Genomic DNA, 57,671 nt, shown 5'->3' on the forward strand with positions numbered 1-57,671 from the left:
TGATCCTCAAGGATGGCCAGATCGTCTCGGTCGATGCGTTGATCGAGCACGTCAAGGGGCGCCTGGGTCGCTTCAAGGCACCCAAGTCCGTCCAGTTTGTCGACGCCCTCCCGCTCAGTGTCGTGGGTAAGGTGCTGCGCCGTCAGGTGCGTGAAAAGTACTGGAAAGACAAGACGCGTTGCGTGTCCTGATTCGCTGTTTGTTCTGAACGTTTACCCCTTCGTTTTCGCCCTGATGTCCCCTACCGCCCTTGGTCAGGCTGGGGACATCGGGGCTTTTTTTGCGGGTTATCTTGCAGGTGGGACTGGTTTGGCGTAGCTATTTTCGGTCGACTTGTTCCCTGTAGGAGCGAGCCTGCTCGCGAAAAACGTGCAGACAACGCGGTCATTCAGAAATCCCGTGTCATCGTTGACGTCCATCGCGAGCAAGCATCTCCCACAGTATGTTCTTGTCCCTCAGGATGCCGGCTGTGCCTGGGGCAATTTCCAGCTGCCGTCCAGAATTGACTTCTGCGGCAGATAGAACCGCACCATGTAGTTCCACCCCGGCATGATCGGCAGGCAATTGTCCGTGCTGGCCGTGCAACCGCCAAACTGCACGGACACTCGCCCGCTCTGGTCTTTCTTCGCGGTCAGATTGTTGAGGGTGTAGGCCTCAAGAGCATTTGGCCGAAACCGGCCATCGGCATCGTAAACACTGATCGACCAGAAGGCTTGAACCGGTACCTGGTCCACGACCAGGCGATAAGGGGTCAGACCATCGTTACGTTCAGGTGTGACGATTTGGTAAAACGCGTCTTTCTGCGGATTGCCGCCCCATGCGGTTGCGCTGCCGATCAAGTGCCGTACCGGGTCCACGTCAGAGGTCTTGCCGAACATATCCCTTGAATCGTCCAGCGACTGGCCCAAAACGGCCAACGCATCGCGAATCCTGGCCCGGCTCGATTCATCCCACTCCGGCACGTCGAAGCGCCCCGGCCCATTGGCCTGGGTCACGGCGATGGCGTCCTGCAGAGCATGGACTTGGCTCAGGTCCGCAGGATCAGCCGGATTCACCAGGATCCGCACACCGAGCATGACGTAGCGGGTGCCCACCTGCGCCCGGCTCACGGTGTACTGGCCGGCGGCATAATCAACATCCACCACATGATGGTCTTCGTTGATCAGGGCCAACGAGATATAGCGCTTGCCCGCATTCGGCAGGGTGATGCTGACAGGCCCGGCATCCAGATCGAAGACTGCGGTGGAATAAAGCGTATCGCGGTTGGGCCGCACGACGGTCTGGGCGCCTGCGGGGACCAGTTGCCGCCAATGGAAGAACTGGCCCAGCCCTGCTGCCCGTTTGATGGTCATGGCGAAATACCGATCAGACTCGGCTCGGGCAAAATTGTCGACCGTTACCGGTACCTGCGCGCCCGGCAATACCTGACTATGTGCGGCGGGAAGACCGGTCGCCAGCAACGCGCAAGACGCCAGCAGCACTTTCCATTCGTTCATTGGTTTGTCCTTGGTAATAGTAGATAGGCGTTTCATAGCCGCACCAGCGCGGGTGGGAAATACTCGCCGCTGGCCACCGGCCCCTTGGCGCCGTAGTAGCGCAGCATCAACCGGAACGGCTCGCCTGCCACAGTCGGCAGCCAGTTGTTCTGGGCCGCCCCAGGTGGCAGTTGCGGTCCGAAATACAGCGTGAGGGAGCCGTCGGCGTTGTAGTGCAGGTCCGATTGATTGTTCAGCAAGAACCGGTCAAGCGAATTGGGCAGCACCCGGAACGTTTTGCTGTTGGTGGCCGTGACGGACCAGAAGTACCGTGCAAAACCGGAGGGCAATTGTTCACGAGGGAATGTCAGTGAGTAGCTGTGCCCGCCATCGAGGACCTTTCCGTCAGCATCCCGCGCCCCACGGTAATAGTTGACCTCCGCACTGGTATTAGCCCAGATGCCGCCAAGGTCGATCAGCGTCCGGGTCAGATAATCGCTGCCGTAGGCGCCCGAAGTCGCAGGCCGAACCCAGCCATCGCGCAATGTGCCCGGTCCGATGGTGGACGCTGCGCTGGCAAGATTGGCAAAGGCATGCGTCTTGATTTGCTGGTCAATACGCGCACGCTCGCCGGGTTGTTTGATCTGCTCGGCAATGCCACGCACCTGAGCTTGCAGCGTCTGCATGCCCGGATTGAGGTCAGGCTCCTCAAGCGCCACCGAAGCGGTATCGAACGCTTCCACCGTGGGTAGCTTATACAACTCGAATATTGGCGCCTTCGGCACGGGCGGCAATTGAGGCGTGCCTGTAGGTCGCATGCTGAACTGATGTTGCAGTCGCTCGGCGACGTTCCAATCCGAGCCCAGTTCCACCCGCGACAACACGCGTGCCGTGCGTACCGGGAGGTCGATTCGCCGGGTATTGGCCGGCAAATCCACTTTCGCGCCCTTGAGGCACACCGCGAACTCTCCATCCGGATGGTCAGCGAACGCGCGTTCATTGATATTGGCCAGGGTTTCCCCCCAGCCATTGAGCAGTTGCACCGTGTAATAACGATCGGTGATCTTCGGCACGCTCACCTGGGTACAACTGTGCTCATCGACGGCCACCCAGGCCTCCGAATAGGCGACGTCGAGATTGGGATTGGGCCAGTCAACCGCACCGGGTTTTCGGTGCACCAAGTGGTTCCAGGTCATGCCCTCCTGAAAATCCAGCTGCTGCTGGCGCATGACGAGCAAACGCCCGAGCAGGTAGATATAGGCATCGCTGACCTGTTGGTCAGCGAAGACAGGTGGTGATGTAACGGGCGATTCGGCGGCGACGGCACTGGCGCACTGGATCGCCCCTGCGAGCAAGGAAGCGACAAAGATGCCACTGCCACGCGCCAAACGTGAAGTTACTGTCATTGTTATTCTCCATCGTGGTCCATGAATGAACCGTTATGCCTCTGCCAGCGCCATACCGCCCCTCCCGTTAAGGGAGGTATGGCAGACAAACAAGATGGGAACGTAACCTCAGGCCACCTCGACATCCATGAGCGACGCCATGTCGATCACGAATCGATACTTCACATCATTGTTCTGCATGCGCGTGAACGCCTGGTTGATGTCCTTTATGTCGATCATTTCGCAGTCGGGCAGCACCCGGTGCGTGGCACAGAAGTCGAGCAGTTCCTGGGTCTGTTCCAGCCCGCCGATCAACGAGCCTGCAATCGAGCGGTTGTTCACCGCCAGCAAGGCCCCGTGTATCGGCTCCAGCGGCTCCAGGGCGCCGACCAGCACCAGCGTACCCTGGCGGGCCAGCAGCATCAGGTAAGGATTGACGTTATGGGTGCGCGGGATAGTGTCCAGAATCAGATCGAAACTGCTCGCGGCGCCTTTCATGGCCTGGGGTTCGCTGGATAGCAGCACATGGTGCGCGCCCAGGGCGCGAGCATCGTCAGCCTTGCCTGGCGAAGTGGTAATCACCGTGACTTCGGCGCCCAATGCCACCCCCAGTTTGACCGCCATATGCCCCAGTCCGCCCAACCCGACCACCGCTAGACGCGTACCGGCCTTGACCCCGTGTTCACGCATTGGTGTCCAGACGGTGATGCCTGCGCACAGCAATGGACCAGTGAAGCGCGGGTCCAGCGAAGGCGGTACCCGCAATACGAATGACTCACGCACCACAATATGTTGGGCGTAGCCACCGCGGGTCACTTCACCGCTGATACGGTCCAGGCCGTTATAGGTTGGTGTCATGCCCAGGGTGCAATGCGGCTCCTGATGCTGCTCGCAGGCCGCGCACTGCTGGCAACTGTCGACCAGGCAACCCACGGCAACGAGATCGCCAGGGCGATATCGGCTGACGGCCAACCCGACGGCGGTGACCCGGCCGACGATTTCATGGCCCGGTACACAAGGGAAACGCGTGCTTTTCCAGTCGTTGTGCACGTAATGCATGTCTGAGTGACAGACGCCGCAATAGTCGATGTCGATGGCGACATCATCTTCGCGCAAGGTTCGGCGTTCGAAACGCAGGGGTTCGAGCGGGGCGTTGGCTTCGTGGACGCCATAGCCGATGCAGGTGGTCATGTTCATGTCTCCAGAGGTTGAATGAACAACACTCCCCCTGTAGGAGCGAGCCTGCTCGCGAAAAACGTCCAGACAACGCAGGCATTCAGGCAGCCCGCGTCATCTTTAACGACCATCGCGAGCAGGCTCGCTCCTACAGGGGGTATGTGGTGTTCATGGGATTTGAGTCAAATCGACGGACGCAACCACGGCGCGGCGCTGGTTTGTGGCGCGGCGATCTGATTGGAGATCCACTTGCCCATGCGCCGCATCGGCTCGATGGAATCCTGTGGCGCGGCAAACTTCATGGCGGCGGCGTATCCCAGGGAAACGATGCGCTGAGCCCCATACAGCGGCAGCACATCCTTGAGCTGATCCTTGATGCTTTCCGGATAGACACCGACGGTCTGGGTATAGGCGTCAACCGCAGCCATCATTTCGCTCAGATCATCGACCGGCACCAGGTTGGCCGTGCGGTCATCCAGGCTGGCGGAAAAAGACACTGGTTCGGGTAACTGTGAACAGATGATCGCGCCCTCACCTTCCTTGCCGCCGATAACCCTGTACCACTCGTCATCCAGGCGCAGCGCGTCGACATGCGCCTTCAAGCCCTGGTCGTAACGCTTGGGGGTCGTGCTCAGGGTATTGGGCAAGCCGATCATCGCGGCATAGACGTACTGGCCAAACGTGTTCAGTTTTTCCAGGCCTTGTTCGTCGGTGCCACTTTGCACATAGACCACCCGAGCGCAAACACAGCCCTTCTGATTGATCGCGCCGATGTCGGCCGCCAGGCGCACCGCCGCTTCGCGCATGTTCGCTTCGCTGTCGAAGGTCTCCTGGCCGATGATGCTGGCGCTGCGTTTGGGGTCGAGGGAGATCAGCTCCAGGCCGGGCTGGATGTAGCGCGTCACGTGCTTCATGGAAGCGAATCCGCCCCAGGCGACGATTTTCTCCAGGTTTTGCGGCTGGTACAGGCGCTGCTCGAACGCTTCGTCGCCGCCCTTCCAGTAGGCCACCGAGAGGTGTTTAGTCAGCGGATGATCAGGGGCCATGTCGACCATGGTGCGGGCAATGGCCAGCGCGGTGAACGGGTCGTTGGACGGCGCCTTGATGATCGCGTCGCTGCGCAAGACCATGTTGCGGATGATGGTCCACAACGACAGGGACACCGCATTACCGGCGACGATGTGCAGGGTGCGTGCACCGAAGCAACGCACCTCAAGTTCGGTGCCGTCGAGCAGTGTCTGCGGTACCCAGCCTTCAAGGTATGGGATACCGATCGTGGTTTCCGCCATCTCGGTGATGAATTCACGGGTCAGCATATGCGGCAGGCCCATGTAGGAGCCCTTGACTATGGTCGGGGTGGTGGGCGCGGTGAGGTACGACAGTTCGCAGGCTTCCTGCAGGTACTGGTTTTTGTCCAGCGCCAGGCGTTTACCGAGTTCGACGGCGTAATCGAGGATGTCATCGAAACTCAAGGTATACAGGTCGGCGAGCCTGGCCGGATTGCCCAGCGGCAATTGGTCGATGTATTTGCTTGCGTCGGGGGTGAGGAAGCTCAGGTCGCCGCCACGCCCACCCACTTCAATCAGGTTGTCGGTAATGATCTGACCACGAATGATCATCGGTGCAATGGGATGGGTCATGGCTCAGCCTTCCAGGGTGTTGAGGAAGTCCATCGCTTCGCGATGAGACTGTTCGGATGCGGCGCAGGTGATCTTGTCGTCCCCGCCGTTCTTTTCGCTGTAGCGTTGGATCGCACCGACCACGTAACGGCTGTGGCGGCCACAGGTGCAGGGCTCATCCCACTCGATGGTGACTTCGTCGCCGGTGATGAAGCCGCCCCAATGGATATCTGCGCCGAGATCAAAGAACGCCGCGCGCCCGGTCTGACGGCCGTGTCGCGGCAGCGGCTTACTGGTTTCGGGATCAAGCAGGAAAGGAATCGCGGTGTGCGAGAAGTGGTAGTTGCCCTGCTCGCATTTGAGGTGCGAGCCGCTGACGACCTCCGACATTGCATAGGACTCGTTAAGCGTCTTCACCCCCAGAAAGCGCATGACGTCTTCGCGCCAGTTCTCGGGTGGCACGACCCCTTTGGCGCCGCCGGTGGTGATGATGTAGGAATCGGCATGGAACACCCCTTCAAGGCCACGCTCCAGACCGGCCACGGCCATGTTGTGCAGCAGATTCCAGGTGCCGCCGATATACACGCGCTTGCCCTTCAGGCGGGTAGCGATGTCATCGAAAAATGCCGCCAGGTGCTGTGGCATCTCGGCCTGTTGCTGATCGAAGGTTTTTTTCTTGGCCAGCAGCTCTGGCGCCACCACCAGGCGATCCAGCGTGCCATTGGCATGGGCGGCCCGCAGTCTGGCACCCAGGCGCAACACGTCGCTGGACAGGGTCGACGGATAAGCCGGGTGGAAGTGTGAGAGATCGGGCAGCAGCACCCGCACCAGCGAACCCATGCCGCGCAGATGGCTGAGGTAGCCTTTGCGGTAGTACGGATACGCGGTGTGCAGGTCCGGGTCCGGGGTATCCGCGCCGTTCATGTTCCAGGCGTAGAGTTTGCGTACCTGGGAAGCTTTTTCGAACTCACGGGCGCTACAGGGCAAAAAAGACAGGGTGCCGGAGGTTCCCGAGGTGTGGCTCAGGCACAACTCGGGTATGGCGCTGTCCATGGTTTCGAACCAATCGTCGAGGCCTTTGCAGGAACCGACATCGACCGCGGCGATTTTTTCCGCCAGCTCAGGAAGCACCAGTTTGCCCAGCCATTTGTTGATCGCGGCAAAATTGTTCTTTTCCAGCAGTGATGGCGGGTAGGACTTGAACAGAGTGTGCTCGAACAGCAAGGGAACGACGTCGTCCAGTTGTTCGATGCTCTCGATGCCCTCGGCATCTGCCAGTTTTTTCAGGACCGCGACACGGTCGCGCATCTGTGCGAAACGGCGCTTAAGCCCGGCCAGCTGCAGCTTATTGATCTGTTCGGCCGGCATCTGCTTCCAGTTTTGCAGGTTATGCCCGACCAGGGCCGCCGGATCGCTCAGCAGCAGTTCGACCTGTTCTTCTATTGTTGTTGTCATGGGACAGTCTCCGGGAGTTCACTGGTTCGTGCCTGACCGTCTTTGCGCAACGGTCTTGATGGCGGACTCAGTTTAGGGTCGCGCAAGGCAAAATCATTTCCGGATTCCGGCACCCGAAAAATCAACGTAAGTATTTGTTATATATTGGTAATGTTATTTTCTATGGATAAGCGATGCGGGTTATTCCGCATCTGCCGTGGTCAGCAGCGCATGGAGCATGCGCGTCAGTAGGCGAACGGTGTCGTCATCGAGCAGGTACTCGGGATTCTCGATCATCAGCGCCCGGGGTAAAGCGGTGACGGCCTGGTAGGCAAGAAAACCGGCTTTTTCGCGGTCACGCACCAAAACCTGATCGGTAAAACGCTGCACCAAGGCCGGAATGACCATCGAGATCCAGAAGCGCTCCGGCTTGACGATGTCCAGACGCACCAGCTCTCCGTAGTGAGCGCTCTTGAGGCTCAGCTCCGAGTCGACCTGCAACCAGCGATGCAAGGCGCAAAGGCCGGTGCGCAGTACCATTTCGATGCCTTCGTAGAGCGTGGCCGTGTCGGGCAACGCCAGGATGCCGGCGATCACTTGCTGGCGGACATCGGCGCGATAATCCTCGAAAATCGCGCCGATCAGCGAGTCGATGGTGGGGAAGTATTCGTAGATCGAACTGATCGCGACGCCCGAGTAGTCGGACAATCGGTAGATCGACAACGCCTCGCGCCCTTCCCCTTCGAGGATCTCCCGCCCAGCGGTTTTCAGGGCGTCGACCAGGGCAACCGAACGCGCCTGCTTCGGTTGTTTGCGTGGCCTGGCGGGCAGTTCCACCTGAATGTTGTCTTGGCAAGGAGAGGACGCTACCTTCTTCTCGTTGCCCGGTTTCAGGAGGCCTCGGCGGGCCATGGTTCAGGGCGCCACGACGTTGAACGTCGGCTGGATGCTGATACCCATGAGCGCATTGGCGATCGAAAATTTTTGCGCGTCTGTCAGGCCATTCGGAGACGGCAGTACGATGGACTCGCGCACAAGGCGCTCGAGGTCCAATGCCGCGCTCAGCTCCTTGCCACCGGGCAGTTGCAGCGCATTCTGGCAAGCCTTGAGTGCGGTTTCGCTCGCCAGCCAGCGGGCCATGCTCGCCTGAAGCTGGCAAGGGGTGCCGTCATCGATCAGCGAATAGGCCCGCAAGCACATGAGCCTCGCCGCTTCGAGTCGAGTCGCCATCTCTGCAATCCTGAGGGCCGCCAGCGGTTGGGATGCGCAGGAGCAGCCAGGACTGTCGGGGAGTTGCGCGGCGGCAATGCACGCCTCCTGCACGGCCCGCGTCAAACCAATCGATAACAAGGCTGCGCAAACGTCGACCTGTTCCAGCAGCCTGGTCTGACGTTCCAGGCGGTTCTGTTCTTCCCAGATAACCTGGCTGACAGGCAAGCGCACGTTGCTGAATGACACTCGGGCGCTGAACATGCCGTTCAGGGTGGGCCTGTCGAGGATTCGCGAGGTATAGCCATGTTGCTCACGCTCTACCAGCACATGACACAGCGCCCCTCTCTCAGTGCGCACCTGGGCGATGAGAAAGTCGCAGTACAAACCATTACACACTTGCTCATGCGCACCATTGATCACCCAACCGTCGGCCGTTTGCCAGGCATTGACACCCCCTTCTGCCTGGGCATCGGTCTGTGGCAGGTAAAGACCGGCGAAGCTTCTACCTGCCAGCAAGTCCGGCAAATACTGGTCGCGCAACTTTTGCTGCGCCACAGGCAAGTCTGCCAGTACGCTCGCAACGAGCATGTTGCCGATGACACAGTGGGCGACTTCGCATGAGACCACACACAGTTCCTCAAGCAACATGGCCTCGGTGATGACGGAGAAACCCATGCCACCAAGAGCCGGCGCGATACTTGCGCCGGGCAAGCCGAACTCGGCAACGCCCTGGGTGATTTCGCGCATCCTTTCCGCAGGGATGGAACGACCCCGAAACTTTCGAATCACGGGCGTCACCTCCAACGCGAGGAAGGTACGGAAACTTTCCACCGCCTGTCGCTGTGCATCAGTCGCTTTCTGCATCTTCATGGTCTGATTCCCTGCCAATGGTCGCGAATCCATCGGTACATACGAGTCCGGCATTCAGTAACAGGTTATTTGCTACAGCTGCCGGGCGCCCCCCTCCCAGTGGAGGGGGCAGGCACAGTTTTCAGCCCAGGCTGCGTGCGATGATCAACTTCTGAATGTGACTGGTGCCTTCGTAGATCTTGGTCACCCGCACATCGCGGCAATAACGCTCAACCGGGAAATCGTTGAGATAGCCGTAGCCGCCATGGATCTGCAGCGCGTCGGAACACACCTTTTCCGCCATTTCGCTGGCAAACAGTTTGGCCATCGATGCTTCCTTGGCGCAGGCCACCCCTGCCTCGCAAAGCCGCGCGGCATGCACCATGTAGTGGTGGGCGACATCGACTTGCGCCGCCATGTCTGCCAGGTCGAATGCCACCCCTTGCAGCTGGATGATCGGCGCGCCATAGGCCTCGCGCTCCTTGGCGTAGCCCACTGCCGCCTCCAGCGCTGCGCGCGCGGTACCGGTGGCAACGGCGGCAATGGCCACCCGTCCTTCCGACAGCGACCCCATCACACTGCGATAGCCGGCCCCTTCCTCACCGAGCAGATTCGATACCGGTACCCGGCATTGTTCCAACTGGATCTGCGCAACGTGGGCCGAGCGCTGGCCCATCTTGTGCTCCACCCGTGCCACGACATAACCGGGGTTTTGCTGCGGGTCGACGATCAACAGGCTGCTGCCCTGCTTGCCGGCCGCTTTGTCGGTCACCGCGAGCACCAGGCCCAGGCCCGCTTCGTTGCCGTTGGAGATGAATTGCTTGCTGCCATTGATGACGTAGTGCTCGCCTTCCCGCCGAGCCTGGGTACGGAACGCTGCCGTGTCGGAGCCGGCGTGGGGTTCGCTGAGCAAAAAGGCACCGATTCGCTTGCCACTGGCCAGATCCGGCAGGTACTTGCGCTTCTGTTCTTCATTACCCAGCCGCGCCACGGCCAGGCCCACCGAGTTGTGGACGTGAATAAGGGTGGCGAATCCGGTGTCGGCGGCAGCGAACTCCTCGATGGCCAGGCAGTACTCGACAAAACTGGCACCGGCACCGCCATATTCTTCGGGGATCAGCATGCCGAGAAAGCCCAGTTCGGCAACGTCTTGCAGCTCACGGCGGGGCCAGGCGGCGCTACGGTCACGTTCGGCCGCCGTGGGGGCAACGACCTCTGCGGCCACCTTGCGCGCCGAGTCGCGGATCATGATTTCCTGTTCGCCGAGGAACGCTGCGGATGTATCGCTCATGGTGATTCCTTATGAATTCAGAGGGTCAGACAGGGTTCGGATCGGCCTGTACGGATTGCACAGTCCGGGCCTTGGAGGGGTTGCCGACTGACGTCTGCGTGGTCGCCGGCATGACCACCGGTGAGCCGGTGACATGCACATCCCTGAGCAGGAAGTGCGATAGCGCCGGGATCAGGGCCAGGGCGCCCAGCATGTTCCAGAGGAACATGAAGGTCAGCAGAATGCCCATGTCAGCCTGGAACTTGATGGGCGAGAACGCCCAGGTGATCACACCCGCCGCCAGGGTCACGCCCACCAGCGCCACGACTTTGCCGGTAAAGCGCAAGGCATGCCGGTAGGCTTGTGCCAATGTGTCGCCAGCGCGTTGACGGGCCAGCTGAATGCTCAACAGATAAAGGGCGTAGTCGACGCCGATGCCCACCCCCAGCGCGATCACCGGCAAAGTCGCGACCTTGACGCCCATGCCCAGCAGCACCATCAACGCTTCGCAGAGAATCGAGGTGATGACCAGCGGCACCACGGCCACCACCACCGCGCGCCAGCTGCGGAAGGTGATGAAGCACAGCACGATGACCGCCGCGTACACGTACATCAGCATGGTCAGGTTGGCCTTCTTGACCACGATGTTGGTTGCCGCTTCGATCCCGGCGCTGCCGGCGGCCAGCAAGAACTGGCGGTCCGGCGTGCTGTGCGCGGTGGCGAAGGCTTGCGCGGCCTGTACCACTTGATCCAGGGTCTGCGCCTTGTGATCGGAGAGGTAGGCCACCACCGGCATCACCGAGCAGTCGTTGTTGAATAGCTCAGGGTTGCTGGTGCTCGCGGTCCGTGCCGCGTAGTTGAGTACATCCTGGTTGGGAGAAATCGACATCCACTTGGGACTGCCCTCGTAGGAGCCCGCCGTAATCTTGCGCACCGCATCGGCCAGAGACACCGTGCTCTGCACCCCCGGTACTTGTTGCAGGACCCAGCCCAGGCGATCGGCGTCGACCAGGGTCTGGTACTCCAGACAACCTTCAGCCTTGGTCTTGACGATGACCGCGAACTGATCCGAAGACAGCGAGTACTTGCTATTGATGTAGGCGTTATCCAGGTTGTAGCGCGAGTTGGGCCGCAGTTCCGAGGCCCCGGCATCCAGATCGCCGATCTTCAGATGGGTGCTGACAACGAAGCCTGCCACCGTCAGGAGCGCCGAGCCCAGCAGCAGTGCCGTCGCCCAGCGACGCTCGGTAAAGCGCTCCAGCAAACGCCAGATCCCGGTCGTTTCACGCTGCTCTTTGCGCAGGCTGCGCGCCGCAGCATTGGGGCTGACGCCGGTGTAAGACAGCATCACCGGCAGCAGGATCAAGTTGGTGAACACCAACAGGGCAACACCGATGGACGCCGTGATCGCCAAGTCCTGGATCACCGGAATATCGATCAGCATCAACACGCCAAAGCCCACGGCGTCGGCCACAAGCGCCGTGACCCCGGCCAGAAACAGACGCCGGAAGGTGTAGCGGGCAGCGACCAGCCGATGGGTGCCACGGGCCACGTCTTGCATGATCCCGTTCATTTTTTGCGCGCCATGGGACACGCCGATGGCGAACACCAGGAAGGGTACGAGAATCGAATAAGGGTCCAGCTCAAAACCCAGGCGCGCGATCAACCCTAGTTGCCACAACACGGCGATGCAGGAACAGCCCAGCACCAGCGCTGTGCTGCGCACACAACGGGTCCAGGCAAAAATGATCAGCGCCGCGATCACCGCCGCCACGGCGAAGTACAGGATCATCTGCTGCAAGCCATCGAGCAGATCGCCTACGACCTTGGAGAATCCGACAATGCGGATGTCCAGGTCGGCGCTGCCCTGGGTGCCGGAGAACTGCGCGCGGATACTTTCCAGGCGCTTGGACAATTCCCAGTAATCCAGCGGCTGACCGGTGTTGTTGTCCTTGTCCAGCAGCGGCACGAAAATCATGCTGGAACGGAAATCGGTGCCCACCAGATTACCCAGCAACTGCGCCCGGCCGATGTTCTGGCGCAAGGCATCGATGCTGGCCTGGGAGCCGGTGTAATTGTCGGGCATCACCGGACCACCGGCGAAGCCCTCTTCGGTCACCTCGTTCCAGCGCACCACTGGCATCCACAACGACTTGACGTTGGCCCGGTCGACGCCCGGCGTCAGGAACAGCTCATCGTTGATGTGCTTGAGCGCCTGTAGATACGCGGGGTCAAAAATATCGCCAGAGCGGTTTTCCACCACCACGCGCACGGCATTGCCCAGGCCCTTGAGTTCGTCGCGGTTCTCCAGAAAGTTACGGATGTACGGCTGATTCAGCGGAATGGTTTTCTCGAATGCGGCATTGAGCGTCAGGCGCGACGAATCCCAGCCGAGAATGATCGAGACGATGCCGCACAGCAGGATGACCAGCAGGCGATGGTTGAAGATCAACCGTTCCAGACGACTGCCCGACTGATGATTGAAATCAGCAATGTTGCCGATGGACTGCAGGTTGTCGCTGGCGTTGTGGCTACCCATCACAGCTCTCCGACTTTCTTGTTCTGTTGCAGGCTTTGCACGCGCACGCCACCCAGTCCGGCCAGGGCGATCGCCCCATCGCCAGCAGATGCCAGTGCAAAATTGGGTGCTACACGGTCCAGCGGGACACGACTGAATGCGGCCCCACGATCAGTGGAACGAAGCAACTGACCGGTCTGGCTGGCGAGCAGGATCGAACCGTCTTCGGCGATCAAGCCACTGGTGATGCCTTCCTTGATGCCGGTGTCGACCGTGCTCCAGCTTGCCCCGCCATCAAGGCTGCGCAAGGCATTGCCGCGCAGGCCGTAGACCAGCACCAGATGGTCATCGCCGAGCAGGCCGAACAGCGTGCCCTCGTAAGGCAGTTCGATTTTGACGAAGCGCTGGCTGACAGGATCCAGCTTCAGCACCAGACCTTGTTCGGCGACCATGAACAACGTGCCGGCTGCCGGACGCATACCGTACAGGTGCATGCTGCGCGGGTTGTCGACACGGTCCTGCCAAGCGGTCCAGGTTTGGCCGCCATCCTCGGTGCGCAGGATCAGGTTGAAGGCGCCGGTCACGAATCCCCTGCGTTCATCGGTAAACCACACGTCCAGCAGCGGTTTATCGGCGCCCTGGGTCGCGAACAGTTCAGCATCCTGCTTCAGGCGCTGTGCCTCGGTGTCATCCGGGTTGGCGGGGTTGCCATACTGCTTGAGCAGGATCCGGGCGATCTGCTGCCCATCGAGCTGTTTGATCCAGGTTTTGCCAGCGTCGGTGCTGTGCAGCACAACGCCTTCGTGGCCAACGGCCCAGCCCTGGCTGGCATTGGGAAACGCCAGTGCAGTCAGGTCCGAGCTGACGGGCACCTGGGCTTGAACCCAGTTCGTGCCGTTGTCCGAGTAAAGAATATGACCGCGCTGGCCGGCCGCGATCAGCCGTCCCCCGGCCTTGGCCAGTGCGTTGATGGGTGCCTGGATCGCCTTGGCGCTTTGCAACGCAGGTGTGTCGAGTGGCGAGACGAAACCCGGCTGGGCGAACGTCGGCAACGCCAGAAGCGTGGCCAGTATCATCAAGGGTGTCCGCAAGAGTTGTTTAAACACGTTGTCACCTCACATCGGGTGCGCGCGAGCGCGCATTGCTCCAGCGGCGGTCCGCAGCGGGACCGCCGTGGGCGGACTTGCTATTGACTCAAGCGCGGCTCAGAGCGTGGTCTTGAAGGTGAAGAACACCGCGCCGCGATCTTCCAGCAGCGCCTGGCTGCCACTCGGGGTCAGGGCCGCACCGGTCACAGGGTTGGTCGAGTAGTCACCGAAGTAGTCCACATACTTCAGGTCGAAACGGTAGCGACTGTAGAGGTCCAGCCCCAGGCCCACTGCGTAGCTGCCGGCGTCCTTGTTACCGCCGGAAGCAACCGCCGAATTACCCGAGAGGCCCTGGGAGTAACTGATGGGCATCGACAGGTCGCCGCCGGGGAACACCTGATACCAAGTCGGGGTGAAATTGACGGCAATGCCATAGGCGTCACGGGACACTTCGTCGATGTTGCTCGGCACTGCCTTGTAGGCGGACGAGCCCTTGAACAGGTTGAGCGGGTCGTCATTGACCGAAATCCAGCGGCTCCAGGTCAGCTCGGTCGACCAACTGGCGCTGTCGAACAGCGGCGTCGGGCTGACCGTGCCGATTGCATTGAGCACACCGTGCAGGGTGTCGCCACGGGCGCCGAGAATGTCGCCGTCATCCGGCAGTTGTGCGGTCGAGGTGATCCGCGCCGCCGAACTGACCAGCGGCATGTTGTGGCGATAGTTGAGGTCGGCACCGACACTGATGCCGCCGATTTCCTTCGACAGGCTGATGCCATACATGTCGATCTTGTCGGCGTAGTTGAGGAAATACTGCGGCCGGGCATTAGCCAGCAAGATCACTTGCGGCAGGGTGTCGGAGAACTGACGCACGTAGAATCCCAGGGTGCCGTCCAGCCACTCCGGACTCCATCGAGTCATCACGCCCCAATCTCCGGAATTGCGCGGCTCGATGTCGTCGCCATGGATTGCACGCAGTGTGGGGCTGAGGATGAACGACTCGCCACCTTGTTGGTAGATATCAGCGAAACCCAGATAGCTACCGGATTCGGGAACTCGCGAAGGCCGCCATTCGAAGAAATACTGCGCAGCGAAAGACCACTCGGGGTTGACTTGCAACTGCGTGGAAATCTGATTGCGCGGCAGGTACAGCTCCTTGGCCTCGATCCCCGGCAGGGCCAACGCCTTGCCCTGATCCAGTGGCGCCTGACCGTAGGAAATGCCATGGATGGCGCCAGCGCCCAGCAACGATTCACCCCAGTTCACGGTATGGCGGCCCAGGCGGGCCTTGAGCGGCATGTCGCCGAGCTGGGTTTCGCCAAAGACAAAGGCGTCCATGATCTCGCCGGACGGGCCTTCATAATAGCGGTCTGTATAGCGGCTCAGTCCCAGGGCCGGTTTACCGTCGGAGCCAAGGTGGTTGGAGGTGGCGACGCTGTCGTTATCCAGATTGCCGGCATAGGCGTCGTCATACCAGAGGGCGGCACTGACGCGCGCGCCGTACATTTGCTTGTAAATGAGATCCGCCTCACTAAGCACGTCCAGGCGATTATTGACCAGGCTGTGCTTATCGAAGTTGCGATCGCCGTCGTCGTTGTTCGGGTTCGCCAGGATCGCCTTGTCCTGCCCTTCGGTACGCATACCCAGGTTGTAGCGCAGGGTATTGTCCCAACGCAGCTGGATGTCGTCGTTGCCGGTATCGATCTCGACCGCAGCGGCGCTGCCGCAGGCAATCGCGCACATGGCCACGACCGTTGCCTTCAATGCATGAGAACTGGTGGGATGACTTTGATTCGATTTGTTCTTGTTATTCATCTGGGTGCCTCCTCCCCTGGGTTGAACCTGGACATCCAGGTTCGCAAGCCACTCAATCAGTGATCGAGTGCTCCGCAGGGTGCCAGCGTCGGGCCGCTGTCCTCCCCCCCCTTTCTGAAAGGGGGGTGCACCCCTACCCCCCCTTCGGTAGCGTCTGGTACATCGAGTCGATTGCGCACCTGCACCGGATGCGCCGGCGTTGAACACAGACGGGAGAACACCATGACCGACGACACACCGACCAGCGCGGGCGCGCCGATCAGCTACCCCTTCGCCACGCCGCCCATGCCTGGCGTACCCGAGCAGATAGCGCCGGGCGTACAGTGGCTGCGGCTGCCGCTGCCGGTATCCCTGGGCGCCATCAACGTCTGGCTCCTGGCCGATGGGGCGGGCACCGCGCTGGTCGATACCGGTATTCAGGACGATCAAACGGTCGCCCTTTGGCACGCGTTACTCGAAGGCGTGCTTAGCGAGGCTCCTCTGACCCGGGTGATCGCCACCCATCTTCATCCGGACCATGTGGGAATGGCCGGCTGGCTGACACGACAGACCGCTACTCGCTTGTGGATGACGCGCCTGGAGTATCTGCAATGCCGAATGCTGACCAGCGACAGCACCCGCCCGGCACCTGAAGAAACCCTGGCGTTCTACCGTCGCGCCGGTTGGGACGAGCAGACCCTGGAGCGTTATCGTCAACGCTTCGGCGGTTTCGGCCGGATGATTTCACCCTTGCCCGACAGCTATCGACGTATTCGCGACGGCGAGCGGCTGAGCATCGGCGGGCATTTCTGGGAGGTAGTGGTAGGCGCCGGTCATTCACCGGAACACGCTTGCCTGTATGACGCGGACCGCAAGCTGCTGATATCCGGCGACCAGGTGCTGCCGCGTATCTCGTCCAACGTTTCGGTGCAACCGAGCGAGCCGGACGCCGACCCGTTGCAAGACTGGCTTGAATCCCTGGCAACGCTGCGTCGTTGCGTGCCAGATGATGTGTTGGTTTTGCCATCGCACAACAAACCGTTCCGTGGCCTGCATGTGCGGATCGAGCAACTGCTGGCGGATGCCCATGGCGCACTGGATCGACTGCGCGGGGGGCTGGGCGAGCCCAGACGCGTGATTGATCTGTTCAGACTGCTGTTTAGCACCGAGATACGCAACGACGACCCCACCCGTCTCACCCTGGCAACCGGCGAGACCCTGGCCTGCCTCAATCACTTGTTGCTGCGTGGTGAGGTCAGCGTCGAGCTGGATGATCAAGGTGTGGCCTGGTACCGCAGCATCGCCCCGCGGTAATCCGCACGGCCCGAGGGTGGCGAGCGAGCTTGCTCGCGTTGGGCTGCGTAGCGGCCCCAAAAGTCCGCCAGCCAGCGCGATTTGTGAGTGCTACGCACTCAAGCGGGAGCAAGCTCCCTCGCCACAGGTTTTTGCCGTTATTTGTGTCAGCAGATCAACGGGTACCGCACTGGATATCCAGGGTCAGCGCATTGAGGTAGGCGTTCTCCACCACATGGCGCACCAGCGCGGCAAATTCCTCCGGCAGGCCCATGCGCCGAGGAAAAAGCAGGCCGTTGACGATGGTTTCGGAGACTTTCGCCGGCATGCCCGCGGACATGCCGGACTCGAACAGACCCGGTGCCAGGCTCACCACGCGGATCCCGTGTTCGGCCAAGTCACGGGCGATCGGCAAGGTCATGCCGATGACCCCGGCCTTGCTCGCACTGTAGGCCGCTTGCCCCATCTGCCCCTCACGCGCAGCACCCGACGCCGTGTTGATGATCACCCCGCGCTCGCCACTGTCATTGGGTGTGTTTGTGGACATGGCCAGGGCCGCGTGGCGGATCATGTTGAAGGTACCGGTGAGGTTGACCCCCAACACCCGGTTCCACAGCTCGGTTGGAAACAACTGGCCCTTGGAAAGCGTCTTGCACGGCCCCAGGATCCCCGCGCAGTTCACCGCCACATGCACCGCGCCAAAGCGTTGCACCACCGCGTCGATAGCTGCCTTGACACTGGCTTCGTCGGACACGTCGACGGCGATGCCGACCATGCCATCCAGCGCTGCATCAAGCCTCTGTTGATCCAGATCGAACCCCACCACCTTCGCCCCGGCTGCCGCCAGCGCCTTGCACGTGGCCAGGCCAAGCCCCGATGCCGCGCCCGTGACGACGGCGACTTTATTATCCAGTTTCATCGTGATTCCTTCGTAAGTGCCCAAAACGGGAACCGGGAAGATCTTAGAAAACAAGGCTGCACTCTCGTCCCCCCCTTTGCGGATGGACTGCCACTTGAATTTGAGCAGCGCCGCTGGTCCCTTGTGGGAGCGAGCCTGCTCGCGAAGGCGCCAGCACATTCAACATCTTCGGCGGCTGACACACTGCCGTCGCTCACAGGCTCGCTCCCACAAGGGCTCAAATGGCACTATCGTAAAATCTTGACCTGTATCGACAGGTTGGCTAGTTTCGCCCGGCTCTTGAGTCGCCATGCCCCTGGCGCGAGGACAAGAAGTTGCCAGACACCCCAGCCAGACACCTGGTTTCGACCAAATTTTCGCCACCGCGTATCGGCTCTCGCCATGTGCTGCGTACTGCCCTGCTCGCCCGGCTCAAACTCATGCATCACTGCAAACTGGCGTTGGTCACCGGCGCCGCGGGCTACGGCAAGACGACCTTAATGGCCCAGTGGCGTCAGGATCGACTCATGGCGGGCGCGGAAGTTGCGTGGGTTTCGCTGACGGCCGAGGACAAGGGCTACGCCGCTTTCTGCACCGCGCTGTTTGAAGGGTTACGCCGCTTGGGAATCGAAGTGGACATCGATCTGATCCGCGAAGACAGCACGGTGCCTGCAATGGAAACCTGCGTCGCGATCATCGTCGAAGGGGCGGCGATGATCAGCAAGGAGCTCTATCTGATCGTCGATGACTACCACCATGTGGAAGTCCCCCATGCCCACAAGCTGATTCAAAAACTGCTCGACCAGAGTCCGGGCAACCTGCACCTGGTACTGGCCTCGCGGGTCAATGCGCCGCTGAGCCTGTCGCGCCTGCGGGTCATGGACCAGGTGGTAGAAATCGAAAGTGCCGAGCTGCCGTTCGACCTGACCGAGACTCGCACCTTCGTCGAACAGAACCTGGGCACCGACAAGATCAACGCCGATGAGCTGAGCCTGATCCATGACCTGACCAGCGGCTGGCCGTCGTGCCTGCAACTGATCATGATCATGCTCAAGAACCGCCCCTCTACCCGATCGGTGCTCAATGACCTGGTCTGGCGATCCAGTGATCTGCAAAGCTATCTCAGCGAAGAAGTGGTGGCACACCTGCCAAAGGACTTGGTGGAAGTGGCCGAAGCGTTGTCGATCTTCCGTCGATTCAACGCTGCCATGGCGGTGGCCGTGACGGGGCATACCGAAGCCGGTGAACTGCTTCAGCGCATGGAAGACGAGAACCTTCTGATTCAACGGGTCGACTCCGAGGACCGGAGGACCTGGTATCGCTTCCAGCCGCTGTTCGGTGAATTCCTCAGCGCGCGCCTGGAACGTCGGGGCGGGGATATCCGCGCCCTGCACCGCCTCGGTGCCCATTGGTTCGCCGCGCACAACTGCCTCACCGAAGCGGTGCGCCACGCCAGCCTGGGTGACGACACCGATTTTGCGATACGAGTCATCGAAGCGGCAGCCCCCGCCACCTGGAGCCTGGAGTACCTCGCACCAACCTTGCGTTTGCTGGAACGCTTGCCCGAGGACGTGCTGTTTTCCCACCAACGCCTGCTGTTTCTGGCCTGCGTCACGGTTTCGCTGACTTCGCGTCCGGCGCGGGCAAAACCCTGGCTCGATCGTTTAAAGGCCAGCGACCTGAGCGCGCACCCCGAGCTGATCAGCGGCCTGCCGCTGATCCATGCGGCCATCGCCATACAGGAAGACGACAGCGAGCATACGATCGGCCTGCTGGAGCCTGTGCTCGATGCGCCCATGGAAAACCCCTTCCTGCGCTACATGCTGCTGGCGGCATTGGCCGTCGCCTATTACACCGCGGGACGCTATGCCGATGCCCGCCGCTTGTTCGACATTCATCCGATACCGCCGCAGGATCGCGGCAACGACATGGCGCTGGTCGCGGAATCGGCACGCTTGACCACCTATATGATCAGCGGTGAGATCGGCGTGGCCGAGCCGCTGGTATCCGAATTGCTGGAACGCTCCACCCGGGAGGGCGGACACCGTTCGATTTGCGCCAATCTCTGCGCCAGCCTTCTGGCCGATGCATTCTACGAGCTTGACCGGATCGATGACGCCCGCGAGCTGATTGCCAACCGCTTTGGCCTGCTGCACTCCTCCGTTCCCGAAGTCATCGTGCGCACCAACATCAGCCGCAGCCGTCTCGACCTGCTGCAAAAAGGTCCGGATGCCGCGCTGACCTTTCTGCGCCAGCAAATCGCTCATTTACGCTGCCTGGGACAGATTCGACCGGTGGCCCAGTTGCTGAGCGAACAGATCCGCGTGAGTCTGATCAAGGGCCAGCGCAATCAGGCCATGGAATTGTTGCAATCGCTCGAAGAGCTTGTCCGCGCCCACGGCAGCGAGCGCGGTGGCCGGGCGGAACTGCCGGCGATTGCCGCACTGTCGCGTGCACGGGTACTCATCAACGAGGATTCCCAGGCAGCCCTGCAGGCTTTGAAAACGGTGAGAGACTACGCCGAACGCTTCCACCGCTATCGCCTTACAGTGCTGGTCGACCTGCTGTCGGCTGGAGTACTCGAAGACCTCGATTGTCCAGAAGAATCCCTCGAGTGTCTGCGTCGGGCCGTGGAGGCCGGACAGCGCCTTGGACTGATTCGCACCTTACTGGACGAAGGTGCCTTGAGCGAGAAACTGCTTGGCCGTCTGGCCCGGACCCCTCTTGAAGATCCCGTGCGCAGCTATGTGGACGAACTGATCAATAAACTCTCCGGCCCCTGCGCACCCGCTGCGGCGACCACACGTGCTCGGCGCACGACAACAGCGGGGCAAGAGCCGCAACTGACGCCCCGGGAGCGCGAGATTCTCAGCCTTGTGGCTCAGGCCATGTCGAGCAAACGCATCGCCCATACTCTGGATATCACCCTGGACACCGTGAAATGGAACCTGCGCAACATCTACGCCAAGCTCGGGGTTTCCAGCCGATACGACGCCATGGTCTGGGCGCGTAACCATAAACTGATCGACTGAACCCTCCCCTCCAGAGGGGGGAGCGGCAGACGACCGACACTTAACCTCGCAGGACACCGCCGACCAACGGCCTGTCCACGGGGAAATCACATGACGCGTCGCCTGCTGTTCAACACTACCCGATCGATCATCATCGAGCGCGGCGCCGCAGCGCGCCTTGCCGAACAAGTGCAGTCGATGGGGCACCGCTCTGTACTGCTGGTCACGGATGCCGGCGTCCTGGCAACCGGGCTGTTGGCACCGGTGGAACGCGGTTTCGCCCGCTTGGGCATCGCGTTGCAAGTATTCAGTAACGTCCAGGCCGACCCGCCGGAATCGGTGATTCTTGACGCAGTGCACGCCGCGCGGCAGTGCTGCGCCGATTGCGTGATCGGTTTCGGGGGTGGCAGTTCTCTGGATGCGGCCAAGTTGACAGCGCTGCTGGCGCGCAGCGAAGAAACCCTGGCCGATATCTACGGCATCGACCAGACCAATGGCCGGCGCCTGCCGCTGATTCTGGTCCCCACCACCGCAGGCACCGGCTCTGAAGTCACTGCGATATCGGTGGTCACCACCGGCGAGGGTCAGAAGAACGTGGTCATCTCGCCAGCCCTGTTGCCGGACATCGCCTTGCTGGATGCGGACCTGACGCTGGGTCTGCCTCGCTCGGTCACGGCCGCGACGGGTATTGATTCCATGGTTCACGCCATCGAATCCTTTACTTCCAGGCACCTGAAGAACCCCATCTCCGATTGTCTGGCTCGCGAGGCACTGAGGCTATTCGGGGACAATCTTGAGCATGTGTGCAATCACGGCTCGGACGCGCAAGCGCGCGAGCAGATGCTGCTCGGTGCCTGCCTGGCGGGCATGGCGTTTGCCAATGCTCCGGTGGCTGCGGTGCATGCGCTGGCTTACCCGCTGGGCGCTCGTTTCCATATTCCCCACGGCCTTTCCAATTCGCTGGTGCTGGCACCGGTGATGCGTTTCAACCTGCAGGCAGCGGCACCGCTTTACGCCGAACTGGCCGCCATTCTGCTACCGCAAATACAAGGATCGGTGACCGAAAGAGCCCATGCACTGATCGATCACCTGGAAGCTTTACCTGTCCGTCTTGGTTTGCCGACCCGCCTGCGGGACGTGGGTATCACTCTGGATGACCTCGATGCTCTGGCGATGGATGCGACCAAACAGACGCGTTTGCTGAACAACAACCCTCGTGAGGTGACTCTGGACGACATACAGGCGATCTACCGCCAGGTCTTCTGAGCTACGAAACCTGAATGCAAGCCGGTTCGCAGCGAATGCGGAGCCGGCTATCGGGCCTGCGCATCAATGCCCAGTATTTACCTGTGAATTCAATAGGTTGATTGAATCTACGAATCCGGAACATTGCACCATCAGCGGCTCTTTATACTCGCCAGAACGGCCCCCAGAAGTTCCAATACAACAATAACCGGGCCACTGAGGAGCGCTTCAATGAGCGATGCCATCCCGCAATTCCCGGCAGATTCCGCCACTTCTAACGAACTGAAACGCACCTACTCCAAGGTCATCTGGCGCCTGATGCCGTACCTGATGCTGGCGTTCATTCTCAATGCCATCGACCGCCTCAACCTGTCGTTCGCCAAGCTGCGGATGGCCGAAGACATCCTGCTCACCGATACGACCTACGGCATCGGCGCCGGGGTCTTTTATCTGGGTTACATCCTGTTTGAAGTACCGAGCAACCTGTACATGCAGCGTGTCGGCGCACGTGCCACGTTGACCCGGATCATGATCCTCTGGGGCCTGATCACCGTGATCACAGCCTTTGTCACCAGCCCCGAGCAACTGCTCGTTGCGCGTTTTTTGCTCGGTGTCGCCGAGGCAGGATTTTTCCCCGGTCTGATTCTGTACCTCACCTACTGGTTTCCGGCCTCCGTGCGCGGGCGTATCACCGCATCGTTTTTCATGTCCGGCATGGTCGCGGGCATGATCTGTGGCCCACTGTCAGGCACCATCATGGCCCAACTGCACGGCTGGCTCGGATTGCGCGACTGGCAGGTACTGTTTGTCCTGACCGGATTGCCCGCAGTGATGCTGGGCTTGATCGGACGCGTTTGGTTGACCGACCGGCCTGACCAGGCGCGCTGGCTCGACGACGATCAAAAACGTCAGATCCGCGAGGCTCTGGCGAATGAGTCGCCCCATGAGTCGGCAGGTTCGGGTTTTGTCAGCGCGTTGCGCGATCCACGGCTGTATGTCGCCGGTCTGGTGTGTTTTTGCATCTACAGTGCCGCCAACACAGTGTCGTATTGGTTACCGTCCCTGGTACGCGGCTTTGGTCTGCAAGACTTGCAATTGATTGGCCTGGCCACCAGCCTGCCGTTCCTGGCCGGTCTATGTGCCATGTTCTGGCTCGGTCGCAGCTCCGATCGCCATATGGAACGACGCTGGCACTTGAGCCTGACCCTGTTGACAGCCGCAGCGTGCTTTTGCCTTCTGGATCTGGTCGAGGGGCACACTGCATTGTCCATGGCATTGATCAGCGTTGGGGGTGCGGCGGCGCTGGCGGCGATGCCATTGTTCTGGACGATCCCGCCCGCATTGCTAAGCAGACCCGCCGCTGCCGGCGGAATCGCCCTTATCAGCAGTCTCGGCAACCTGGCGGGTTTCCTCAGCCAGACTGCCGTTGGCGCTTTGAAAACCGCTACCGGCAGTTTGTACCTGGCATTCGATTTGATAGCGGTGTTGCTGGTGTTGGGCGCTCTGTTGTTGCTGATCGCGATTCCAACCGCGCGTTTGCGGGGGCACGGTCGGAATCGGGAATAGCTCAAACCAAGCGTTCAAACTCCGGAACGGCGTCGAACAGATCCGCTACCAGGCCGTAATCGGCCACCTGGAAGATCGGCGCTTCCTCGTCCTTGTTGATCGCCACGATCACCTTGGAGTCTTTCATGCCAGCCAGGTGCTGGATCGCGCCGGAGATACCGACGGCGATGTACAGCTGTGGCGCAACGATCTTGCCAGTCTGGCCAACCTGCATGTCGTTGGCGACAAAGCCCGCGTCCACCGCGGCGCGGGAGGCACCGACACCCGCGCCGAGTTTGTCGGCCAGCGCATACAGGTGCTTGAAGTTGTCACCGTTCTGCATACCGCGGCCACCGGATACGACGATCTTCGCGGCGCTGAGGTCCGGACGGTCGGACTTGGCCAGCACTTCATTGACGAAGCTTGCGGTGCCGGCGTTGTATTCGGTATCGACGAACTCAACAGTTGCCGCCCCCCCTTCGGCAACCACCGGGTCGAAACCGGTGGTACGCACGGTGATGACCTTGACCACAGCGTTGGATTGAACAGTGGCGATGGCGTTACCGGCATAGATCGGGCGTTTGAAGGTATCGGGACTTTCCACCGAGATAATTTCGGAGATCTGATCCACATCCAGCTGCGCGGCAACCCGTGGCAGGATGTTTTTGCCATTGGAGGTGGCTGCGGCCAATACGTGGGTATAAATCGAGTGCTGTTCGATCACCAGACTGGCGATCAACGCTGCGACGTTCTCCGGTAACTGATGGGCATAGGCGGCCTGGTCGGCAACCAGCACTTTGCTGACACCCGGGACTTTCACCGCGGCTTCAGTGACGGCACCTGCGCCCTGGCCAGCCACCAGCACATGAATGTCGCCACCGATTTGCGCGGCGGCCGCCACGGTGTTCAGGGTGACGGCCGCCAGTAGCGTGTTGTTGTGTTCGGCAATAACCAAAATAGTCATCAGATCACCTTCGCTTCATTTTTCAGTTTCTCGACCAGTTCGGCCACCGACTTGACCTTGATTCCCGGGCTGCGCGCGGCAGGCGCTTCGACGTTCACGGTCTTGTTGGTGGAGTCGGTGCAAATGCCCAAGGCGCCCGGTGTCAGCACTTCCAGAGGCTTCTTCTTGGCTTTCATGATGTTGGGCAGAGATGCGTAGCGCGGCTCGTTCAAACGCAGGTCGGTGGTGACGATGGCTGGCAGCTTGAGGGAAACGGTCTGCGCGCCGCCGTCGATTTCCCGCGCCACGGTCACTTTGTCTTCTCTGATTTCAACATAGGACGCGAACGTGCCCTGAGCGTAACCGCTCAATGCGGCGAGCATCTGGCCCGTCTGATTGTTATCGCTGTCGATGGCTTGTTTGCCGAGGATCACCAATTGCGGTTGTTCCTTGTCCACCACAGCCTTGAGCAACTTGGCCACGGCCAGGGAACCCAGTGCGTCATCGGTTTCTACCAGGATGGCGCGGTCGGCGCCCAGTGCCAGTGCGGTACGCAACTGTTCCTGTGCACCGGGCGAACCGACGCTGACCACCACCACTTCGCTGGCAATGCCTTGCTCCTTCAGACGAACCGCCTCTTCCACAGCAATTTCACAGAATGGATTCATCGCCATTTTCACGTTAGCGAGGTCGACGCCGGAACCGTCCGCCCTGACGCGGACTTTCACGTTGTAGTCGACCACGCGCTTTACAGCAGCCATTACTTTCATGGGGAACTCCTGGTGAGCGGGTTATTTCAACTGTCCAGCCGATGCAAGGCGGCGTGGTGATCAAAAGGTTGATATCGGTGCTGCTTGTCACGGGCGACCTTGATCATTGCGACGCTCGGGTCGCGGCTCAGGAACAGTCGCCCTCTCTCGGCCACCACGTGATCGAGCAAGCGCTCCTTTTCATCGATCAGGCTTTCCGGGTTGCGGTCGTAAGCCGTGGTCTGGTCGAGCGCTAGCCACTGGCGGCCAGGGACCAGATCACCGGCGAAAATGATCGGGCCGCCGGGCATATCGATTTCGGGCAACAGTTGCCCGGGGGTATGGCCATCGCTGAGGTGAAAGCGCCAGCCTTCTCCCAGCAGATCGCTGGAGCATTCGTCGATCAGGTGCAATCGCCCACTGCCTTGCAGCTGACTGATGATTTGCGGGACGAACAGCGCTCGATCACGCGGGTGAGGATGGTTCGCACGCATCCAGTGCTGTCGGCCGACCAGATAACGAGCGGTCGGAAACAACAGCCGGGGCGCATCGCCTTCACTGACGGCAAGGCGTACTTCCGGCGCGAGCATCGCGTGCAGGTGGGTGAGTACCACGGCGTGTATCTGCGCTTCTTCCACCCCCAGCCGGGCAAGACCTTCCAGCAGGCCCGGGGTCGAACGCTGGCAGCGGCAGGTGCGCGGCAGTGGCGCGAACAGCGCATCGGTGCCCGCCATGACCAGGATGTTCGAGCCGTCCTGTTGCACCAGCAGCGCCCGGCACGCCAATTCGACCTCGTTGTCGTAGTCAGGGCTCTGCCATTCGATCCAGGCGTTGCGCGGGGTCGTGCCAAACAGGGCGCCGCCGTCGAGCCTGCGGGGTCTGCCTGTCACCGAAAACAATTTGCGATACACCACTTGTACCTCTCTGGACGCCATCCGCCCCGATGACCCGCAAGGGGATCGGGGTATGGCCAGCTTATCCAGAGAAAGTCGCGCATGACCCTCCCTTGAATGGGTGGGCGGCACGTCCGCGTTACCCCTGCCCCCCCTTTTGGGATAGCGCGCGAGGCGCCGGATTTGGCTCTACTGGGCAGGATCATTCCGGTCGGCCGAAAAGGTGACCGACGCCATGCGAGAAAAAACCATGACTGATGCTTTGCTCAATGAACGCGAACTGAGTTTCCAGCTCTATGAACTGAACGATACCGAGGCACTATTGCAGCGCCCGCGTTATGCCGATCACGACCGCTCTGTATTCGATGCGACACTGCAAACCGCTCGCGACATCGCCGCCGACTATTTTGCCCCGCATAACCAGAAAGGCGATGCGTACGAGCCGAGTTTCGACGGTGAAAAGGTTACCCTGATCCCGGAAACCAAGTCGGCCTGGGACGCGTTCGCCCAAGCTGGTTTCCTGGCCGCGCATCACGATGCCAACGACGGCGGTTTGCAACTGCCTGAAGTCATCCTGCGGGCCTGCATGGCGTACTTCAACGCGGCCAACATCGCCACGGTGGCGTACTCGTTCCTGACCATCGGTGCCGCCAACCTGATCAAGAGCTTTGCCAGCGATGTGCTGCGCCAACGCTTCCTGCCGCCCATGCTAGACGGGCGCTTCAGCGGCACCATGGCCTTGACCGAGCCTGGCCAGGGTTCTGCACTCGGTGACCTGCGGACCCTCGCCCGCCCGGCCGACGACGGGACCTATCGCCTGTTCGGCCAGAAAATGTTCATTTCCGGTGGCGACCACTCGCTGACCGAAAACATCGTGCACCTGGTGCTCGCACGAATCGAAGGCGCACCGGCCGGCACCCGAGGTATTTCGCTGTTTTTGGTGCCCAAGTTCCTGGTCAATGACGATGGCACATTGGGTGCGCGCAATGACGTAGCCCTGGCCGGCCTGCTGCACAAACTGGGTTATCGCAACACCACCTCCACCGTACTGAATTTCGGTGAACAGGCCGGTGCCGTCGGTTACTTGGTGGGTGAAGCCAACAAAGGTTTGTCCTACATGTTCCAGATGATGAACGAAGCACGCATCGGAGTGGCACTGGGGGCTTCGGCGTTGGCGTATCAGAGTTTCAACCGGGCGCTGGACTATGCCCGAGAGCGACCTCAGGGCCGTCGACCGGGGAACAAGGACCCTCTGTCGCCGCAGGTGCGCATCGTGGAACACGCCGACGTGCGTCGCTTGTTGTTGCAGCAGAAAACCTATGCCGAAGGAAGTCTGGCGCTGTGCCTGTATGCCAGCACCCTCTATGAGGACGCGCATACCTCGCCCGACGAAACGACACGCCACGAAGCCCGCGAACTGCTCGACCTGCTGATCCCCATGGTCAAGTCGTACCCTTCCAAATATGGAGTCATTGCTTCGGACATCGGCATTCAGGTTCTCGGCGGTTCCGGTTATATCCGCGAATACCCACTGGAGCAGTACTACCGCGACAATCGCCTGAACCCCATCCACGAAGGTACTGAGGGTATTCACGGCCTTGATCTGCTGGGGCGCAAGCTGCAACAGAACGGCGCAATGGGCTACCGTCTGTTTGTCGGCAACGTGCGCCAAACCCTTGAGCAGGCTGCGCGCGACCATCGCTGTGCGGCACTCGCCGATGAACTCGCCTGCGCTCTGGACTGCCTCCAACAAACAACCAAAAGTCTGATTGAACAAGTCGCTGAAGATGCCGAGCGAGGCCTGTCAAACGCCACCGTCTACCTCGACCTCTTCGGTCGTGTGCTGGTTGGCTGGCTGTGGTTGCGCATGGCACTGATTGCCAGCCGCGCCCTGAGCGAGGGCGCGACCGGCAGCGAGGCGGATTTCTACAACGGAAAAATGCAAGCGGCGCGCTACTTCATCGACTGGGAGCTGGCCACCATCGAGGCGCAGTCACGTTTGCTGATCCGTGCCGATTGCACCAGCTTCGACATGCAGGACCCGTGGTTCTGAGCCTGTCCATCCCCCTTCAGCCACAACAAGGAGTCATCATGAATTCCCTGGTCACTTATCAGGTACAAGACAATCTAGCGTTGATCGGTCTGGCTCGCCCGCCGGTCAACACCCTGGGGCAACCCCTGCGTGAAGCCATACTCCAGGCCTGCGAACAGGCCAATGCCGACGCCTCGGTGCGCGCCATTGTCCTCTATGGCGCCAATGGCTTGTTCAGCGCCGGCGCGGACATCAGCGAATTCGGCAGCGCAGCGTCCTTTGCTGCGCCGAATCTACCTGACCTTTGCCTGCGCCTGACCTGTCTTGACAAACCCCTGGTGGCCGCTATTGGCAAGCTGGCGCTGGGCGGTGGCCTTGAGCTCGCACTCGCCTGCGGCTATCGCATCGGCGAACCGCAGACTCGCGTAGGCCTTCCGGAAATCAATCTCGGGTTGTTACCCGGCGCCGGCGGCACCCAGCGTCTGCCTCGGCTGATTGGGGCCCAAGCGGCTCTGGACATGATGATGAGCGGCGCCCCTGTGTCGGCCGGTCGTGCTCTGGAGCTTGGGATTGTCGACCGGCTCGCCGATAGCCCCGAACAATTGCTTGAAGTCGCCTGTGTCTATGCCCGCGAACTGATCACCGTCCACGCCCCGGCCAGACCCGCCGAGCGTTTCGCCAAACCGGCCGAAGGCTTGGCGGCAGATTTCTTTGAACGTTACCGCAGTGAAAATGAGCCCCGCTGGAAGAGCCGTCTGGCTCCCCGTCTGGTTTTTTCCGCCGTAGAAGCCGCTTGCGTGTTGCCGCTAGACCAGGGACTGGCCCGGGAAGTTGCACTGTTCAAGCAGGCTGAAGCGTCTTCCCAGTCTGAGGCATTGCGCCATGTGTTCTTCGCCGAACGCGAAGCGGGCAAGATACCCGGAATCGACGCCTCGACGGCGTTGCTTGCGATTGGCAAAGTCGCGGTCATCGGCGCCGGCACCATGGGCGGTGGCATCGCCATGAACTTCGCCAATGTCGGCATCCCGGTGACCTTGCTGGAGCGTCAGGGTGACGCACTGGATCGCGGCCTGGCGCATATCCGAAAGACCTACGGCATCAGCGTCAAACGCGGCAAGCTGAGCGAATCCACGCTGGAGCAGCGCATGGCACTGCTTACCGGCACTCTCGACTACGCCGACCTGGCCGACGCCGACCTGGTGATCGAAGCGGTGTTCGAAAAGCTCGAGATCAAGCAGGAAGTGTTCCGCAGCCTTGATCGCGTGTGCAAGCCCGGCGCCATTCTGGCGACCAACACCTCTTCTCTGGACGTCGATCTGATCGCTGCCGTGACCTCCCGTGCGCAGGATGTTATCGGTCTGCATTTTTTCAGCCCGGCCAACGTCATGCGGCTGCTGGAAGTGGTCAACGCCCGGGAAACCTCGGCTCAAGTGCTGGCCTCCACCCTCAAGATGGGCCGCACCATCGGCAAGATCCCGGTGGTGTCCGGTGTGTGCTTCGGTTTTATCGGCAACCGCATGCTCGAACCTTATGCCCGCGAAGCTCACCGCTTGGTCCTCGAAGGCGCTACCCCGGAACAGGTGGATGGCGTGCTGACTGACCTGGATTTGAACATGGGTGTGTTCACCATGCTCGACTTGGCCGGCGTCGACGTGAACTTTCTGGTGCGCGATGCCAACCGTGCCGCCATTGCACACGATCCGAGCTATTGCCGCCTAGGTGATGAGCTGTACAGCATGGGTCGCTTCGGCCAGAAAACCGCACGTGGTTTTTACGCTTACGAAGGGCGGGAAAGGCGCAACGATCCTGATGTCGTTGCCGCGGCCGAACGCCTGGCCGTAGAACTGTCCGTACCCCGTCGAGCCATCGACAAACAGGAAATACATGACCGTTGCCTGTTCATGCTGATCAACGAAGGCATTCAGTTGCTGGATGAGGGCATCGCCCTGCGCGCCAGTGATATCGATCTGGTCTGGATCAACGGGTACGGCTTCCCGGCGCACCTCGGCGGCCCTATGCACTATGCCGAGCAATATGGTCTGGACAAGGTCCTGGCCGGCATCCTGCACTACCGTCAGTCCCTGGGCGAATACGGCCAGATGTGGTTCACCCCGGCACCTCTGCTGGAGCGTCTTGTGGCGGCCGGCAAAACCACGATCGAACGCATCTGACCACAACCGGCAGGCATCCATTCGGTGCCTGCTTCTCTCGTCAACAGGACACCTGCAATGAACGAAACAGTCTCCCTTTCCCATTCCCCCTTCTCTCTCGCCGGTAAAACCGTGCTGATCACCGGTGCCTCCAGCGGCATTGGCGAACACCTGGCGCGGGTTGCCGTTCGTGCCGGCGCGCGAGTGGTGCTGACGGCACGCCGGGTGGAGCGCCTGCAGCAATTGGCCGAGACGATAAACTACAACGGTGGCCAGGCGCTGCCAATCGCCTTGGATGTCACCGATCGCGACAGTGTTGAAGCCGCATTTGATGAGGCCGAAGCCGCTTATGGTGTAGTGGACGTGGTGCTCAACAATGCGGGCATCGGCAACGGCCAGCGCGTGCTGGAAATCAGTGAAGAAGACTGGCGCCACATGCTGTCGACCAATCTCGACGGCGTCTGGCGGGTGGCCCAGTGCGCGGCGCAACGCCTGGCTCGTGCCGAGCAGCCGGGCAGTATCGTCAACATTGCCTCGATGCTAGGCCTGCGGGTGGGCACCGGATACAGCCACTACTGCACGGCCAAGGCGGGCGTGGTGCAGTTGACCAAATCATTGGCGCTGGAACTGGCGCGCTACGGGATTCGGGTCAATGCCATCGCACCGGGCTACTTCAAGACTGAAATGACCGATGGCGGCTTCTTCGACAGTGAAAAGGGCCAAGCCTATATTCGCGAGGCAGTACCGTTGCGCCGGCTAGGGCAACTGGAGGAGCTGGATGGCCCGTTCCTGTTGCTCGCAAGCGAGGCTGGGGCCTATATGTCTGGTGCGGTGCTGGCAGTGGATGGCGGACAATTGGTGGGGAGCCTGTAAAGCGCTATCAGGCGGTCCGGGTTATCCCGGCCGCCTGAGCCATGGAGTTAAATCACAACACTTCGAACAAACCGGCGGCGCCCATGCCACCGCCGACGCACATACTCACCACCACATACTTCACGCCACGACGTTTGCCCTCCAGCAACGCATGGCCGACCATCCGCGCGCCGCTCATGCCATAGGGGTGACCGATGGCGATCGCGCCGCCGTTGACGTTCAATTTCGCTGGATCAATCCCCAGGGTCTGCGCGCTGTACAGCACCTGGCAGGCAAAAGCCTCGTTGATCTCCCACAGGCCGATGTCATCCACGCGCAGTCCGTGCTGGCGCAGCAGCTTAGGGATCGCCAGCACCGGTCCGATGCCCATTTCTTCAGGCGCCAGACCCGCCACGGCGAAGCCACGATACAGGCCCAGCGGGCTCACTGAGGAACGGGCTGCCAGTGCACCACTCATCAGCACACAGGCGCTGGCGCCGTCGGACAATTGGCTGGCGTTGCCCGCGGTGATGCAGCCACCTTCAAGCACGGGGGCCAATGCTTGCAGATTGTCGAGCGTGGTCTGCGGGCGATTCCCCTCATCCAGCGTCAGGTGCACGTCTTCATAGGTGACGGCGCCGCTCTGCTTGTCGACGATTTTCTTGCGCACGCTGACCGGTACGATTTCATCGGCGAACAAGCCCGCCGCCTGTGCCGCCGCAGTGCGTTGCTGGGACTGGAGGCCGTAAACGTCTTGGGCTTCACGACTGATGTTGTAGCGTCGGGCGACAATCTCAGCGGTCTGCAACATCGGCATGTAGGCATGCTCGGCCATACGCAACACAGTGGCATCCTGTTCGGCGGCGGCGAACTGCGTGTGCGGGTTTTGCACCAGGCTGATCTGTTCCTGGCCGGCACCGACGGTCACCTGCATGCCATCGACCATGATCTGTTTGGCGGCAATGGAGATTGCCATCAGGCCAGAGGCGCATTGACGGTCGATGGTCTGGCCGCTGACAGACAATGGCAGGCCGGCCGCCAGTGCCGACAGACGAGCCAGGTTGGTCGCGGCGGTACCGCTCTGCATGGCCGTGCCCATCACCAGGTCGTCAATTTGTCCCGGTTCGATGCCCGCACGTTCGACCGCGGTACGAATGGCCACCGCGCTCATCGACGGCGACTTTAAATCATTGAACGCACCGCGAAAGGCTTTGGCGATTGGCGTGCGGGCAGTGGAAACGATAACGGCGTCTTGCATGGTATTGCGCTCCAGCGGTAAGTCGCAGAACAAGCGGCTCAATGCCGCCCGCAGGGATTGAGCAATCGGCACCGGAGGGTGCCGATTATTGAGGGCAGAGGATCTGCGTGGGGGCAGCGTAGCCAGCGGAAGGCATGGCCCGCCCCTCCCTTTGTGGCAACACCGGCGGGGACATTTCAGAATGCGAAGTGGCTCTGCGGCATGGCCATCAGGCAACTGGCACCAGCGAGCAATGCCTCGCGATGGGCACCGGCCCGGGGCAGTATCCGGCGCAGGTAGAAGTCGGCCGATTGCAACTTGGTCTGATAGAACGCCGTTTCTCCGGTGCCAGCCTGCAAGGCCTCACTGGCACGAACAGCCGCCTGCAACCACAAGGCCGCCAACATCACGTAGGCCGAATAGGCTAGAAAATCCACGGATACCGCGCCGATCTCCTCGGGATCGCGACGGCAGGCCTGCAGTATTGACTCAGCCAGCGCTCGCCACTCCTGAAGGCGCTGACTGACCCGCTCGGCCATTTCCGGATGGGACGTGGCGAACGCCACTTGGGTGCTCAGTTCGTCTATCAGCGCATTGAGCTCGCTACCGCCGTCGCCCAGCAACTTGCGGCGGATCAGGTCCAGCGCCTGGATGCCGTTGGTACCTTCGTAGAGCTGGGTGATACGACTGTCACGCATCAGTTGCTCCATGCCCCACTCGCGGATGTACCCGTGACCGCCGTACAACTGCACGCCAAGGCTGGCCACTTCCTGCCCGCAGTCGGTGAAGAAGGCCTTGATCATCGGAATGAGCAACGCGGCGCGGCGGTTGGCGGCATCGCGCTGCGCCGGGTCGGCGGCGCCGTGTTCGAGGTCCAGTTGCCGGGCGGCATAGGCAGCGAGCATGCGGCAACCTTCGCTGAGGGTCTTCTGGGTGAGCAGCATACGCCGCACATCCGGGTGCACGATGATCGGGTCGGCAGGTTTTTCCGGCGCCACGGGACCGGTGATCGCCCTCGACTGCAAGCGCTCGCGGGCATAGGCCAGGCCGCCCTGGAATGCCGCTTCGGCGATGCCCAGGCCCTGCAGCCCCACCTGAAAACGGGCATCGTTCATCATGGTGAACATGCAGGCCAGGCCTTGGTTGGGTTGCCCTACCAGCCAGCCGGTGGCGCCGTCGAAATTCATTACACAGGTGGAGGCACCCTTGATGCCCATCTTGTGTTCCAGTGCGCCGCAGCTCAGCGAGTTGCGCTCTCCGAGCGAGCCATCGGCGTTGACCAGCCGCTTGGGCACCAGGAACAGGCTGATGCCCTTGATGCCCGGTGGTGCGTCAGGCAAACGGGCGAGCACCAGATGAATGATGTTGTCACTCAAGTCCTGTTCGCCGCCGCTGATGAAGATCTTGCTGCCGCTGAGTTGATAACTGCCGTCGGCCTGGGGCTGGGCACGGGTGCGCAACAGCGCCAGGTCGGTCCCGGCCTGGGGCTCGGTGAGGCACATGGTGCCGGTCCACTCGCCGCTGACCAATGGCCCCAGGTAACGCGCCTTGAGCGCCTCACTGCCGTGGCGATGCAAGGCCAGGACCGTGCCTTCGGTCAACCCGGAATAGACACGAAACGACAACGAGGCGCTCATCAGCATTTCGTGGAAGTTTGCCGAGACCATCTGCGGGAAACCCTGGCCACCGAACGCCAGTGGCCCGGTCATGCTCGCCCAGCCTTGCTCGACAAACAGCTTGTAGGCCTGGGCGAAACCATCGGGCGTGGTGACTTCTCCGTTCTCCAGGCGACAGCCCTGCTCGTCACTGTTTCGATTGAGCGGCGCCACTACCTCGGCAGCGAACCGCGCGGCCTCTTCGAGCACGTCGTCGATGGTTTCGCGATCCAGGCCATTGCCCAGTTGCTGGCAATGCCCGGTCACGTCAAACAGTTCGTGCAATACAAAACGCATATCGCGCAGCGGTGCCTGATAGTTCATACCCGCCCCTCCGCATCGCCACGGCCCGTTGTGCTGACCACTGCGAATGTTGCCTGTAGTACGTCGTATCTGTTGCTCACACCGACACTCCCAAACCGAAAAGAAGGATTGCCGACACCCTAAGCAGCTGCCTACTATTTGAGAAATTTCATTTTCATATGCGTGATATTTGCAGAATGAATACAACTAACTTCGACCTCAACCTGTTGCGCATTCTCGATGTATTGCTGCGAGAACAGAACGTCTCCCGCGCCGCTGAACGCCTGGCTCTTAGTCAACCGACCGTAAGTAACGCCCTGGCGCGCCTGCGCGAACAGCTCGATGATCCTTTGTTGGTGCGTATCGGCCGGCGCATGCAGCCGACGCCCAAGGCTCTGGCACTGGAAGGCCCGATTCGTGCGGCGTTGCAGCAAATCGAACAGACCCTCGGCGTGGATGAAGGCTTCGATCCGCTGTCGAGCCGACAGACCTTTCGCATTGCCACAACTGACTTCGTCGAGCAGTTGTGCATGCCAAGATTGCTGCGGCACTTGCAAGACAATGCACCCAACTTGCGCCTGGACATCGCCCCACTCGACCCTAGCCTGCCGATCGATGCCCTGGATCGCGGGCATCTCGACATGGTTCTGGGCCGCTTTGACGACATCCCTGCACGTTTTGCCCGACATCACTGGCGCAGCGAAACCCTTCAAATCGCGTTACGACACGACCATCCGGCAATCACCGACACACTGGATCTGGAAACCTTTCTGCGATTACGCCACCTCTGGGTACACGGCGGACAGACACGTGGCATGGTCGATCAGTGGCTAGGGGAACAGGGATTGTCACGGCAGATCGTCTACACCACACCCAACTACTTGCAGGCAGCACACCTAGTGGCCGCTTCGGACCTGTGCGTCGTATTGCCGACCCAACTAGCCCGCAACTTTGCGACATTGCTCCCTCTGCAACTGCACGACTTGCCGTTTGCGTTGGAGGCTTTCGAGTTGGACCTGGTCTATCTGGCACAACGTGGACAGGACCCAGCAGTGAACTGGCTGGTGGGAGAAATCCTGCGAATTGGCCAACACTGACGTTTTTATCGGGCAAATACGAAATCACGCCCTGCTTGAACGCCCGTTTGCGTTGCACATGACAATCCATTTGAATCGGACCTGACCAGTCATACGTGCAGTATTTGACCTGCAAGATTCATGGAGACATGACCGTTTTTAGCCGGTCACGACAGGCAGAAAACGGCCAAAAGCCGTCATTCGTAAAATGGGGGCTGCTGATATCGCCCACACTTTAACCTATTGAGTATCAATGCTCAGCGGTCGCCACATAGCGTGTCATCGCCATTTGCTAATGTCCTAACCAACAAGACGAGGTCCAGGGGCAAATCAAAGAGTGGGATCAAGCACAATGACACCTTGCACTTCCCTACGCGCAAGTAATGCATGCGCCAGGGGAGCTTCGCTCAACGGCAGTTTTGCGCCGATCACGGGTCGGATTGAGCCACTTGAAACGCCTTGGGCGAGGAACTCCAAAGCCTGGCGTATCAGTGCTGGCCGTTGGAAGAATGTCGGCAGGTAAACGCCGGCCAAGGTTTGAGCCTTGGCCATCAACTGACGAGGCGCCAATGGCTGGCCGGGCCCACGTGTCGATCCCGCCACCACACAACGCCCCAACATGGCGAGGCACTCAAAGTTCTGGTCGAACACCTCTGCGCCAATTGTCTCGAGGATCACATCGACCCCACGCCCACCCGTCAAGTCCAAAACTCGCTGGGGCCACTGGGGCGTGTCGTAAGAAATGGCATGATCTGCTCCAAGGCTTTTGACGAATGCACGTCGACTTTCAGTGCTGGCCGTACCAAAAACCGACCGCGCACCCATCGCTTTGGCGATCTGGACAGCCAGGCTCCCAACACCGCCGGCGGCTCCATGGATCAATACGTCTTCGCCAACTTGCAGATGTGCACATATGCGTAGCGCGAGGTACGCGGTCACCCCTTGACAAGGCAAGCTAGCCATTGCGACATCATTGGCCGTTTCATCCAGCATGACCAACATGTCCGCGCGTGCGACAGCCTGCTGTGCGTAGGCACCTTTGGACATCAATGCCATGACTTTTCGACCGACGACCCCAGAGTCAACGCCCTCTCCTGTTTGGGATATACGCCCGACGACCTGAAGTCCAGTGATGTGCGGAAGCGTCACACCACCGACGCGCGTTTCTGGCCGGTTATACGTGCCTAAACGCTCGCGAACATCTGGAAAATTCACTCCGATGGCGGAGGTGTCTATCAGTACCTCTGCGGGCCCAGGCACGGGAGTTGGCAGATTGACGTACTCGAGAACTTCGGGACCTCCGAAGCTACGGAACTGAATCGCTTTCATATCTGTGATCCTGATTTTTAGCCGTGAGACCTGGCTTACAGGCTGATTTGGCGAGCAATGGATGGTGAGCAATGCCTTGGCGAGCACGCCGCCAGCGCAGTTCGATTCACTTCACCCCATTGAGAAACAACGTGGCGTGTTTCAAAAACAGGTCGGGATATTGATAGATCGCGCCATGGTTCGAATCCGGGTAAATCACCAATTGAGAATCGGGTAGCGCCTGCTGCAAGGTGACGTCATTGACTGTATAGAACACGATGTCACGACTGCCGGCGACCACCAGCGTGGGTTGCTTGATGCCTTTGAGGTAATCGCTCGAGTTGTCTGTCGGCGCTCCCCAACCTGCGATGGCCGCCGCCTGTGCTGGTGCGGTCTTGCTATCGACCTCCAAATCACGATTGACCTTGCGTGCACGCAGGCGGGTAAGAAACTTGCGCCCAGCGGTCTGGCTCTCGGCGGTCTGGGTGAAAAACACATCCAACAGCAGTTCATCCGGTACATCGCGTTTTTTCGCCAAGTAGCCTTGGAATTCGGGCGTTAGAGAAGACATGCCCACACCACCACGGGGTGATGAGCCCACCAGAATCAGGCGACGTACCAGTTCTGGATGATCAAGCGTTACTTGCTGGGCGATGAGGCTACCCATGGAAAAACCCAGCAAATCAGCCTTCGCCACACCCAGCCGTTGGAGTAGCCCAGCGGCATATTTGGCCATGCCCTCAATAGTTTTGGGTATTTCACCGCTTGAGCTGGCGACGCCGGCATTGTCAAACAGGATGACTTCACGATCACGGGCAAAACCGTCGATGACCTTCGGGTCCCAACTGTCGAGGTTGCCAACAAAATGCTGGAGAAACACCAGCGGTACTCCTCCGGCTTTACCGAAGCGGCGGTACGCCAGGCGGGCGCCGTCAACTTCGACAAATCGAGTTGGCGCGGTTTGGTGCGTGTAGCTGGAAATTACTTTGGGCTCTGTAACGCTGGCGCTCGCCTGAACCGATATTATCGAACAGGCAATCGCCAGTACGACGAGGGTAAAGGTAGGACGCAATGCCCAGCGGGTGTTGGAAACGGCCATAGGGATGTACCTGATCAAAACTGGAGGGTGCGGGGCCCGCCCCAAAGCGAGTGTCGATGGGGCGGTGCAGGATCAAGCGGGATTTTTCACGCTCGGACGTTGCTGAACTTTTGTTTGCCAAGCCGAGAGCGCAGTGCACTCAACGGGGATGTCGATGGAAGCGAAACCAGCAAACAGGAGCCCCGCAAAGACGGTGATATCAGCCATGGAAAACGCATCACCGGCGATATAGGGTTGGTTGCGCAGGAGATGATCGAAATACTTCATGCCGTCGATTGCCCTCTCGCGTTGACGATTGCCCCAATCGACACGGCCTTCCCAGTCGGGACTTTTGTAGGGCTGCAATGCAGCGCCCAATCCTGGCGTAGCGTGGTGAAAGTAGATTCCAACCGGATCTGCCAGCTCGGATTCGGCGCGTTTCTGCATCATGTGGATGACGGCCTTCTCCTTTGGTGTTGAACCCGTGAGAATCGGATTGCCGTCCAGGTTATCCAGATACTCGGTGATGGCCGTGCACTCAGAAATATTAGTGCCGTCCTCCAACTGAAGAACGGGAACTGTACCCAGCGGATTGAGCGCCAGGAACGCAGGCTGCTTATGTTCTGCTGCCGGCAAGTCCACCTTGATGAACTCCACTTGAGCGTTCATCCGCTTTTCAGCAAGGACAATTCGCACACGCAGAGGATTTGGGAAACCAGGGATGTCAAAAATTTTCATATTGCTCGCTGCCTATCTATCTACCTATCGATAGGTATAAACTACGACGAGGCGATTTTGACTGTCAACATCTATCTATCGATAGGGAGGTAAATTTGTGACGACGGATACTCGGGAAACGATCATGCAGGTCGCCCGCACGATGGTGCAGACCCGTGGCTATAACGGTTTGAGCTTTCGCGAACTGGCGAAGGAGGTAGGCATCAAGAGTGCGAGCATTCACTACCATTTCCCAACCAAAGGTGACTTGGGTGCCGCGCTTGCCAAGCGTTACACCGAGGATGGTTTGGCTTATCTGGAGGATTTGCGCACAGGTTCCGATGACCTTCGCGTGTGGATGCAGGGATATACGGACATCTTTCGCCAAGCGCTGGTGAACGACAACCGCATGTGCCTGTGCGGAATCATGTCTGCCGAATTTGACGACTTGCCGCTGGAGGTCAGGACAGAAGTCGAAGCTTTTAACGCCCTCAACGTCCGTTGGTTGACGCAGGTACTAACTGTCTGCCGCCCGCAGTTGAGCGAGGAGGAACGGCAGCAGCAGGCACTGGCGATTTATGCGGCTGTGGAAGGTGCTCAGTTGATTGCACGTGGGCGTGACGATATCCAAGTGTACGATCAAACGATCCAGACCTATCGCGCAGTAGGCCTGCTGCCATAGCTTGCGCTCACTCATCGCGGGTGACAGCGTCAAAACCACGTCCCCCGCCTCCCCTTGACCCCAAACTTCCTGATACCCACCGCAGAATGATTTTTCGTTAAGTCAAACAACACATTGACAATCATTATGGTCATCATCTAACAATATTACTGTCGTAATATTGAATGCTTTCACCTCCACATTCATTTCAAAAAAGAGAGAAAATCGATGACCAGCCCCACCATTCTCATCACTGGCGCGACCGGTTTTACCGGCCGCAGAACCGTTGAACTGTTGCTTGAAAACAAGCACGCCGTACGTGCGTTGGTCCGCGCGGACGATCGGAGAGCCGCTCAGCTACGCGAATTGGGTGCCGAAGTTGTGGTCGGTGACCTTTTGGATCTGAACGCCGTTCGGGCAGCACTCGAAGGTATAGAGCGAGCTTACTTCGTGTATCCGATCGCACCTGGGCTGATCGAGGCGACAGCGCTTTTCGCTCTGGCGGCAAAAGAAGCAGGAGTAGCGTCCGTGGTGAACATGTCACAGATATCAGCACGTCGCGTGGCAAAGAGTCATGCAGCCCTTAGCCACTACACTGCGGAGCGAGTATTTGACTGGTCGGGTCTTGATGTAACGCACTTGCGACCTACTTATTTCGCCCAATGGCTTATCTATCCGCACTGGCGCAAACACATTGTCAAGCACGGAGAAATTCGATTGCCGTTTGGCTCTGGTCGCCATGCCCCCATCGCGGCAGAAGATCAGGCTCGATTGATCACGGCCATCCTGGAAAACCCACAGCCTCACAAAGGCAAAACCTATCCACTCCACGGTCCGGTTCAAATGAACCAACAGGCTATAGCGGACGAAGTCGGCAAAGTCTTGAGTCAGGAGATCAAATATGTGGCGATTACACTGGATGATTACCGCCAAGAGTTAGAGAAAGATGGCCTCCCATCTTTCCTCATTCAGCATCTGCTAGAAGTTGCGAAGGATTACCAGAATGGGGTGTTCGAGGGGGAGGATTCCATCATCGCGCAGGTCACCGGTCAACCACCCATGACGGTTCAGGCCTTCGTCACGTTGTACAAAGGTCTATTCACGAGCTGAACCAGCGAGATGCAGGAAAATTGAAGTGTCGAGTCGATTGCTGCCATTCTCCGTGTGCAGCAATCGTCTAGAACTGCCCTCACTCCACACACGCCGTTGGCTTTCAGGGGATGAATATCCGGACAACGGGAAAAGCTCATTTGAGATTAGAAGAATCAGCATTCAATTTGATACACGCAGCTTCACCATCTGCCCGATCCGAGTACCCTTTTTTCAAACGCTCTTTCTTCATGTTGTCGTAGATATCAAACCCGTCGGGGTCTGCTTGTGCGTGATTGCGAACTCGGGCGCGAAAAGTCTCGCGCTCGACCGGGATCGAGGGTAAAAGAACGAATCTCTTTTGCATATTTTTTCTCAAGCATACGCATGGATATAGCCTATTGCTTAGGTAATTCCATCCTATTCGGGCATATGGATCGCCCGTTTGTGGCCGTATGCAGACCCTGGCGAGGGTCTGCTTTGGGTCGTTCTCTGCCGGTCATTACCACGATTTTTGCTGGTCAAATCCGATGCAAATGACTGGTTAGGTCAAATGCAAATGGGTGTGCAAGTCCGTGCAATCGCCTAGCAATCTTTCTTCAATCTCGCAAAAGATGTGAGGCTTGGCGGAGTGGCAATCGTTGCCAGCGGCAAATCGACGTTGTTGATGCTTGATAGCTCTCTATCTCCAAGTCCTCTGCGAGCCCTTGACCGCTGCAACCTCCCCCTGAAACACCGCGTCCTTCGACGGCCACCGAATATGCCGATCTATTTTGTGGGTGTAGCGCGAAGTACAGATCTCGCAACCAGCTTTTTAAACTAATACCGCTAGATCAAATCATGCCCTTAGGCTTAGCAGTGGCGATGATGACAGCGTCCTTCTCCGTTACGGTCTGAACGAAGCCTTTGCTTTGAAGAGCGTTGACTAGCCTCATGTTGAGATCGGTGTGGGGCACTTCAATTTTTTTGACATGCGGTGAAAGCTTTGTGAAACCGCCCTCGCTGAGCATACCAAGGACGGAGGCTGCCTCTGCCCAACTGCACGATGGCAAGCATTGGATCAGTACTTCAGAGCGCTGAGCTGAAGTAAGCCCCTCCCCACCTGCGAACTTTTTGAGCGCGGGGATGAACGCCGGCGGAAAGCTTGTCGAGTATCGATTAGCGACGCGGCAGGTTTCAGCCACCTCTTTGACGGCCTCGTTGTTGGTGTCGAAGGCTTCAACCGGTAACGCCGTCCAGATCTGAATTTTTTCCTTCAACTCAAGCGCACCGCTTTGACTAAGTGGCAACGCCATGTCGATCGATATTTGGGCTAGATCAATCTGGTCGCGTGCCTGTACCCAATGTGCTGCGAGATACGGAGCTTCCAGATCGGCACTGAATGTCCTGATGCTCTCGCGGATTTCAGGGCTGTACGCCAGAAACGGCGCGTTTGCGAGCATCTCCCAGCGCTCCCTGGCTTGCAGTCCCTTGAGAATCCCGGGATCGCTTAAGACGACGTTCGTGAAGAGCACTTCAAGTGTTTCATTAGATAACCCGGTTGGCGCGATTAGATATCTCTGTAGCACTTGATGCAGAGAGGGGTTGAGGTCCCAGAGTTCCTCTTTTATCTCCTTTACATGACGCTGGATGAAGCCTGCGAAGGCCTCCATATCCAAGGTTTCGCAACCTTTATGCTCCAAAGCGGGTACGAGTATGTCTTTGAAGAACGTCCACACCGTAACGGCTTTCAATTTGACCCGATCAGACAACAGCACTTTCGTCCACAACGATGGGGTCGTGTCTTCAAGCCGCTCGAAGGTGCATGTCGTTCGTTCAAACAATTGATCCACGGCATCTGAATCGTCCGACTCTTCAAGGATGGCCCATAGCAGCTCTATAAAGGAGGTCGCGGACTCGTCCAGCGTGCCAACCTGGGCTAAAAGCGTGTTTGCAAACTCCTCCGCGGCCTCAAGCAGGAGTTCATTCAGGCCATCAATCTCAAGGGCCTGCAGTCGACGATAGGAAATGGTGCCTACACTGTGATCAGATTTGCTTGCATGAACGGGTTCGGCTTTTTGGCAAATCAGCGTGAGCATGCTCAGGTTTACCTCAACACAACCCCATTCTATTAGCTTCTTGAGGTCTTCCAGGAGGATGCTGTCATTTAGCGCTGAGAAGCACATCGGAAGCTCTTTCAGCCAAGGCCAGCCTTTACCTCCAGCTTCGAGTCCAGGCATCAAGCGCGACACGTCTTCAAGACTCGCAATGGCATCATAGATACTCTTGCCCGGCATAGAGTTTAATTGAGTGAGCTGGGCAACCTCCAATCCATCCATAACAGCGCTGATCAGTGCTTGCCTCAGCACGGCTGGCTCGAATCGCTCAGCGTTCAACAACGCTTGGAACAATCCAGACTCCAGAGAATAAACAGCCTGAATGAACTTAGGTGACGATGCACTTGTTATCAATATTTCGGTCGCTTGCGCCATCCTGTCTAGGTGCCCATAAAGTCCGCTTCTGAGAATGGTTTCGAGCTTATTGCGCTCGTGACTCATACCAAGATCGTTGTACGGACTGCTAGATAGCTGCTCGATCAACGCGACAATGATGCCCCGACCATCGCTCAAATCATCAGTATCCAGCTTTTCGACGGCTTTTTTCGGAGCACTGATCACAGTCGCGACGTCCACGGAGACACCGCGCCTCAATTCCAGGATCAGGTTCTTGTCTTCGGATGTGAGGGATCCTGCGTAAAAGTAGCCGAAATAGTCCGTGTAATCGGTATCGAAGTATTCGTGACGCATCAGGTAAACGACGATGTCCAAGCCGTTCAGCTTTTGAGAGATGAAATCGCCGTAGGTTTTTTTGGCAGCGGCCCGGAAGGTTTGGTGAATAATTCGGCTTGCCTCGACTCGGTGTTCAGCCATTTCATTGTCAATATCAACCAGCGTTCGCTGGAGCAGGTCATACCTTTTCTGGTATGAGGTGGACGCTAGGAGTTCCTTAGCGCCCACAGCCGCTGACGTCTGCAACACCCGCATTTGCGCATCGGCATGGATCATTTGCAAACGAGTCGATTCGTTGAAAATCCCGTCAAATACATGATCGGTCACAAAATCGAGCATCGTAAACATGTTGCCCTGTAGCACCAGGACAAAGTTTGCGCTTGGCAAATTTGAAGCTTTCTGAAGCTCAAACCAAACGTAGGCCCGTAGCTCTGCCACACTCTCAGCGATTTCTTGTACCCGCTTCTCCCGCTTATCGCGCAGTGCCTGGTAAGCATCTTCGGCGATTCTTGACTGCTGAAACTTCCACTCACTGAAACCTTGGATGGTCTCGTAAATGGCCCCACGTCGCTTGATCAGGTCAGCGTATTCAGCAGGATGCAGATTGCGAATCGTAATGATCGAAAACAACTTATTTGGATCAAGTCTCAGGCCGGAGCCACCGCTGAGAATGCTAGAGAACATGTCGAATTCGTTGACGATATTCTTGATCAATCGCATGTCATCGATGAGGTAACAAACAGTTTCAACCAACGTCTCATCAAGCCCAACGTGCAACGCTTCCCCATTTAACTGTCGCTCACGAAGCATCTTAAACATTTGCTCGCGAGAGTTCTCGGAGTTGACCACGGGGATAATCGGAATGATCAGGTCAAAAAATTTCGTTTTCTCACCCACGGCGAACAGCTCATCCCGAAGCGCATAGATGAAGTAAACCGGTCGTTTGATCTGCGGGGACTGCTTGATGATGAAATTGATTTCCCGCAGCCGTGTGAAGACGTCATGAATACCAAATCTGTCGAGATCCTCTATCACCACGATGTCGATTTTGCTGCGTTCAAAGCAGTAAACGATTTCATCTACATTCTTGTGCAACACGGAGCCGTGGTGGGTCGTTTCCAGTTTTCCACCCTTGATCGTGAAGCCGTCAATGCTGAACAGGGACAGCAACTTCAGCGCCGAGAACAACATATAGATGCCACCACTCCCGAGCACCACAACGGCCATCCACCCAGGAATCCATAGAAGCCATTCGACCAACCAAGCTGGGTCAATTTTCGGCAGTTTCTCGACTGACGGGACGTAAAGCCTCAGTACACTTACGATCATCAGCACGTAGAAGATTGTACGCACCCAGATGCTAGACGAAGACGCCTGGATGATTCGCTTCAATCGACTCTTCGGCAGTTCATCTGACGGTACCGCGTACAGCAGTTGCTGAACGATGGTTTCCTCGATGCGCGTCAAAATATCCGACTCGTTTTGTTTCTCTGCACCTTTGGGATTTGTGGTGTTTGAACTGGAATCAGCGGGAGCTACTGGAGTATCGGTCGAAGTCGACTTCCCTGCCCCAACGTTGTTGAGATCTTTGCCGAAGGCAGCCAGCGATACAAATGCATAGGTGAGTTCAGGATGACGATCGACAAACGTACGGATAACGCTGCTCTTGCCAGCGCCATACTCACCAGTAATCGCGATATTGCGAATCTGATCGTTGCTCAGTGCGCTCAACAGCTCACTCTCGTAACGTTGTGATCGATCCACCTCCAAAAGTACAGGCGTTAGCGGCTCGAAGACATTTTTAACGCTGGGCACAGCCAGGTATTCACGTGCGGCGGCTGCGGCTTTGTCGGCAGCTTTTCTATAGCGCTTGTACTGTCCCATCGCATGATTCACGAGCGAGCTGACGTACTCGCACTTCGAAGTAAGCACCTGAGCTATACGACGGAACATCCCTGACTCCTATGCCGCTGAAAGGCTGTTCGGGAGAACCGCCCAAAATAGTTATTACTTAAAACCTACTGTCAACGCGATGAGTATTTATACAGGTTTTGCGGATGATAGCTCACCGCCATCTCGGAACGCGACGAGCGCGCGGCAGCTTCCTCAAAGCGCTTTTGTGGATAGAGGTCGGGGCGGCGAGGCTAGACGGTCGGGAAAATGAAGCCTATGAACAAAAATCGATGAACAACCACATTCACTTTTAGCGTATTGAGCCAATTGGAGTGGTCTTACGAGCGGCCTGTGAACATCTGACATCGCCCACTTGTTAAATTATGTGTCTGAATATCAACTCACCCATTAGATATCCAATCCCACATATCTCCGGTCAAATCCCCACAACCCCCCGTTTTCCAGAAAATCAAAAGCATGGGTTCCATTCATAATCCTATCTCTGCGCTGTGAATTGGATTGCTCACAATTGGGGCGTAGAAAATCCTCACCGTCAGTACCACAGCTGCATTATGGGTCTGGAGAAAATGCTCAATTGGAGCTTTGCTCATGGCCTGTGGCTCGTTGACTGGCGCCGCAAAGACTTTGAGAACTACGCGGAGTTTGTGCTCAACCCGCCGAAAGCTTGGACTGTATCCGGCAAACAGGCTCGCTTCGTGCAGGAACCCGGCGTCGCACTTGCTTTCAAGCAACCCAAAACGCCAGGTCGCCCGGCCATCTCGATCAGTTCAATCGTAGGTCGGACGGACGTTGGGTTGAGCTTCGCTCAGCCAAGGATGGCTGGCTGCCGCTGTCACCCCATTTCGATGAAGTCTTTGGTCGTTACCTGCGTTACCTGAATATTGATCCGCTCCACCCTCTCCCATCGATTCCAATTTTCCCCAAAGACGATCGGAGTTCTTACAACCCCAAAGCACTCGGACGCATCCTTGTTTCCATCAGAGACCCTTTGGCAGACAGCGCAGCTGGGTTTGATGATCCAGAGATCTCCAGTGCCTCGGAGAAGAAAAGACCGAGGCGCAAACCATCCCAATCTCTCACGGAGCCCAAAGCCTACCAGCCAAGTGCTGAAGCTCCGTCAGAACTCACGATTGCGCTGACACCTCGGTCAACGCCGCGCGCTCGGCCACATGCCGTAGAGAGTCGAAATTGATATTGGCACCCGAGTCGATGGCGACCAGAGTCTGATCTCGCACACCAGTTCGCGCTACGTATTTCTTGATACCAGCAACGGCCAGAGCACCGGAAGGCTCGGTGATAGAACGCGTATCGTCGTAAATATTTTTCATCGCAATGCAAAGCTCATCGTTACTGACGGTCAGCACCTCATCGACGCAAAACCTACACACTTCAAATCCGTGAGCGCCAATCTGCGCGACTGCCACACCATCGGCAAAGGTGCCAACGCTTGGCAGCACCACTCGTTCATCGGCCTGTAGGGCTGCGAACAAACAGGCTGAATGTTCTGACTCGACGCCAATGATCCGCACTTCTGGCCGCAAGTATTTGACGTAAGCCGCGATGCCGGCGATCAAGCCGCCACCACCTACCGGAACAAAGATGGCATCCAGCGCACCTTGGTGCTGGCGCAGTATTTCCATGGCGACTGTCCCCTGCCCGGCTATGACATCCGGATCGTCGAAAGGCGAAACAAACATTTTGCCGGTTTGGCTTGCCAGTTCGAGCGCATGGGACAAAGCAAAGGGAAAGCTATCGCCGTGCAGCAGCGCCTCGGCACCGCGACTGCGCACGCCACCCACCTTCAGCTCAGGCGTCGTGGCGGGCATCACGATGGTCGCCTCGATGCCCAACTCCCTGGCCGCCAGTGCCACGCCCTGGGCATGGTTGCCGGCGGACGCAGTAATCACGCCGCGAGCTTTTTGCTCATCGCTCAGGTTCACCAGCTTGTTGTAGGCGCCACGAATCTTGAAGGAAAAGGTCGGTTGCAGATCTTCGCGCTTGAGCAGGATCTCGTTGCCCAAAGTCAAGGACAGTGCAGGTGCCGGTTGCAAAGGTGTCTGCACGGCCAGCTCGTAGACCGGCGCGGCGAGAATCTTTTTGACGTACTGCTCAAGCAGGGCTTGTTGGGCGAGCGTACTGGGCATGATCGTCTCCTGACATTGATCAGAGCCCCGAGACAGAAAATGAAAACCCGCCTCTAGGGCGGGTTGGGTGCTGCAGTCGTGAGCTAGCCCGCCAAATGAGGAATGGCGGTAATAATGCTTGGCTGGCAGCGCAATAGGATGGAAGTCATGACCGAAAATTAGCTGGCTGCTGATTGCAAGTCAACAGCCAAACTTTATAAGCCTCGGCAATCAGACACTCTGTTCGTTGACCCAAGAAATGAACCATGAAGTCCGTCACCCACTCGACACTGCGGGATAGGCTGTTCTGTTGAAGAGCATTGAGCTATCAGTTCTTCGATGGCAGCGGGCAAAGCGTGTAAGCTCAGACTCTAAAACGCGCTACTGTCTCGTGCAGTACTCCTGCCATCTGCGCCAGCTCCAAACTTGCTGCCTGGGTTTGCTGGCCCCCCACCAAGACCTGGTCGGACACATTACGAATCCCCACCAGGTTGCGATCGACCTCTCGCGCAACCTGGGCCTGCTCCTCCGTGGCACTGGCGATCAGTAGGTTGCGTTCATTGATCTGCGAGATCGAACGGGCTATTTCTTCCAGTGCATCGCCTGAGCGTCGAGCGACTTCCAGGGTCGACTGCACCAACTGACTACTGCTCTGCATGGCGTTAACAGCCTGCACGGTATCGAGCCGAATAGTGCCAATCATCTGCTCGATTTCCTGAGTCGACACCTGAGTACGATGAGCCAGTGCCCGTACCTCGTCAGCGACCACAGCGAAACCACGCCCGGCATCGCCAGCACGAGCGGCTTCAATCGCCGCGTTGAGGGCCAACAAATTGGTTTGCTCTGCAATGCTGCGAATCACATCAAGCACTGAGCTGATCTCTTGCACACCCTTGGCCAATTGCTGGATACGCTCTGAGGTATCCGTCATGCCATCCGCCAGTGCTCCTATCGAGGAAACTGTTTCCTGAACTTGCTCGCGGCCGCGTTGCGCGGTTTGCTCGGAGACCCGCGACGCCTCGCTTGTGCTGACCGCGTTGCGTGCAACCTCGTCGACGGCCGCCGTCATTTGATTGACCGCCGCCGCAGCCTGTTCGATTTCCAACCCCTGGAGCTGCAAACTACTGCTTGTCTGGCTACTGACCGCGCTCAGCTCTTCGGAGGAGCTTGCTACCTGTTCGACCGAGGCCGCGATCTGCTTCACCATCGAATTCAGGCTCTGCTGCATCTGGTGCATGTTCATCATCACGCTATCGCCCGCACTAGCATTCAATGGCACTTGTGTCGTGAGATCCCCCTGCGCGATTTGACTCAGCACCCGCGCAGCATCAGAGGGCTCTCCACCCAATGGTCGGGTGACACTACGCGTCACTATGAGCGCCGCGACGATCACAGAGATCAGGCAAAACATGAGCAACCCCGTCATGTTCAGTCGCGCATCGTTGTACAGCGCCTGCGCAGACTTTTCCCTATCGGCAAAGATCTGCCCTTGCAGCATCATGAGCACATCCAGGCTTTTATAAACCTTCAGCTCGGCGGGGACGACGCGCTGCTTCAACTGCACCATCGCGGCATCAAGGTCGCCCTGCCTGATCAACACCTGCACTTGAGTGAATGCAGAGACGTATGCCTCGCGGTTCTGTTTCAGGGCAGCATAGGCAGCCTTGCCATCCGGAGAATCGAGCAATGGCGCAAGCCATTCGAGTGCTTCGCTGATTCGCTTTTTAGTGGCATCAATAGACTGCTGCGCTTGTTGGTTCTCTCTGTCGATAAGCAAATCCCTGGTGTTCCTGGCGTTGTCTCGCACACCTGTGGCGATCACCATGATCGGGTCAATTTTCGGCCAGTCCTGTTTAACGATTACCATTGCCTGGTCTTTCAGCGTTGCCAGGTCGTGCAACGCATAGAAAGTCAGGCAGATCAGAACCATCGGCGCAATTGCAAAACCGATAACAATACGTCGTGCCGTGGTTAACTTGACCATATCAAATGCTCCCTGATTTATTCCTGCCCGATGGGCATCCACCTTCATAACGACAAGACCCATGAACCCTATATGCGCAACACGCTCGGTCACTTAGTGCCCGCGAATATAGTGTTCCAGTTGCCGGATGATGACCCCAACCACTTGCCCACGCTCAATCACGGGGAGTGCACCTACATTCTTTTCAGCCATCATTTACAGCGCCTCATACACCATCTGATCTGGCGCGATGCTATGTACCTTTTGGTTTTGCGAGATCTTCAGTTTCAGCAATTGTGCGGCTGTTTTCATGAACGGCTCCGATGTTAATTGCGGATAAAAAACGCAAAAAAAAAGCGCCTGAAACCATATGGTTCCAGGCGCCTTTGCCTGTTCTTTTGCAGTGTTAACGCCAGAAATCCATGTCTGAGGCACCAACGTTGTTCATAGTCTGTTCGTCACATCGATCATCGTTGACCGAGGAGGTGTCCAGAGGGAAACGTGGTAGGTAAACCTGGGTAAATCTTGCAGCCTTTGTGCCAGCCGGCAGTATATAAACTTCATCGCTTCGCAAGTCCAAGCTGCCACGCTATAGGCGGTTCACAGGTTTGGGCTAATGGAGGCGAAAGCCCATCGCGTCGCTTCCGACTGGTGCACGTTGGTAAGCACAGAGCTTTACAACAGTGCATGCCTCGGTTGATTGCATAGTCTCAACTGGACAAATCACTCCCTTCAGCATGCTCTAGGATCCGTCGCCTGACCTAGCCCTACTCAAGAGATTTTTGACCGTACATGCGAGAGGTTTTAACAACCGGACGGCTATTGACCATGCAGTAAAGAGCCCCAGCCAACACCAACCCCATCGCCCAGCTGATATCCGCGCCCAGCCAGTTCGCTACGAAGCCCGTGTAGAATGAAAGCTTCATGAAGGGAATGGTACCGATGATCGAAACGGCATAGACCGCCAGAGTTTTTCGGTTGAAGCGCCCGTAGCAACCTTTAGGTTCGTATAGATCATCTATTTCGTAATGGCCTCGGCACACCCAGTAATAATCGACCAAATTGATCGCGCTCCAGGGAATCAGCAAATACAGCTGACCGATCAGAATGTCCGCAAAGAACGTGTCAAAACGATACTGGGTGGCTATGGCGATCAAGGTCGCGGCCACGGTCAGTACGGCCATCACCAAGGCTTTCGCCGGAGCCGTGACGTATTTGAGTCCGCCAAAGGCCCCGAATATCGTCACCGATGACATGTAGGCGCTATACAGGCAGAGGACGTTGTACTGGATGACGCCAAGAGCGATCACACCCAATGCCAAAGGTGCCCAAGGGCCAAACAACGTGGCGATGGCGGTTGCGGGGTCGCGATCCAGCGCGGCAGGTATCGCCACTGCCAGTAAAGCACCTAATGCCATCATGGCAAAAGAGCCCAGTGCGCAACCACAATAGGTTGTCCAGAATGTAGCGCGGGTGCTCACGTTTGCGGGGAGATAGCGCGAGTAGTCTGCTACGTATGGCCCATACCCTAGAGTCCAGGAGGCGGCCTGCGCGATGACCAGATTAAAGGCCGCCAGCGTGAACCCCGTACCTGAAACCGTTATTGTTGCTGTATCGGTCGGGTGCAGCAGGATCAAGGCCAAGGCGGCGGCAAACACCAGGGTCGATAGCAGGCTCATCCACGCCCCCAGGCGGTGGATCAGCTCATAGCCTATGAAACCTATAACAAAGGTCAGAACACCGACCACCGCAATGGCCATGTCGTCGCTCATTGGAACCAGCGCCTTTAGGGCATCACGCATCAAGACGCCGCTGGCGGCGAGGAACAGCACCGCCGCCGTGACCATGACCAACAACGGCACCGCAGCCCCGTAAACACCAAACTGCGCTCGGCTCTGAATCATTTGTGGAACGCCCAGGTGAGGGCCCTGGGCGGAGTGCGCCGCCATGAACACGGTGCCGACCAGATTGCCGATCAGCAGGCCCAGCAATGTCCAGCCAAAGCTCAACCCTGAGGCGATACCCAGCGTACCGACCATCAAAGCGGTCACCTGAAAATTGGAACTGAACCAAATGGTGAACAACCGCCGTGGCGTGCCGTAACGTTCAGAGTGAGGGACAAACTCGATACTGCGCTTTTCCAGCTTCACAACCGCCTCCCGATTCATTTTCTTGATTATCAGAGGGGCGTCCATAGCGTATCGGCCCAGCTACGAACGCTTCATAGCTAGTAGCGCCATCCCGGTTCAGGACAAGGCATTTCATGGAGAGCTCGATAAGACCGGCAGTAACTGCCCCAGCGGAGTGATGGTTTTTCAACGCCCGTTTTGAAGATGGGCGCTGAGGAAGAAGCGTTGAATCCTCCAAACACGTTCATGCGTCTCCCCTCGCTGTCGCGGATGACCACCAAGTGTCGATCTCAATACATAACTCAGGATCTCGCTCGGCGGGCTGCAGCTACTAGCCCTTCAATCCACTCTTGGTGGCCATTGATCATCGGATTGGGCTTGGCTTTGGCCAGATCCTCCGCTGGTTTTCCTTTCTGGGTTTCCTGGGTCAGGATGCGCACCCGTCCACCGACCAGGTCTTCAAACAACCAGGCGTGATGAACGTCCAGACGCGTCTCGGCGTCGCCCTCAACCCAACCGTGCCAAGCCACGCGAGCCGGCTCTCCGGCGACCGGCGCCACATGCTCGGTCACTTCGGCCTCTACCGGAAAACCAAAGGTGGTGAAACGGAAACGAGCGCCCTCGCTCAGATTCGGCCCTCCCCCATCGTAGAAGCGGATGTCAGAAGCGTTACTGTAATAGGTCGGCCAGGCTCGAGTGTCGTTGAGCTGTTGCCAGATCTGCGCGGCGCTCAGGTCTGCAACGATAATTTCGTTGGAAGCGAAATTTTCAGTCATGCCCGGCAGATAGTCTTCAGGCCAGATAATGTCGCTCATGGTGCATTCCTCTCAGGGTTCGATTTGGGAGCAGAACGCTCCGCGTTTTGACGCAGAGAATGATGTTCGCCCAGAATGCATAAGACCAATCACATTCGCTTAGGCTTTCCATAAGAATGCGTGATATCAGAAGCCTCGACCTCAATCTGCTTAAAGCCCTGGACGCCCTACTCGACGAATGCAGCGTGACCCGGGCCGCGGAGCGCCTGGCACTCACCCAGCCAGCAGTCAGCGGCATGTTGACGCGCCTGCGCGACAGCTTCGACGACCCACTATTCGTTCGGGCCCAGCGCGGTCTGGTGCCGACACCTCGCGCTCTGGAGCTAGCCCTTCCGGTCAAGCGTGTTCTGGCTGAAATCGATGCACTGCTGCAACCCACCCGCTTCGACCCTTCCACTGCCAGCCTGAAGCTGTCTATCGCCGCCACGGACTACGCGCAGCAAACCATCCTTGTACCCTTCCTCGCGGAACTCAGGCAGCAAGCGCCGGGCATCCGCATTGCCACGCTACCGGTGGACGATACCCAGGTACTCAGACAACTGGAGTGCGGCGATCTGGATCTGGCTATCCTAACCCCTGACAGCACGCACGAGGGCCTGCACTCGCGGCGTCTGTACGACGAGCATTACATATGCGTGATGCGCGATGGGCACCCGGCCGCACACGGGCTGACACTGGAGCGTTTCTGCACGTTAGACCACGCTATCGTCTCCTACTCGGGTGGAGGGTTTCGAGGAGTAACAGATGATGCACTTGCTCAGCTCGGCGTGGAGCGACGAGTGAGCCTCTCGGTCACCAGCTTTCTGGTCTTGCTGGACGTCCTGCGCAGCAGTGATCTGATTGCAGTAGTGCCCAAGCGTTTGGTCGCAAAGGTCAACGATCTACAAAAGATCGAGCCGCCGCTGGTCATTCCCGGTTTCACCAAGATCGCCGCCTGGCATGAGCGAACGCACCATCACTCGGCCCAGCGTTGGGCCAGGGCGTTGCTGTTTGACATATGCGGTGGATAGGGTGAATTCCGTATCCCTATCGACATTGGGACACTTAGTCATAAAACGGTCTGATGCAAGTCGCACTTGCGCAATGCACAGGTGCGACTACAGGTCAGATTAGAGGTTTGATTGTAACCGTCCGGTCAACACACCTTCCTGACACCGTCGCTTGAGGCGATGGTGTCCACCTAAATTTACGTGGACACCATCTTTAGCCTTTTTAAGCGGACGCCCATGCCACAAGAACGCCGTTCCTATTCCAAGTCCTTCAAGGCCCAGGTCATTGCCGAGTGCGCGCAGCCTGACACCTCAATTGCCAATGTCGCTTTGACCCACAACCTCAATGCCAACCTTGTCCATAAATGGATTCGGGCGCATGTGCAAAAAGCTTTGGCGCTGCAAACCGCCTTCATCCCGGTCAAGGCATCGCCCTCGGCAGCGGTGCATCAAGTCCTTCCCGCCACGATCCGAATTGAAGTGCCACATTCAAAAGGCGTAGTTGTGGTGAGCTGGCCGGCAGAAAATGCAGCGGCGTGTTCCGCTTTTCTGCGAGACCTACTGCGATGATCCGCGTCGATTCTATCTGGCTCGCCACCGAGCCGATGGACATGCGCGCCGGCACTGAAACTGCGCTCGCACGGGTCGTGGCGGTGTTCGGTGCGGCGAATCCACACTGTGCTTATCTGTTCGCCAACCGCCGCGCCAATCGTATGAAAGTGTTGGTGCATGACGGCGTGGGGATTTGGCTAGCAGCCCGCCGCTTGAATCAAGGACGCTTCTTTTGGCCAGGGGTGCGGCACGGCTCTGAAGTCGAGTTGGATGCCGAGCAACTTCAGGCCCTGGTGCTCGGTCTACCTTGGCAGCGCGTCGGTGCAGGCGGAATCATCTCGGTGCTTTAACACTTGCCATGGCGCGCTTACCAGCGCAATTGGCCCATCAGTCTGTCGCAGCCATGTGCCCTCTCGGGCAAAATCGGTGGCATGACTTCGCATCCGAATCTCGATCAATTAAACCCTGAAGAACTGCGTGCCTTGGCGGCGCAGTTGATCCAGCGCGTCGAGACAATGGACAAACAAATCATCCATTACAAGTCGGTCAACGAGAAGCTGGCCCACGAGATCGCGCAGCTCAAACGTTTCAAGTTTGCCAAGCACAGCGAGCAGCTAAGTCCGGATCAAGCCAGCTTGCTTGACGACTTGATCGACACTGACATCGCCGCCATTGAAGCTGAGCTTGAAGCGCTGCGACCAGCGCCTTTCGGAGCCAAATTCTGCCAGCAGCCTAAACGCGCTGCGCTGCCACCGCAGTTCCCTCGCAAACTGATCCATCACGAACCAGAAAACAGACACTGCCAGTGCGGCTGCGCCCTCAAGCGTATTGGCGAAGATGCCAGTGAAAAGCTCGACTACACGCCTGGCGTATTCACCGTCGAACGCCACATCCGTGGAAAATGGGTCTGCCAACAGTGCGAAACGCTGATCCAGGCGCCGGTACCGGCGCATGTTATCGACAAAGGCATACCGACGGCGGGTCTGCTGGCCCACGTCATGGTGGCCAAGTTTGCCGACCATCTACCGCTGTATCGGCAGGAGAAAATCTTTGGCCGTGCAGGGTTGCCCATCGCCCGTTCGACCCTGGCGCAATGGGTAGGCAACTGCGGCGTGCAACTTCAACCGCTAGTCGATGCGCTGCGTGAAGCCGTGCTGACGCACTGCGTCGTCCACGCCGACGAAACACCAGTACAAATGCTTACGCCTGGTGCGAAGAAAACTCATCGCGCGTACGTCTGGGCCTATGCCACCAGCCAGTTCTCTGAGCTGGCGGCGGTCGTTTATGATTTCAGTCCGAGCCGTGCTGGCCAACATGCCCGAAACTTCCTTGGCAACTGGAGCGGCAAGCTGGTCTGCGACGACTTTGCTGGATACAAGGCAGGCTTTGAACTGGGCGTCACGGAGATCGGCTGCATGGCCCATGCACGTCGAAAGTTCTTCGACTTGCACGCCACCAACAAGAGCAAGATTGCCGAAAAAGCGTTGCACTACATCGCGGCCTTGTACGAAGTTGAACGAGAAGCACGCGAGCTGGAACCGAATGTCCGGCAGCGCATACGGCAGGAAAAAGCAGCACCGATAATCGATGCACTTCATACCTGGATGATCGCCCAGAGGCAGCTTGTGCCTGAAGGATCGGCCATCTCCAAGGCGTTGGATTACAGCCTCAAACGCTGGTTAGCGCTGACGCGCTATCTCAATGACGGTGATGTGCCAATCGATAATAACTGGTGCGAGAATCAAATCCGGCCATGGGCACTTGGGCGCTCGAACTGGCTTTTCGCGGGCTCGTTACGCAGCGGTAAACGTGCGGCTGCAATCATGAGTTTGATTCAGACTGCACGGCTCAACGGGCATGATCCATATGCGTACCTGAAGGACGTCCTCACCCGCCTGCCGACACAGCGAGCGAGTGAGATTACTGAGCTACTTCCGCATAAGTGGGTTCACATTTAACAGTCCAGATTTTCTAGTGAGACACCAGGCTTTTTGGAACGTAGGCAGCTACTGACCTGCGGATTTCTTCCCTAGCCTCATCTGCGCTGCCCCAGCGCCCCATCTTCACCCACTTACCCGGTTCCAACGCCTTGTAGTTTTCAAAGAAGTGCTGAATCTGCGCAAGCAGAAGTGCGGGAAGGTCTTCGCACTCCTTAATATCGCTGTACGTCGAGCTGAGTTTGTCATGAGGAACAGCGATTACCTTGGCATCGGCGCCAGCTTCGTCTGTCATGTACATCACGCCAACTGGACGACTGCGAATGACAACGCCAGGAGAGACCGGATAAGGGCAGATCACCAGTACGTCCAGTGGATCGCCATCATCGCTTAGCGTGTTCGGAATAAACCCGTAGTTGGCCGGATAGAACATTGGTGTACTGAGGAAGCGATCAACGAAGATCTGCCCGCTTGGTTTGTCTACCTCGTACTTGATCGGAGAGTGGTTTGCAGGGATCTCGATAACGGTGAAGAAGTCATCGGGGATTGCGTTACCAGCTGGAATGTCCGCATAGCTCATGTTCGTATCTCCAAGGGATTAAGAAGGGTTTTGGGCTAGTTGGCCTTTTTGCCGACGGTGCCCATTTCGATTGGGGTCTTTATGTAGAACACTGAGATCTCCTCTAGCTCCAATCGCTTGAACAACCTTTCGGATTCGTCCTCGGTGATAGCCATGCGAATTTCGGTCGGCTGATCCGCCAGTTCAAAAAAATGTGAGGAGTGCAACCGGCCAGTATGCCCAAAGCCCTCGATACCTGTAGAAAGGGTCGCGCCACGCAGCCCCATTTCCTTTGCTACATCAACGATCCAGTCGCCCAGCATCTTTCCCTGGTAACGACGGTTCTGTTGGGTAAAGAAAATCACCAGAAAACCTTTCATTTTCATCTCCTCAACGCGTGCCAATCATTTGAAATGACAGAAGCCCGGCAGCCGTCATCGCCAACGAGCCCACGACGTGTAACGAAATCGAGCCAAGTGCCCACAGCAATCTCCCTTCTTGGATTAGGGCAACTGTTTCGGCTGAAAAGGTGGAAAAGGTGGTAAGTCCCCCACAGAAACCCGTGATGATCAGCAGGCGCCATTCAGGGCTTAAGGAAGGAGATGCGGCCAAGAACGCGATGGCTAGTCCGATGATGTACCCCCCGACCATGTTCGCCACCACAGTGCCTGGGGGAATTGTCGGGAACAGCGCGTTGAGCTTCATGCCCAGAAGCCAGCGCAACCAGGCACCAAGTGATGCGCCGATTGCGATAACTAATAGTGATTTCAGCATGGCTGCAAATCTCCTCTGGGCTGGTAGAGCCGAGGAGGTGCTGATAACCGCATGCGAAGAGAGGGGGCTGATATGAGAATGGTAGTCACAATCCTGTCCTAAATTGATGGACAGGGGGCACACCTACGCACCCTGTCCAGGGTTCACGTAGGCATCATCAGCACGAAGCGGTTTAAGGAGGAATGCCATCTCCTGAGAAGATCCTATAGCAACATTACCGAAAAACTCAACCTCCAAGCACTCAAATCTGTACGGCCTCCCGGGACACTGTGTCTGCTGTCATGGTGACGTGAGCTAGCCCAGCCGCCCTCAATGGAAGCTCGAAAATAGGTAAAGTGGATTTCCAATCCAGTTGTTCAATACGGGTTTGGCAGACGCTTACGTTTGATTTACTTCATTACAGGCATCGAGAACTCAGCCCCTTCACGCACTCCAGACGACGGCCAGCGTTGGGTAATCGTTTTGCGCTTGCTGTAAAAACGTACGGCATCCGGGCCGTAAGCATGTAAATCGCCAAACAACGAGCGCTTCCAACCACCAAAACTGTGGTAGGCAACAGGCACTGGCAGCGGCACGTTGATGCCGACCATACCGAC

General features: G+C 58.4%; 43 protein-coding genes, 3 pseudogenes and 1 riboswitch (2 of these 47 cut by a window edge). Of the genes and pseudogenes, 15 read left to right on the plus strand and 31 right to left on the minus strand.

The window, feature by feature from the left end:
- A protein-coding gene (locus HNO86_RS07360) for an AMP-binding protein (protein ID WP_256672564.1) crosses the window boundary here: on the plus strand, nt 1–191 show its 3' end. Its footprint begins 1,381 nt before the window's first position; 191 of the gene's 1,572 nt are visible here — the last part of the coding sequence; its start codon lies beyond the left edge, outside the window; it ends in the stop codon at nt 189–191.
- Nucleotides 192–455: 264 nt separating this feature from the next.
- Here the strand turns inward: HNO86_RS07360 and HNO86_RS07365 are convergent, their stop codons facing one another.
- The 11 genes from HNO86_RS07365 to HNO86_RS07415 all read right to left on the minus strand — a co-directional run bounded on the left by HNO86_RS07365 (nt 456) and on the right by HNO86_RS07415 (nt 15,838).
- On the minus strand, nt 456–1,496 hold the full coding sequence (locus HNO86_RS07365) for a DUF1254 domain-containing protein (protein WP_175376345.1): 1,041 nt from the start codon (nt 1,494–1,496) through the stop codon (nt 456–458).
- 32 nt (nt 1,497–1,528) lie between these two features.
- Nucleotides 1,529–2,881 (minus strand): DUF1214 domain-containing protein, encoded by a 1,353-nt coding sequence (locus tag HNO86_RS07370; RefSeq protein WP_110962890.1) that lies wholly within the window; start codon nt 2,879–2,881, stop codon nt 1,529–1,531.
- A gap of 108 nt (nt 2,882–2,989) precedes the next feature.
- Nucleotides 2,990–4,051, minus strand: a complete 1,062-nt coding sequence (locus HNO86_RS07375) for an NAD(P)-dependent alcohol dehydrogenase (protein WP_175376346.1) — start codon at nt 4,049–4,051, stop codon at nt 2,990–2,992.
- 167 nt (nt 4,052–4,218) lie between these two features.
- On the minus strand, nt 4,219–5,676 hold the full coding sequence (locus HNO86_RS07380) for an acyl-CoA reductase (RefSeq protein WP_175376347.1): 1,458 nt from the start codon (nt 5,674–5,676) through the stop codon (nt 4,219–4,221).
- A gap of 3 nt (nt 5,677–5,679) precedes the next feature.
- Nucleotides 5,680–7,110: a hypothetical protein gene (locus tag HNO86_RS07385; protein ID WP_110962893.1), complete on the minus strand. Its 1,431-nt coding sequence runs from the start codon at nt 7,108–7,110 to the stop codon at nt 5,680–5,682.
- Nucleotides 7,111–7,290: 180 nt separating this feature from the next.
- The gene (locus HNO86_RS07390; protein WP_175376348.1) at nt 7,291–8,001 is read right to left on the minus strand and encodes a TetR/AcrR family transcriptional regulator; all 711 of its coding nucleotides are present in this window, start codon (nt 7,999–8,001) and stop codon (nt 7,291–7,293) included.
- Nucleotides 8,002–8,004: 3 nt separating this feature from the next.
- Nucleotides 8,005–9,171, minus strand: a complete 1,167-nt coding sequence (locus tag HNO86_RS07395; RefSeq protein ID WP_175376349.1) for an acyl-CoA dehydrogenase family protein — start codon at nt 9,169–9,171, stop codon at nt 8,005–8,007.
- 121 nt (nt 9,172–9,292) lie between these two features.
- Nucleotides 9,293–10,441 (minus strand): acyl-CoA dehydrogenase family protein, encoded by a 1,149-nt coding sequence (locus HNO86_RS07400; RefSeq protein ID WP_110962896.1) that lies wholly within the window; start codon nt 10,439–10,441, stop codon nt 9,293–9,295.
- 25 nt (nt 10,442–10,466) lie between these two features.
- Nucleotides 10,467–12,959: an RND family transporter gene (locus tag HNO86_RS07405; RefSeq protein ID WP_175376350.1), complete on the minus strand. Its 2,493-nt coding sequence runs from the start codon at nt 12,957–12,959 to the stop codon at nt 10,467–10,469.
- Nucleotides 12,959–14,014, minus strand: coding sequence for a YCF48-related protein (locus HNO86_RS07410; protein ID WP_178131069.1), 1,056 nt, complete (start codon nt 14,012–14,014; stop codon nt 12,959–12,961). The genes HNO86_RS07405 and HNO86_RS07410 overlap by 1 nt, the downstream gene beginning before the upstream one ends.
- A 129-nt stretch (nt 14,015–14,143) precedes the next feature.
- The gene (locus HNO86_RS07415; RefSeq protein WP_110962899.1) at nt 14,144–15,838 is read right to left on the minus strand and encodes a DUF1302 domain-containing protein; all 1,695 of its coding nucleotides are present in this window, start codon (nt 15,836–15,838) and stop codon (nt 14,144–14,146) included.
- A 222-nt stretch (nt 15,839–16,060) separates the two neighbouring features.
- On the opposite strand from HNO86_RS07415, the gene HNO86_RS07420 reads away from it, so the two are divergent.
- Nucleotides 16,061–17,131 carry an MBL fold metallo-hydrolase gene (locus HNO86_RS07420; RefSeq protein ID WP_175376352.1) on the plus strand — a complete coding sequence of 357 codons (1,071 nt, stop codon included), beginning with the start codon at nt 16,061–16,063 and terminating at the stop codon, nt 17,129–17,131.
- 154 nt (nt 17,132–17,285) lie between these two features.
- Here the strand turns inward: HNO86_RS07420 and HNO86_RS07425 are convergent, their stop codons facing one another.
- Complete coding sequence (locus tag HNO86_RS07425) at nt 17,286–18,029, minus strand: SDR family NAD(P)-dependent oxidoreductase (RefSeq protein WP_110962901.1); 744 nt, start codon at nt 18,027–18,029, stop codon at nt 17,286–17,288.
- A gap of 383 nt (nt 18,030–18,412) precedes the next feature.
- Between HNO86_RS07425 and HNO86_RS07430 the strand changes: the two genes are divergently transcribed.
- From HNO86_RS07430 to HNO86_RS07440, 3 genes are all read left to right on the plus strand, one after another.
- Entirely contained in the window at nt 18,413–21,040 is a 2,628-nt protein-coding gene (locus tag HNO86_RS07430; protein WP_372242516.1) for a LuxR C-terminal-related transcriptional regulator, read from the plus strand.
- Between the two features lie 90 nt (nt 21,041–21,130).
- A complete protein-coding gene (locus HNO86_RS07435) occupies nt 21,131–22,285 on the plus strand; it encodes an iron-containing alcohol dehydrogenase (RefSeq protein WP_175376354.1) in 1,155 nt (384 codons plus the stop codon).
- Nucleotides 22,286–22,495: 210 nt separating this feature from the next.
- Nucleotides 22,496–23,830, plus strand: a complete 1,335-nt coding sequence (locus HNO86_RS07440) for an MFS transporter (RefSeq protein WP_175376355.1) — start codon at nt 22,496–22,498, stop codon at nt 23,828–23,830.
- Nucleotide 23,831: 1 nt separating this feature from the next.
- Here the strand turns inward: HNO86_RS07440 and HNO86_RS07445 are convergent, their stop codons facing one another.
- From HNO86_RS07445 to HNO86_RS07455, 3 genes are read right to left on the minus strand one after another with little or no spacing between them, the layout of a single operon-like run.
- A complete protein-coding gene (locus tag HNO86_RS07445) occupies nt 23,832–24,773 on the minus strand; it encodes an electron transfer flavoprotein subunit alpha/FixB family protein (protein WP_175376356.1) in 942 nt (313 codons plus the stop codon).
- On the minus strand, nt 24,773–25,522 hold the full coding sequence (locus HNO86_RS07450) for an electron transfer flavoprotein subunit beta/FixA family protein (protein ID WP_175376357.1): 750 nt from the start codon (nt 25,520–25,522) through the stop codon (nt 24,773–24,775). The genes HNO86_RS07445 and HNO86_RS07450 overlap by 1 nt, the downstream gene beginning before the upstream one ends.
- Before the next feature lie 26 nt (nt 25,523–25,548).
- Nucleotides 25,549–26,436 (minus strand): MBL fold metallo-hydrolase, encoded by an 888-nt coding sequence (locus tag HNO86_RS07455; protein ID WP_178131071.1) that lies wholly within the window; start codon nt 26,434–26,436, stop codon nt 25,549–25,551.
- Between the two features lie 208 nt (nt 26,437–26,644).
- Between HNO86_RS07455 and HNO86_RS07460 the strand changes: the two genes are divergently transcribed.
- From HNO86_RS07460 to HNO86_RS07470, 3 genes are read left to right on the plus strand one after another with little or no spacing between them, the layout of a single operon-like run.
- The gene (locus HNO86_RS07460; RefSeq protein WP_175376359.1) at nt 26,645–28,447 is read left to right on the plus strand and encodes an acyl-CoA dehydrogenase; all 1,803 of its coding nucleotides are present in this window, start codon (nt 26,645–26,647) and stop codon (nt 28,445–28,447) included.
- 38 nt (nt 28,448–28,485) lie between these two features.
- On the plus strand, nt 28,486–30,597 hold the full coding sequence (locus HNO86_RS07465) for a 3-hydroxyacyl-CoA dehydrogenase NAD-binding domain-containing protein (protein WP_175376360.1): 2,112 nt from the start codon (nt 28,486–28,488) through the stop codon (nt 30,595–30,597).
- Between the two features lie 57 nt (nt 30,598–30,654).
- Nucleotides 30,655–31,449: an SDR family NAD(P)-dependent oxidoreductase gene (locus tag HNO86_RS07470; protein ID WP_175376361.1), complete on the plus strand. Its 795-nt coding sequence runs from the start codon at nt 30,655–30,657 to the stop codon at nt 31,447–31,449.
- Nucleotides 31,450–31,501: 52 nt separating this feature from the next.
- Here HNO86_RS07470 and HNO86_RS07475 read toward each other — a convergent pair whose 3' ends face one another.
- The gene (locus HNO86_RS07475) at nt 31,502–32,686 is read right to left on the minus strand and encodes an acetyl-CoA C-acyltransferase (RefSeq protein WP_175376362.1); all 1,185 of its coding nucleotides are present in this window, start codon (nt 32,684–32,686) and stop codon (nt 31,502–31,504) included.
- A 176-nt stretch (nt 32,687–32,862) separates the two neighbouring features.
- Nucleotides 32,863–34,644 carry an acyl-CoA dehydrogenase C-terminal domain-containing protein gene (locus HNO86_RS07480; RefSeq protein WP_175376363.1) on the minus strand — a complete coding sequence of 594 codons (1,782 nt, stop codon included), beginning with the start codon at nt 34,642–34,644 and terminating at the stop codon, nt 32,863–32,865.
- A gap of 158 nt (nt 34,645–34,802) precedes the next feature.
- On the opposite strand from HNO86_RS07480, the gene HNO86_RS07485 reads away from it, so the two are divergent.
- A complete protein-coding gene (locus tag HNO86_RS07485) occupies nt 34,803–35,720 on the plus strand; it encodes a LysR family transcriptional regulator (protein WP_372242517.1) in 918 nt (305 codons plus the stop codon).
- Between the two features lie 309 nt (nt 35,721–36,029).
- On the opposite strand, the gene HNO86_RS07490 is transcribed toward HNO86_RS07485, so the two are convergent.
- The 3 genes from HNO86_RS07490 to HNO86_RS07500 form a co-directional block, all read right to left on the minus strand.
- Entirely contained in the window at nt 36,030–37,028 is a 999-nt protein-coding gene (locus HNO86_RS07490) for a zinc-binding dehydrogenase (RefSeq protein WP_175376365.1), read from the minus strand.
- A gap of 106 nt (nt 37,029–37,134) precedes the next feature.
- Entirely contained in the window at nt 37,135–38,106 is a 972-nt protein-coding gene (locus tag HNO86_RS07495; RefSeq protein ID WP_175376366.1) for an alpha/beta fold hydrolase, read from the minus strand.
- A gap of 72 nt (nt 38,107–38,178) precedes the next feature.
- Nucleotides 38,179–38,823: a glutathione S-transferase gene (locus HNO86_RS07500; RefSeq protein ID WP_175376367.1), complete on the minus strand. Its 645-nt coding sequence runs from the start codon at nt 38,821–38,823 to the stop codon at nt 38,179–38,181.
- A gap of 124 nt (nt 38,824–38,947) precedes the next feature.
- On the opposite strand from HNO86_RS07500, the gene HNO86_RS07505 reads away from it, so the two are divergent.
- The gene (locus HNO86_RS07505; RefSeq protein ID WP_175376368.1) at nt 38,948–39,484 is read left to right on the plus strand and encodes a TetR/AcrR family transcriptional regulator; all 537 of its coding nucleotides are present in this window, start codon (nt 38,948–38,950) and stop codon (nt 39,482–39,484) included.
- Nucleotides 39,485–39,691: 207 nt separating this feature from the next.
- Nucleotides 39,692–40,573: an NAD(P)H-binding protein gene (locus tag HNO86_RS07510; RefSeq protein WP_175376369.1), complete on the plus strand. Its 882-nt coding sequence runs from the start codon at nt 39,692–39,694 to the stop codon at nt 40,571–40,573.
- Nucleotides 40,574–40,709: 136 nt separating this feature from the next.
- On the opposite strand, the gene HNO86_RS07515 is transcribed toward HNO86_RS07510, so the two are convergent.
- The 7 genes and pseudogenes from HNO86_RS07515 to HNO86_RS07545 form a co-directional block, all read right to left on the minus strand.
- Nucleotides 40,710–40,919 carry a hypothetical protein gene (locus HNO86_RS07515; protein ID WP_175376370.1) on the minus strand — a complete coding sequence of 70 codons (210 nt, stop codon included), beginning with the start codon at nt 40,917–40,919 and terminating at the stop codon, nt 40,710–40,712.
- A 466-nt stretch (nt 40,920–41,385) separates the two neighbouring features.
- Nucleotides 41,386–45,273, minus strand: a complete 3,888-nt coding sequence (locus HNO86_RS07520) for a hypothetical protein (RefSeq protein WP_175376371.1) — start codon at nt 45,271–45,273, stop codon at nt 41,386–41,388.
- Between the two features lie 1,103 nt (nt 45,274–46,376).
- Nucleotides 46,377–47,381 (minus strand): annotated as a pseudogene (gene ilvA / locus HNO86_RS07525) (threonine ammonia-lyase, biosynthetic); the annotation flags it as partial.
- Nucleotides 47,382–47,721: 340 nt separating this feature from the next.
- Nucleotides 47,722–49,341, minus strand: a complete 1,620-nt coding sequence (locus HNO86_RS07530; RefSeq protein WP_175376373.1) for a methyl-accepting chemotaxis protein — start codon at nt 49,339–49,341, stop codon at nt 47,722–47,724.
- A 129-nt stretch (nt 49,342–49,470) separates the two neighbouring features.
- Nucleotides 49,471–49,632 (minus strand): annotated as a pseudogene (locus HNO86_RS07535) (CBS domain-containing protein); the annotation flags it as partial.
- A 455-nt stretch (nt 49,633–50,087) separates the two neighbouring features.
- Nucleotides 50,088–51,470 (minus strand): cytosine permease, encoded by a 1,383-nt coding sequence (locus tag HNO86_RS07540; protein ID WP_175376374.1) that lies wholly within the window; start codon nt 51,468–51,470, stop codon nt 50,088–50,090.
- 281 nt (nt 51,471–51,751) lie between these two features.
- Nucleotides 51,752–52,264: an SRPBCC domain-containing protein gene (locus tag HNO86_RS07545; protein WP_175376375.1), complete on the minus strand. Its 513-nt coding sequence runs from the start codon at nt 52,262–52,264 to the stop codon at nt 51,752–51,754.
- A gap of 116 nt (nt 52,265–52,380) precedes the next feature.
- On the opposite strand from HNO86_RS07545, the gene HNO86_RS07550 reads away from it, so the two are divergent.
- From HNO86_RS07550 to HNO86_RS07565, 4 genes are all read left to right on the plus strand, one after another.
- On the plus strand, nt 52,381–53,274 hold the full coding sequence (locus tag HNO86_RS07550; protein WP_175376376.1) for a LysR family transcriptional regulator: 894 nt from the start codon (nt 52,381–52,383) through the stop codon (nt 53,272–53,274).
- Between the two features lie 216 nt (nt 53,275–53,490).
- On the plus strand, nt 53,491–53,823 hold the full coding sequence (locus HNO86_RS07555; RefSeq protein WP_178131073.1) for a transposase: 333 nt from the start codon (nt 53,491–53,493) through the stop codon (nt 53,821–53,823).
- A complete protein-coding gene (gene tnpB / locus HNO86_RS30225) occupies nt 53,820–54,155 on the plus strand; it encodes an IS66 family insertion sequence element accessory protein TnpB (RefSeq protein ID WP_175376378.1) in 336 nt (111 codons plus the stop codon). The genes HNO86_RS07555 and tnpB overlap by 4 nt, the downstream gene beginning before the upstream one ends.
- 81 nt (nt 54,156–54,236) lie before the next feature.
- Nucleotides 54,237–55,763 (plus strand): IS66 family transposase, encoded by a 1,527-nt coding sequence (locus HNO86_RS07565; RefSeq protein WP_175376379.1) that lies wholly within the window; start codon nt 54,237–54,239, stop codon nt 55,761–55,763.
- Between the two features lie 13 nt (nt 55,764–55,776).
- Here the strand turns inward: HNO86_RS07565 and ppa are convergent, their stop codons facing one another.
- From ppa to HNO86_RS07585, 4 genes and pseudogenes are all read right to left on the minus strand, one after another.
- Nucleotides 55,777–56,322, minus strand: a complete 546-nt coding sequence (gene ppa / locus HNO86_RS07570; protein WP_175376380.1) for an inorganic diphosphatase — start codon at nt 56,320–56,322, stop codon at nt 55,777–55,779.
- Between the two features lie 35 nt (nt 56,323–56,357).
- Nucleotides 56,358–56,681 carry a DUF190 domain-containing protein gene (locus tag HNO86_RS07575; protein ID WP_108079192.1) on the minus strand — a complete coding sequence of 108 codons (324 nt, stop codon included), beginning with the start codon at nt 56,679–56,681 and terminating at the stop codon, nt 56,358–56,360.
- A 10-nt stretch (nt 56,682–56,691) separates the two neighbouring features.
- On the minus strand, nt 56,692–57,075 hold the full coding sequence (crcB, locus tag HNO86_RS07580) for a fluoride efflux transporter CrcB (RefSeq protein WP_103497309.1): 384 nt from the start codon (nt 57,073–57,075) through the stop codon (nt 56,692–56,694).
- A gap of 141 nt (nt 57,076–57,216) precedes the next feature.
- A riboswitch (Fluoride riboswitch) is annotated at nt 57,217–57,277 on the minus strand.
- Between the two features lie 187 nt (nt 57,278–57,464).
- Nucleotides 57,465–57,671: pseudogene (locus HNO86_RS07585) on the minus strand (aldehyde dehydrogenase family protein) (its annotated part continues 144 nt past the right edge of the window); the annotation flags it as partial.

The sequence above is a fragment of the Pseudomonas sp. C1C7 genome (assembly GCF_013359595.1).
Lineage (GTDB): Bacteria > Pseudomonadota > Gammaproteobacteria > Pseudomonadales > Pseudomonadaceae > Aquipseudomonas.

What these genes read in the sequence shown, in the direction of transcription:
- HNO86_RS07365 (WP_175376345.1), bottom strand. Translation starts at nt 1,496, where the DNA reads ATGAACGAATGGAAAGTGCTGCTGGCGTCTTGCGCGTTGCTGGCGACC.
- HNO86_RS07370 (WP_110962890.1), bottom strand. Translation starts at nt 2,881, where the DNA reads ATGACAGTAACTTCACGTTTGGCGCGTGGCAGTGGCATCTTTGTCGCT.
- HNO86_RS07375 (WP_175376346.1), bottom strand. Translation starts at nt 4,051, where the DNA reads ATGACCACCTGCATCGGCTATGGCGTCCACGAAGCCAACGCCCCGCTC.
- HNO86_RS07380 (WP_175376347.1), bottom strand. Translation starts at nt 5,676, where the DNA reads ATGACCCATCCCATTGCACCGATGATCATTCGTGGTCAGATCATTACC.
- HNO86_RS07385 (WP_110962893.1), bottom strand. Translation starts at nt 7,110, where the DNA reads ATGACAACAACAATAGAAGAACAGGTCGAACTGCTGCTGAGCGATCCG.
- HNO86_RS07390 (WP_175376348.1), bottom strand. Translation starts at nt 8,001, where the DNA reads ATGGCCCGCCGAGGCCTCCTGAAACCGGGCAACGAGAAGAAGGTAGCG.
- HNO86_RS07395 (WP_175376349.1), bottom strand. Translation starts at nt 9,171, where the DNA reads ATGAAGATGCAGAAAGCGACTGATGCACAGCGACAGGCGGTGGAAAGT.
- HNO86_RS07400 (WP_110962896.1), bottom strand. Translation starts at nt 10,441, where the DNA reads ATGAGCGATACATCCGCAGCGTTCCTCGGCGAACAGGAAATCATGATC.
- HNO86_RS07405 (WP_175376350.1), bottom strand. Translation starts at nt 12,959, where the DNA reads ATGGGTAGCCACAACGCCAGCGACAACCTGCAGTCCATCGGCAACATT.
- HNO86_RS07410 (WP_178131069.1), bottom strand. Translation starts at nt 14,014, where the DNA reads ATGATACTGGCCACGCTTCTGGCGTTGCCGACGTTCGCCCAGCCGGGT.
- HNO86_RS07415 (WP_110962899.1), bottom strand. Translation starts at nt 15,838, where the DNA reads ATGAATAACAAGAACAAATCGAATCAAAGTCATCCCACCAGTTCTCAT.
- HNO86_RS07420 (WP_175376352.1), top strand. Translation starts at nt 16,061, where the DNA reads ATGACCGACGACACACCGACCAGCGCGGGCGCGCCGATCAGCTACCCC.
- HNO86_RS07425 (WP_110962901.1), bottom strand. Translation starts at nt 18,029, where the DNA reads ATGAAACTGGATAATAAAGTCGCCGTCGTCACGGGCGCGGCATCGGGG.
- HNO86_RS07435 (WP_175376354.1), top strand. Translation starts at nt 21,131, where the DNA reads ATGACGCGTCGCCTGCTGTTCAACACTACCCGATCGATCATCATCGAG.
- HNO86_RS07440 (WP_175376355.1), top strand. Translation starts at nt 22,496, where the DNA reads ATGAGCGATGCCATCCCGCAATTCCCGGCAGATTCCGCCACTTCTAAC.
- HNO86_RS07445 (WP_175376356.1), bottom strand. Translation starts at nt 24,773, where the DNA reads ATGACTATTTTGGTTATTGCCGAACACAACAACACGCTACTGGCGGCC.
- HNO86_RS07450 (WP_175376357.1), bottom strand. Translation starts at nt 25,522, where the DNA reads ATGAAAGTAATGGCTGCTGTAAAGCGCGTGGTCGACTACAACGTGAAA.
- HNO86_RS07455 (WP_178131071.1), bottom strand. Translation starts at nt 26,436, where the DNA reads ATGGCGTCCAGAGAGGTACAAGTGGTGTATCGCAAATTGTTTTCGGTG.
- HNO86_RS07460 (WP_175376359.1), top strand. Translation starts at nt 26,645, where the DNA reads ATGACTGATGCTTTGCTCAATGAACGCGAACTGAGTTTCCAGCTCTAT.
- HNO86_RS07465 (WP_175376360.1), top strand. Translation starts at nt 28,486, where the DNA reads ATGAATTCCCTGGTCACTTATCAGGTACAAGACAATCTAGCGTTGATC.
- HNO86_RS07470 (WP_175376361.1), top strand. Translation starts at nt 30,655, where the DNA reads ATGAACGAAACAGTCTCCCTTTCCCATTCCCCCTTCTCTCTCGCCGGT.
- HNO86_RS07475 (WP_175376362.1), bottom strand. Translation starts at nt 32,686, where the DNA reads ATGCAAGACGCCGTTATCGTTTCCACTGCCCGCACGCCAATCGCCAAA.
- HNO86_RS07480 (WP_175376363.1), bottom strand. Translation starts at nt 34,644, where the DNA reads ATGAACTATCAGGCACCGCTGCGCGATATGCGTTTTGTATTGCACGAA.
- HNO86_RS07485 (WP_372242517.1), top strand. Translation starts at nt 34,803, where the DNA reads ATGCGTGATATTTGCAGAATGAATACAACTAACTTCGACCTCAACCTG.
- HNO86_RS07490 (WP_175376365.1), bottom strand. Translation starts at nt 37,028, where the DNA reads ATGAAAGCGATTCAGTTCCGTAGCTTCGGAGGTCCCGAAGTTCTCGAG.
- HNO86_RS07495 (WP_175376366.1), bottom strand. Translation starts at nt 38,106, where the DNA reads ATGGCCGTTTCCAACACCCGCTGGGCATTGCGTCCTACCTTTACCCTC.
- HNO86_RS07500 (WP_175376367.1), bottom strand. Translation starts at nt 38,823, where the DNA reads ATGAAAATTTTTGACATCCCTGGTTTCCCAAATCCTCTGCGTGTGCGA.
- HNO86_RS07505 (WP_175376368.1), top strand. Translation starts at nt 38,948, where the DNA reads ATGCAGGTCGCCCGCACGATGGTGCAGACCCGTGGCTATAACGGTTTG.
- HNO86_RS07510 (WP_175376369.1), top strand. Translation starts at nt 39,692, where the DNA reads ATGACCAGCCCCACCATTCTCATCACTGGCGCGACCGGTTTTACCGGC.
- HNO86_RS07515 (WP_175376370.1), bottom strand. Translation starts at nt 40,919, where the DNA reads ATGCAAAAGAGATTCGTTCTTTTACCCTCGATCCCGGTCGAGCGCGAG.
- HNO86_RS07520 (WP_175376371.1), bottom strand. Translation starts at nt 45,273, where the DNA reads ATGTTCCGTCGTATAGCTCAGGTGCTTACTTCGAAGTGCGAGTACGTC.
- HNO86_RS07530 (WP_175376373.1), bottom strand. Translation starts at nt 49,341, where the DNA reads ATGGTCAAGTTAACCACGGCACGACGTATTGTTATCGGTTTTGCAATT.
- HNO86_RS07545 (WP_175376375.1), bottom strand. Translation starts at nt 52,264, where the DNA reads ATGAGCGACATTATCTGGCCTGAAGACTATCTGCCGGGCATGACTGAA.
- HNO86_RS07550 (WP_175376376.1), top strand. Translation starts at nt 52,381, where the DNA reads ATGCGTGATATCAGAAGCCTCGACCTCAATCTGCTTAAAGCCCTGGAC.
- HNO86_RS07555 (WP_178131073.1), top strand. Translation starts at nt 53,491, where the DNA reads ATGCCACAAGAACGCCGTTCCTATTCCAAGTCCTTCAAGGCCCAGGTC.
- tnpB (WP_175376378.1), top strand. Translation starts at nt 53,820, where the DNA reads ATGATCCGCGTCGATTCTATCTGGCTCGCCACCGAGCCGATGGACATG.
- HNO86_RS07565 (WP_175376379.1), top strand. Translation starts at nt 54,237, where the DNA reads ATGACTTCGCATCCGAATCTCGATCAATTAAACCCTGAAGAACTGCGT.
- ppa (WP_175376380.1), bottom strand. Translation starts at nt 56,322, where the DNA reads ATGAGCTATGCGGACATTCCAGCTGGTAACGCAATCCCCGATGACTTC.
- HNO86_RS07575 (WP_108079192.1), bottom strand. Translation starts at nt 56,681, where the DNA reads ATGAAAGGTTTTCTGGTGATTTTCTTTACCCAACAGAACCGTCGTTAC.
- crcB (WP_103497309.1), bottom strand. Translation starts at nt 57,075, where the DNA reads ATGCTGAAATCACTATTAGTTATCGCAATCGGCGCATCACTTGGTGCC.